This is a genomic window from Micromonospora sp. CNZ280, assembly GCF_011759515.1.
On the sequence record NZ_JAAOYP010000001.1, the window covers coordinates 452,196 to 509,593 of the forward strand.

Annotated in this window: 50 protein-coding genes, 2 tRNA genes and 2 pseudogenes (2 of these 54 cut by a window edge); 26 read left to right on the forward strand and 28 right to left on the reverse strand. The window is 73.9% G+C overall.

What is annotated here, in order from left to right; genetic code table 11:
• Positions 1–265, reverse strand: the 5' portion of a protein-coding gene (locus FHX32_RS02115; protein ID WP_167178981.1) for an STAS domain-containing protein. Its footprint begins 98 nt before the window's first position; only the first 265 of its 363 coding nucleotides appear in the window; it begins with the start codon at positions 263–265; its stop codon lies beyond the left edge, outside the window.
• 330 nt (positions 266–595) lie between these two features.
• Here FHX32_RS02115 and FHX32_RS02120 point away from each other — a divergent pair, with 330 nt between their 5' ends.
• Both FHX32_RS02120 and FHX32_RS02125 read left to right on the forward strand, forming a co-directional pair.
• A complete protein-coding gene (locus FHX32_RS02120; protein ID WP_167178983.1) occupies positions 596–742 on the forward strand; it encodes a hypothetical protein in 147 nt (48 codons plus the stop codon).
• A 186-nt stretch (positions 743–928) separates the two neighbouring features.
• Entirely contained in the window at positions 929–1,333 is a 405-nt protein-coding gene (locus FHX32_RS02125) for a hypothetical protein (protein ID WP_167178985.1), read from the forward strand.
• 178 nt (positions 1,334–1,511) lie between these two features.
• On the opposite strand, the gene FHX32_RS02130 is transcribed toward FHX32_RS02125, so the two are convergent.
• Positions 1,512–2,150 (reverse strand): maleylpyruvate isomerase N-terminal domain-containing protein, encoded by a 639-nt coding sequence (locus FHX32_RS02130; protein WP_167178987.1) that lies wholly within the window; start codon positions 2,148–2,150, stop codon positions 1,512–1,514.
• Positions 2,151–2,687: 537 nt separating this feature from the next.
• Here FHX32_RS02130 and FHX32_RS02135 point away from each other — a divergent pair.
• Together FHX32_RS02135 and FHX32_RS02140 are read left to right on the forward strand one after the other, a co-directional pair.
• Complete coding sequence (locus FHX32_RS02135; RefSeq protein WP_167178989.1) at positions 2,688–3,374, forward strand: BON domain-containing protein; 687 nt, start codon at positions 2,688–2,690, stop codon at positions 3,372–3,374.
• Positions 3,375–3,584: 210 nt separating this feature from the next.
• Positions 3,585–4,133, forward strand: a complete 549-nt coding sequence (locus FHX32_RS02140) for a thioredoxin domain-containing protein (RefSeq protein WP_167178991.1) — start codon at positions 3,585–3,587, stop codon at positions 4,131–4,133.
• An 82-nt stretch (positions 4,134–4,215) separates the two neighbouring features.
• Here FHX32_RS02140 and FHX32_RS02145 read toward each other — a convergent pair.
• Positions 4,216–7,133, reverse strand: a pseudogene (locus FHX32_RS02145) (winged helix-turn-helix domain-containing protein).
• Between the two features lie 206 nt (positions 7,134–7,339).
• Between FHX32_RS02145 and FHX32_RS34375 the strand changes: the two are divergent.
• From FHX32_RS34375 to serS, 5 genes are all read left to right on the forward strand, one after another.
• Positions 7,340–7,750 carry a hypothetical protein gene (locus tag FHX32_RS34375; RefSeq protein WP_486481067.1) on the forward strand — a complete coding sequence of 137 codons (411 nt, stop codon included), beginning with the start codon at positions 7,340–7,342 and terminating at the stop codon, positions 7,748–7,750.
• A complete protein-coding gene (locus FHX32_RS02155; RefSeq protein WP_167178995.1) occupies positions 7,747–8,895 on the forward strand; it encodes a zinc-binding dehydrogenase in 1,149 nt (382 codons plus the stop codon). Before FHX32_RS34375 ends, FHX32_RS02155 begins: the two co-directional genes overlap by 4 nt.
• A gap of 144 nt (positions 8,896–9,039) precedes the next feature.
• Positions 9,040–10,242, forward strand: coding sequence for a saccharopine dehydrogenase NADP-binding domain-containing protein (locus FHX32_RS02160; RefSeq protein WP_167178997.1), 1,203 nt, complete (start codon positions 9,040–9,042; stop codon positions 10,240–10,242).
• Between the two features lie 46 nt (positions 10,243–10,288).
• A complete protein-coding gene (locus FHX32_RS02165) occupies positions 10,289–11,365 on the forward strand; it encodes a DNA polymerase III subunit beta family protein (protein ID WP_167182082.1) in 1,077 nt (358 codons plus the stop codon).
• Positions 11,366–11,454: 89 nt separating this feature from the next.
• Positions 11,455–12,741, forward strand: a complete 1,287-nt coding sequence (serS, locus tag FHX32_RS02170; RefSeq protein WP_167178999.1) for a serine--tRNA ligase — start codon at positions 11,455–11,457, stop codon at positions 12,739–12,741.
• Positions 12,742–12,934: 193 nt separating this feature from the next.
• On the opposite strand, the gene FHX32_RS02175 is transcribed toward serS, so the two are convergent.
• Genes FHX32_RS02175 through FHX32_RS02185 form a run of 3 tightly spaced genes read right to left on the reverse strand, consistent with a single transcriptional unit; the run spans position 12,935 to position 16,797 of the window.
• The gene (locus tag FHX32_RS02175; protein ID WP_167179001.1) at positions 12,935–13,558 is read right to left on the reverse strand and encodes a redoxin domain-containing protein; all 624 of its coding nucleotides are present in this window, start codon (positions 13,556–13,558) and stop codon (positions 12,935–12,937) included.
• A gap of 21 nt (positions 13,559–13,579) precedes the next feature.
• Positions 13,580–15,046, reverse strand: a complete 1,467-nt coding sequence (locus FHX32_RS02180; RefSeq protein WP_167179003.1) for an NADH-quinone oxidoreductase subunit NuoF family protein — start codon at positions 15,044–15,046, stop codon at positions 13,580–13,582.
• The gene (locus FHX32_RS02185; protein WP_486480875.1) at positions 15,043–16,797 is read right to left on the reverse strand and encodes a ferric reductase-like transmembrane domain-containing protein; all 1,755 of its coding nucleotides are present in this window, start codon (positions 16,795–16,797) and stop codon (positions 15,043–15,045) included. The genes FHX32_RS02180 and FHX32_RS02185 overlap by 4 nt, the downstream gene beginning before the upstream one ends.
• Positions 16,798–17,089: 292 nt before the next feature.
• Here FHX32_RS02185 and FHX32_RS02190 point away from each other — a divergent pair, with 292 nt between their 5' ends.
• The 3 genes from FHX32_RS02190 to FHX32_RS02200 all read left to right on the forward strand — a co-directional run bounded on the left by FHX32_RS02190 (position 17,090) and on the right by FHX32_RS02200 (position 20,515).
• A complete protein-coding gene (locus FHX32_RS02190) occupies positions 17,090–18,538 on the forward strand; it encodes an alpha-amylase (RefSeq protein ID WP_167179005.1) in 1,449 nt (482 codons plus the stop codon).
• Between the two features lie 74 nt (positions 18,539–18,612).
• Positions 18,613–19,530 (forward strand): L,D-transpeptidase family protein, encoded by a 918-nt coding sequence (locus FHX32_RS02195; protein ID WP_167179007.1) that lies wholly within the window; start codon positions 18,613–18,615, stop codon positions 19,528–19,530.
• Positions 19,531–19,660: 130 nt separating this feature from the next.
• Positions 19,661–20,515 carry an alpha/beta fold hydrolase gene (locus FHX32_RS02200; protein ID WP_167179009.1) on the forward strand — a complete coding sequence of 285 codons (855 nt, stop codon included), beginning with the start codon at positions 19,661–19,663 and terminating at the stop codon, positions 20,513–20,515.
• Positions 20,516–20,589: 74 nt separating this feature from the next.
• On the opposite strand, the gene FHX32_RS02205 is transcribed toward FHX32_RS02200, so the two are convergent.
• Entirely contained in the window at positions 20,590–21,210 is a 621-nt protein-coding gene (locus tag FHX32_RS02205) for a TetR/AcrR family transcriptional regulator (protein ID WP_167179011.1), read from the reverse strand.
• A 119-nt stretch (positions 21,211–21,329) separates the two neighbouring features.
• Here FHX32_RS02205 and FHX32_RS02210 point away from each other — a divergent pair, with 119 nt between their 5' ends.
• Entirely contained in the window at positions 21,330–22,196 is an 867-nt protein-coding gene (locus FHX32_RS02210; RefSeq protein ID WP_167179013.1) for an SDR family oxidoreductase, read from the forward strand.
• 199 nt (positions 22,197–22,395) lie between these two features.
• Complete coding sequence (locus FHX32_RS02215; RefSeq protein ID WP_167179015.1) at positions 22,396–23,532, forward strand: site-2 protease family protein; 1,137 nt, start codon at positions 22,396–22,398, stop codon at positions 23,530–23,532.
• A gap of 75 nt (positions 23,533–23,607) precedes the next feature.
• On the opposite strand, the gene FHX32_RS02220 is transcribed toward FHX32_RS02215, so the two are convergent.
• The 3 genes from FHX32_RS02220 to FHX32_RS02230 all read right to left on the reverse strand — a co-directional run bounded on the left by FHX32_RS02220 (position 23,608) and on the right by FHX32_RS02230 (position 26,903).
• Positions 23,608–24,840, reverse strand: a complete 1,233-nt coding sequence (locus FHX32_RS02220; RefSeq protein WP_167182088.1) for an FAD-binding protein — start codon at positions 24,838–24,840, stop codon at positions 23,608–23,610.
• Between the two features lie 44 nt (positions 24,841–24,884).
• Positions 24,885–25,682, reverse strand: coding sequence for a hypothetical protein (locus FHX32_RS02225; RefSeq protein WP_167179017.1), 798 nt, complete (start codon positions 25,680–25,682; stop codon positions 24,885–24,887).
• A 291-nt stretch (positions 25,683–25,973) separates the two neighbouring features.
• Positions 25,974–26,903, reverse strand: coding sequence for an LLM class F420-dependent oxidoreductase (locus FHX32_RS02230; RefSeq protein WP_167179019.1), 930 nt, complete (start codon positions 26,901–26,903; stop codon positions 25,974–25,976).
• Positions 26,904–26,969: 66 nt separating this feature from the next.
• Here FHX32_RS02230 and FHX32_RS02235 point away from each other — a divergent pair, with 66 nt between their 5' ends.
• The 3 genes from FHX32_RS02235 to FHX32_RS02245 are packed head-to-tail and all read left to right on the forward strand — an operon-like array spanning position 26,970 to position 28,911.
• Positions 26,970–27,215 carry a hypothetical protein gene (locus tag FHX32_RS02235; protein ID WP_208417908.1) on the forward strand — a complete coding sequence of 82 codons (246 nt, stop codon included), beginning with the start codon at positions 26,970–26,972 and terminating at the stop codon, positions 27,213–27,215.
• Positions 27,212–27,742, forward strand: a complete 531-nt coding sequence (locus FHX32_RS02240) for a SigE family RNA polymerase sigma factor (protein ID WP_167179021.1) — start codon at positions 27,212–27,214, stop codon at positions 27,740–27,742. The genes FHX32_RS02235 and FHX32_RS02240 overlap by 4 nt, the downstream gene beginning before the upstream one ends.
• Positions 27,739–28,911 (forward strand): hypothetical protein, encoded by a 1,173-nt coding sequence (locus FHX32_RS02245; RefSeq protein ID WP_167179023.1) that lies wholly within the window; start codon positions 27,739–27,741, stop codon positions 28,909–28,911. Before FHX32_RS02240 ends, FHX32_RS02245 begins: the two co-directional genes overlap by 4 nt.
• 48 nt (positions 28,912–28,959) lie before the next feature.
• Here FHX32_RS02245 and FHX32_RS02250 read toward each other — a convergent pair whose 3' ends face one another.
• Positions 28,960–29,994: a cupin domain-containing protein gene (locus tag FHX32_RS02250; RefSeq protein ID WP_167179025.1), complete on the reverse strand. Its 1,035-nt coding sequence runs from the start codon at positions 29,992–29,994 to the stop codon at positions 28,960–28,962.
• Positions 29,994–30,263 carry a hypothetical protein gene (locus FHX32_RS02255; protein WP_167179027.1) on the reverse strand — a complete coding sequence of 90 codons (270 nt, stop codon included), beginning with the start codon at positions 30,261–30,263 and terminating at the stop codon, positions 29,994–29,996. Before FHX32_RS02255 ends, FHX32_RS02250 begins: the two co-directional genes overlap by 1 nt.
• A 359-nt stretch (positions 30,264–30,622) precedes the next feature.
• On the opposite strand from FHX32_RS02255, the gene FHX32_RS02260 reads away from it, so the two are divergent.
• The 3 genes from FHX32_RS02260 to FHX32_RS02270 all read left to right on the forward strand — a co-directional run bounded on the left by FHX32_RS02260 (position 30,623) and on the right by FHX32_RS02270 (position 32,468).
• Positions 30,623–31,327 (forward strand): YdcF family protein, encoded by a 705-nt coding sequence (locus FHX32_RS02260; protein ID WP_486480876.1) that lies wholly within the window; start codon positions 30,623–30,625, stop codon positions 31,325–31,327.
• Between the two features lie 77 nt (positions 31,328–31,404).
• A complete protein-coding gene (locus FHX32_RS02265; protein WP_167179029.1) occupies positions 31,405–31,989 on the forward strand; it encodes a hypothetical protein in 585 nt (194 codons plus the stop codon).
• Between the two features lie 131 nt (positions 31,990–32,120).
• Complete coding sequence (locus FHX32_RS02270) at positions 32,121–32,468, forward strand: VOC family protein (RefSeq protein WP_167179031.1); 348 nt, start codon at positions 32,121–32,123, stop codon at positions 32,466–32,468.
• A gap of 115 nt (positions 32,469–32,583) precedes the next feature.
• On the opposite strand, the gene FHX32_RS02275 is transcribed toward FHX32_RS02270, so the two are convergent.
• The 6 genes from FHX32_RS02275 to FHX32_RS02295 form a co-directional block, all read right to left on the reverse strand.
• The gene (locus FHX32_RS02275; protein ID WP_486480877.1) at positions 32,584–32,865 is read right to left on the reverse strand and encodes a protein-tyrosine phosphatase family protein; all 282 of its coding nucleotides are present in this window, start codon (positions 32,863–32,865) and stop codon (positions 32,584–32,586) included.
• Between the two features lie 240 nt (positions 32,866–33,105).
• Positions 33,106–34,689, reverse strand: a complete 1,584-nt coding sequence (locus tag FHX32_RS02280; RefSeq protein ID WP_208417909.1) for an MMPL family transporter — start codon at positions 34,687–34,689, stop codon at positions 33,106–33,108.
• A complete protein-coding gene (locus FHX32_RS34380) occupies positions 34,668–35,099 on the reverse strand; it encodes a hypothetical protein (protein WP_208417910.1) in 432 nt (143 codons plus the stop codon). Before FHX32_RS34380 ends, FHX32_RS02280 begins: the two co-directional genes overlap by 22 nt.
• A 328-nt stretch (positions 35,100–35,427) precedes the next feature.
• Entirely contained in the window at positions 35,428–36,576 is a 1,149-nt protein-coding gene (locus FHX32_RS02285; protein WP_208417911.1) for a hypothetical protein, read from the reverse strand.
• Positions 36,577–36,701: 125 nt separating this feature from the next.
• Positions 36,702–37,529 (reverse strand): class I SAM-dependent methyltransferase, encoded by an 828-nt coding sequence (locus FHX32_RS02290; protein ID WP_208417912.1) that lies wholly within the window; start codon positions 37,527–37,529, stop codon positions 36,702–36,704.
• A gap of 216 nt (positions 37,530–37,745) precedes the next feature.
• A complete protein-coding gene (locus tag FHX32_RS02295) occupies positions 37,746–38,732 on the reverse strand; it encodes a zinc-dependent alcohol dehydrogenase family protein (protein ID WP_167179037.1) in 987 nt (328 codons plus the stop codon).
• A gap of 107 nt (positions 38,733–38,839) precedes the next feature.
• Between FHX32_RS02295 and FHX32_RS02300 the strand changes: the two are divergent.
• A pseudogene (locus FHX32_RS02300) lies at positions 38,840–39,262 on the forward strand (class I SAM-dependent methyltransferase); the annotation flags it as partial.
• A 641-nt stretch (positions 39,263–39,903) separates the two neighbouring features.
• Here FHX32_RS02300 and FHX32_RS02305 read toward each other — a convergent pair.
• Entirely contained in the window at positions 39,904–40,410 is a 507-nt protein-coding gene (locus FHX32_RS02305) for a SigE family RNA polymerase sigma factor (RefSeq protein ID WP_167179039.1), read from the reverse strand.
• 392 nt (positions 40,411–40,802) lie between these two features.
• On the opposite strand from FHX32_RS02305, the gene FHX32_RS02310 reads away from it, so the two are divergent.
• On the forward strand, positions 40,803–41,171 hold the full coding sequence (locus FHX32_RS02310) for a hypothetical protein (protein ID WP_167179041.1): 369 nt from the start codon (positions 40,803–40,805) through the stop codon (positions 41,169–41,171).
• Positions 41,172–41,240: 69 nt separating this feature from the next.
• On the opposite strand, the gene FHX32_RS02315 is transcribed toward FHX32_RS02310, so the two are convergent.
• On the reverse strand, positions 41,241–42,905 hold the full coding sequence (locus FHX32_RS02315) for a DUF885 domain-containing protein (protein ID WP_167179043.1): 1,665 nt from the start codon (positions 42,903–42,905) through the stop codon (positions 41,241–41,243).
• A gap of 135 nt (positions 42,906–43,040) precedes the next feature.
• Here FHX32_RS02315 and FHX32_RS02320 point away from each other — a divergent pair, with 135 nt between their 5' ends.
• On the forward strand, positions 43,041–43,841 hold the full coding sequence (locus tag FHX32_RS02320) for an alpha/beta fold hydrolase (protein WP_208417913.1): 801 nt from the start codon (positions 43,041–43,043) through the stop codon (positions 43,839–43,841).
• Here the strand turns inward: FHX32_RS02320 and FHX32_RS02325 are convergent.
• From FHX32_RS02325 to FHX32_RS02350, 6 genes are all read right to left on the reverse strand, one after another.
• Positions 43,842–43,918: transfer RNA gene (locus FHX32_RS02325), tRNA-Ile, on the reverse strand.
• A 63-nt stretch (positions 43,919–43,981) separates the two neighbouring features.
• Positions 43,982–45,670 carry an insulinase family protein gene (locus FHX32_RS02330; RefSeq protein WP_167179045.1) on the reverse strand — a complete coding sequence of 563 codons (1,689 nt, stop codon included), beginning with the start codon at positions 45,668–45,670 and terminating at the stop codon, positions 43,982–43,984.
• A complete protein-coding gene (locus tag FHX32_RS02335) occupies positions 45,667–46,620 on the reverse strand; it encodes a hypothetical protein (protein WP_167179047.1) in 954 nt (317 codons plus the stop codon). The genes FHX32_RS02330 and FHX32_RS02335 overlap by 4 nt, the downstream gene beginning before the upstream one ends.
• A 46-nt stretch (positions 46,621–46,666) precedes the next feature.
• Positions 46,667–47,905 (reverse strand): FAD-dependent oxidoreductase, encoded by a 1,239-nt coding sequence (locus tag FHX32_RS02340; RefSeq protein ID WP_167179049.1) that lies wholly within the window; start codon positions 47,903–47,905, stop codon positions 46,667–46,669.
• Entirely contained in the window at positions 47,895–50,009 is a 2,115-nt protein-coding gene (locus FHX32_RS02345) for an MMPL family transporter (RefSeq protein WP_167179051.1), read from the reverse strand. The genes FHX32_RS02340 and FHX32_RS02345 overlap by 11 nt, the downstream gene beginning before the upstream one ends.
• A gap of 266 nt (positions 50,010–50,275) precedes the next feature.
• Positions 50,276–50,351 (reverse strand) — tRNA-Asn (locus tag FHX32_RS02350).
• Positions 50,352–50,632: 281 nt separating this feature from the next.
• Between FHX32_RS02350 and FHX32_RS02355 the strand changes: the two genes are divergently transcribed.
• The 3 genes from FHX32_RS02355 (at position 50,633) to FHX32_RS02365 (ending at position 55,849) form a co-directional block, all read left to right on the forward strand.
• A complete protein-coding gene (locus tag FHX32_RS02355; protein ID WP_167179053.1) occupies positions 50,633–51,043 on the forward strand; it encodes a hypothetical protein in 411 nt (136 codons plus the stop codon).
• A gap of 279 nt (positions 51,044–51,322) precedes the next feature.
• Positions 51,323–54,652 (forward strand): ThuA domain-containing protein, encoded by a 3,330-nt coding sequence (locus FHX32_RS02360; RefSeq protein WP_167179054.1) that lies wholly within the window; start codon positions 51,323–51,325, stop codon positions 54,650–54,652.
• 123 nt (positions 54,653–54,775) lie between these two features.
• A complete protein-coding gene (locus FHX32_RS02365; protein ID WP_486480878.1) occupies positions 54,776–55,849 on the forward strand; it encodes a sugar phosphate isomerase/epimerase family protein in 1,074 nt (357 codons plus the stop codon).
• A gap of 140 nt (positions 55,850–55,989) precedes the next feature.
• Here the strand turns inward: FHX32_RS02365 and FHX32_RS02370 are convergent, their stop codons facing one another.
• Together FHX32_RS02370 and FHX32_RS02375 are read right to left on the reverse strand one after the other, a co-directional pair.
• Positions 55,990–56,997: a sugar phosphate isomerase/epimerase family protein gene (locus FHX32_RS02370; RefSeq protein ID WP_167179056.1), complete on the reverse strand. Its 1,008-nt coding sequence runs from the start codon at positions 56,995–56,997 to the stop codon at positions 55,990–55,992.
• A 309-nt stretch (positions 56,998–57,306) separates the two neighbouring features.
• A protein-coding gene (locus FHX32_RS02375; protein WP_167179058.1) for a lectin crosses the window boundary here: on the reverse strand, positions 57,307–57,398 show its final stretch. It continues 2,017 nt past the right edge of the window; 92 of the gene's 2,109 nt are visible here — the last part of the coding sequence; its start codon lies beyond the right edge, outside the window; its stop codon occupies positions 57,307–57,309.

A 57,398-nucleotide genomic window follows, 5' to 3' on the forward strand; every position in this document is an offset into this window, starting at 1 on the left:
GCACGAACCGGCTGGGCTCGGTGACGACCAGCTTGACGCCGCTGACCTCGGCGGTCTGGAACCCGGCGACCATGGCGCTGATGCCGACCGAGTCGATGAAGGTGACCAGGCGCAGGTTGAGCTCGATGCGGGTCGGGCGGCCCTTGGCCAGCACCTCGGCGATCGCCTCGCGCACCTCGTACGCGGTGTCGACGTCGATCTCGCCCCGCGGGGCGATCTCGATGACACCACCGGACAGAACCGACTTCACGATCGACAGGCTCACGCGAGCACCTCCACTCGCCCGTCCGACGGGCGCCTCATCAGTACGCGGGCCGCGACCGAGAGTATTCCTCTCATGGCCTCGGTCGCCACCCCTCGGGATGAGCAATTCGCGGATCCGGGCATGCCAAATCGCCCTTATCCGGACTTTTCGTATTCTATTTCCCTAACGATCAGCGGACGCCCACGCGTCGCCGTCCCAGGGTAACGGGCCGGCACCACCCCCGCCGAACTCCACCGTCCCGGGCGCGCCCCCGCGCTTACCGCCTCCACCGTTGCCCGCCGCGCCTAGCATCGGCGGGGAGGTTGCCGACTGCGACGGAGGGAACGATCGATGCTCAGGAGACTTGCCGCGCTGGCCGGCGTCGGCGCGCTGCTCGCCCTCGTACTGGCCTGCGGGTTCGGTGGTGGCGGCGATGACGACGACGATGACGACGACGACTTCGCCCGCGGCCCGGCGGCGCTGGTGGTGCTGCGCTGACCACCGACCCCCGGCTGGCGTGACCGCCGGCACCGGCCCGTCGCGTCCAGGATCGGCGCGGCCGCCCGCGGGGTTTGCGCCGGCCACGGTCGGGGCACTGGCGGTGGAGGCGAACCGTTACGCGCCGGACGGACGCCGGAGTCCGAAGTGGCCGGCCGACTTCGGCACCCCGAGGAGGTAACCACGATGTTCGGAACCAACCTGCTGGACCGCCGCAACAAGCCCGAGCGGATCGCTGACCAGGCCTGGCAGCAGCTCGTCTCGGCGGTCGGCTCCGCCGGGGACAGCGTCCGCGACACCGCCCGGTCGGCCCGGCGGGGCGGCTCCGGGCTGGCCGACGGGGCCGGCGACCTGGTCGGCTCCGCGGCGGACGAGGCGCGGCGTCGGGCCAGCCTCGCCTTCGACGCGCTCGCCGGCCGCCGGCCGGCGCTGCCCTGGACGCTGCTGATCGCCGCCGCGCTGGCCGGCGCGGCGATCGGCTGGGCCGCCGGCACCGCCGCCCGGGCAGCCGGCAGCCGCGACCGGGCCGCCGACGACATCGAGTTCGTCGACGTGGACCGGCCCAACTCCCCCGTCGGCCTGGACGGCTGACCGCCCGCCGGCACCGGCACTCCCGGGCCCTGGTCGACCACCCGGTCGACCGGGGCCCGCCCGTGTCCGCCGCCCTCCACGCTGGGCCGGGTGGTGCGCCTCGTACAGCGAAGGAGTGGCTTTTCCCGACGGAACAGCCGCTCTTTCAGTGAACGTGCGCGGCTCCCGGCGGGACGGGTCAGAAGGCGGTGATGTCGGTCGGGGCACGCTCGGCGCGGCTGAGCGCCCGCAGCACCGCCGGCTGGCCGTGCCGGCGTACGGCGAGCCGGGCCAGCAGGGACAGCACCGGGTCGAGCACCTCGGCGGGCAGGTCCGGGGTGGGTACGCCGACGCTGACCGCGAGGTCGTCGGAGTGCACCGCGATCTCCATCAGCCGGGTGGTGAGGTAGTCGTCCAGGGTGAGCGACCAGGGTCCCCGGGCCAGGTGCACCACCCGGTCCGCCGGCTGCGCCGGCAGCGCCTCGGTCAGCTCGCGCAGTGTCGCGGTGGCCCGGTCGACCAGCGCCGCCGGTCCGTCCGCCGCCGCCTCGTCGCCGGCCCGGCGGATGCCGACGTTGATCTCGTCGTCCAGCGGCGTCCCGATCCACCGGGCCGGCGCGTAGTGGTCGAGCAGCCCGACCGGCTCGCCGGGCGGGACCGGCTCGGCCAGCACGGTCGAGACCTGGAACAGCTGCCCGGCAAGGTGGCCGGCCAGCCCACCGACGCCGAACTCGGCCAGCGCGCTGGGCTCGTCCCACCGGGCCGCCACCGCCGGAGCGGCGAGCAGGTCGAGCGCCGAGCGCGCGGCGGTCAGGTAGGCCGTCCTGATCGGACTCACAGGTGATCCCCTTCCCTCGTTCCGGCCACCGAGCCTAGGGCTGCCCGGGGATCCCGCCGGTCCGGGCGGGCCGGGCCGGCCCGGCCCGCCGGGGTCCCGGCCCCCTCAAGCAGCCCCGGCGGACCGGAGTCCGCGCCGCACCGGCGGGCGGTCCGAACCGCCCGCCGCCGGGTTCAGCGGCTGGTGCAGGTGACCGGGTTCGGTGGGCCGTTGGCACCGGTCCAACTGCCCAGGAATCCGACGGTGGTGCTGGCGCCCCCGCCGAGGCCGCCGTCCGGCTCCAGGTGGCGCCGCCGTCGGTGCTGCGCCAGAAGATCGCGTCCGGCCACCAGGAGATCTGGGTGGCCACCATCAGGGTGTTCGGCCGCTGCCGGTCGATGGTCAGCCCGCTGTAGCCGAAGTAGGCGTCCGCGCTGTCCGACGGGACCGGGCTGATCCGCCGGATCGCCCCGGTCGGGTGAGGGGGTCTCATCCCCGGCGGCGGCAGGATCGGATGGCGTGACGTACGCAGGGCCGCCATTTCGGGGAGGAGTGAAGATGGCGATCACCACGATCACCCGTACCGACCAGGACATCCAGTCCGCCGTCCTCGACGAGCTGACCTGGGAGCCCCGGGTACAGCCGCACGAGATCGGCGTGACCGTCTCCGAGGGCGTGGTCACCCTCACCGGCCGGGTGGACAGCTACGCCAAGAAGTGGGCCGCCGAGCGGGCGGCGCACCGGGTGTCCCGGGTCCGCGCGGTCGCCAACGACCTGACCGTGCAGCTGAGCACCGGCGCCGAGCGGGCCGACCCGGACCTCGCCGCCGCCGCCGGCCACGCGCTCGAGTGGGACGCCTTCGTGCCGCTCGAACAACTCGACGTCACCGTCTCCAACGGCTGGGTGACCCTGCACGGCGAGGTGGAGTGGGAGTACCAGCGCCGGGCCGCGGAACGGGCGGTCGCCCGGCTCACCGGCGTACGCGGGGTGAGCAACGGGATCACCGTCCGCCCCGACGTACGGCCGGACGGGCACCTGCTGGCCGAGCGGATCGTCGACGCGCTGGCCCGCAACCGGGCGACCGCGGCGGAGCGGATCACGGTCCGGGTGCACGGCGACACGGTGCTGCTGGGCGGGCTGGTCCACTCCATGCCCGAACGCGCCGAGGTGGAGCGGATCGTCTGGTCCGCGCCGGGGATCCGGGAGGTGCAGAACCACATAGCGGTCGCCCCCGTGCTCGGCTGAGCCACCGCGGCCCCGGCGCACGGCGCCGCCGGGTAGTGGCCGAGCGCTTGACTTGCCGTGCCGGCAGAGCAGGCCCGGGCGACGAACCACCCGCGGAGGGTGAGCCACGCTCACCCCGGCGGGGACCAGGCTGGGAGCCATGACTGAGCCGAACGGGCTGATCCGACCCAGGCGTACCGCGCCCGGGTCCGCCGGCGATCAGGGGGTCGGATGACCACGCCACTCCAGGTCACCGCCCGGCTGCGCACCCCGGTGACCGAGCACGACCACGTCCGCGGGGCGGTGGACGCACCGGTGACCATCGTCGAGTACGCCGACTTCCAGTGCCGGTTCTGCGGGGCCGCGTACCGGAACCTGACCGAACTGCTCCGCCAGCGCGCGGACACGGTGCGGCTGGTGTACCGGCACTTCCCGATCGCCAACCTGCACCCGTACGCGGAGAGCGCCGCCGAGGCCACCGAGGCGGCCGGCGGGCGCGGGAAGTTCTGGGCCATGCACGACTGGCTCTACGAGCACCAGGACCAGCTCGACCCGGTGCACCTCTCGCTCGGCATCGAGCAGCTCGGCCTGCCGATCGACGAGGTGCGCGCCGAGGTGGACCGGCAGGCGCACGGCGACCGGGTGCGGCGGGACTTCGTCAGCGGCATCCGCAGCGGCGTCAACGCCACACCCACCCTGTTCATCAACGAGGTCCGCCACGACGACGGCTACGACCTGGCCGACCTCCTCACGGCGGTGGACGCGGCCGCAAATCCCTGAGCCTCTCCCCTCCTGTCGATCAAGAGCTTTGCGTCAACCGGCAGCCGGTGACGCAAGGCTCTTGATCATCTTCGGGGGCGGGTCAGATGAGCCGGAGTTCGCGGGCCCGACGGACGGCCTCGCGGCGGCGGGTCGCGTCGAGCTTGCGGTAGATGTTGCGGACGTGCGTCTTCACCGTGTTGACCGACAGCGACAGCTCGCTGGCGATCTCCACGTTGGACAGGATGCTCTGCAGGTAGCGCAGGATGGTCAGCTCCCGCTCGGTGAGCGGCTCGTCCAGCGCCGCCGCGGCCGGCTCGGCCGCCGTCCGGCCGGCCGGCTCGTCAGCGCCCCGGACCAGGTCGCTGACCGTCGGCCAGTGCGCGGTGCCGGCGTCCAGGTGCGCGGCGAGCAGGTCGCGCACGCCCGGCTCGGCGCGGGTGAACACCCGCCGGTACCCGTCCGGCCCGGCCAGGTCGAGCGCCGCCTCCAGCAGCCGGCCGGCCCGCCGCTCGTCCCCCGCCCGCCGGGCCAGCACCGCGTCGAGTACGGCGGCGTCGAGGCGTACCGGCAGTGGCCAGTCGGCCGCCTCCGCCGCCTGCCAGTCCGGCAGCAGGTGTCCGGCGGCGCGGGGGTCGTCGGCACGCAGCTCCACCCGGGCCAGCGCCACCGCCAACGCCGGCACGTTCTGCTCGCGTACCCGGTCGGCGAGCAGCTCGCGGGCGGTGTCCAGGTCGCCCCGGCCGCCCCGCAGGTCGGCCTCGGCGGCGAGCAGCCAGTGCGTCACCTCGACGGCCCGCCGATCGGCCAGCCGCTCCCGGGCCTCGACCAGCAGCCGCAGCCCGGCGGCCGGGTCACCGCCGTCCCGGCACAGGTACGCCCGGCACAGCGCCGCCAGCGCCGCCACGGTCGGCTCGCCGGTGGCGGCCGGCCCGGCCAGCCCCAGGTTCGCCTCCGCCTCCTCGGGCTGGTCGCGGTGCAGCGCCACCAGCGCCAGCGCCAGGTAGCCGTGGCCGCAGTCCAGCCGGCAGGCCCAACCCTGACAGGGCGGCAGGGCCAGCGCCGCCCGGGCGGCGTCCTCGGCCGCCCGCAGCTCGCCCCGGGCCGCGTGCAGCAGCGCGGACCGGCTGGCACAGACCAGCTCGGTCCGCGGCCGTCCCGCCTCCCGGGCCGCGGCCAGCGCCCGCCCGAAGCCGGTGGCGGCCGCCCGCAGCTCCCCCTCGGCCAGGTCGACCAGGCCGACCGCGGTCTCCGCCACCGCCCGCACGTCGGCGTCCTCGCCCGCGTCGCCCCGGGGCGCGGCGCCGGGCATCCCGGCGTGCGTCCGGGTGGCGAGCAACCGGCCCGCGGCGGCGCGTACCTCCCGGTGGTCGCCGGCCAGCCGGGCCAGCGCGAGTTCCAGCGCGGCGACCAGGCGCAGGAATCGCTCCCGGCGCGGAGCGGGCAGCGTCGGGGCGTGTTCGGCCGCGAGCCGTAGCCGCTCCGCGGTGGCCGCCGCGTCCCCGGCGTGCGCCCGCTCGGCGGCACAGGCCAGCGCCAGCTCCGGGTCGCGCGCCACCGCCTCGGTCGGCGGGAGGGCGGGCGCCGGTCCGGCCGGGGCGTCCCGGTCGTACGGGGCCAGCTCGGGCCAGCGGGTGATGAACAGGTCGGTGGCCGGGCCCCACTCGCCGGCGGCCAGCGCGTGCCGCAGCCCGTCGGCCGGCCGGCCGTTGTCGGCGTACCATCCGGCCGCCCGCCGGTGCAGGTCACGCAGCTCGTCGCCGGGCAGCCGGGCCAGCTCGGCGTGCAGCAGGTCGGCCACCAGCGGGTGGCAGCGGTACCAGGGCGGGCGGCTGTCGTCGCGGCGCAGCGGCCCGCCGGCGCCGGCCAGCGCGGCCAGTGTCGCCTCGGTGTCCGCGCGGCCGGTGAGCGCGTCGGCCAGCCCGGCGCAGACCGCGTCCGCCACTGCGGTGCGCCGCAGCACGTCCTGCTCCTCGGGTGCCAGCCCGGCGAGCACCTCCTCACGCAGGTAGCCGGCGATGTCCGGCTGGTCGCCGCCGAACTGCTCCACCCAGCGCGCCGGGTCCGGCTGCCCACGCAACGCCAGCGCGGCGAACCGGAGCGCCGCCGGCCAGCCGCCGGTCCGCTCCCGCAGCCGGCGCACCCCGGCCACCGGCAGCACCACGCCGTGCGCGGTGAGCAGGTCGGCCACCTCGTCACCGGTGAAGGCCAGTTCGTCCGGGCCGAGCTCGGTCAGTTCCCCGGCCAGCCGCCACCGGTGCACGGCCAGCGGCAGCCCGGCCCGCGCGCCGACCACCAACCGCAGCCGCTGCCCGGCGTGGCGGAGCAGGAACTCCAGCCCGGTCAGCGCGGCCGGGTCGGTGATCCGGTGCAGGTCGTCCACCACCAGCAGCACCGGCCGCTCCCGGGCGGCGAGCGCCGCGGCCAGCAGTTCCAGCTGGTCCGGGCGGGGCGGCCGGTCGGGCACCGGGGGCTCCGGCGCGTCCCCGGCCGGACCGGTGGCCGCGCGCAGCGCCGCCGCCAGGTAGGACCAGAGCCGGTCGCCGTCGTCGCCGGACTCCACCGACACCCAGGCCGCCCGGAGCGGTTCGCCGTCCGGCGCACCGTCCCCGGCCGCACCGAAGTCCCCCGGCGGCGCGCCCGCCGGCATGCTCTCCCGTGCCCCCTCGGCCGCCGCGGTCACCGGGCCGCCCTCCGCCCGGTCCGGCCCGGCGGCACCGGCCGCCCGGCACCACGAGGCGAGCAGCGTGGTCTTGCCCCAGCCGGCGGGCGCGGAGACCAGGGTGACCGGCCCGCCGGTCCCCCGATCCAGGGCGTCCAGCAGCCGGGGGCGCAGCAGCACCGGATCGGGCAGCGCGGGCGGACGCAACCGGGACGCCAGCAGGGGTGTGCCGGCCGGGCCCCGCACCGCCGCCGTGACCACGGTTCGGCTCTGCTCCTCCGGCATCCGGCCCCACCCCCACGGACGCGTCCACTCCCCCGGTCCTGCGGCGGCCGGTTACCCGGCCGGGACCGGTTCACCCCTTCCGGGGGAGCCGGCTTCACCCGTCGCCGGCCCACCCTGGGCGTACGCGGGCGGCCGGCCGCGCGTGACCGGGCCGCCCGCCGGCGCGTTCCGGCCGCGCCCGACGCGGCGCCCGCCGGGTGTGGCCGGAGCGCCGGCGGTGACCGGTGGGACAGGGGGTGCGCGACAGGTGGGAGCGATCGCACGGCTGGCCGGCAGCGGGATCGCGCTCGGCGCCGCCGGCGCGGCGGCGGTACGGGCGCTGGCCGCGCCGCGCCCGGCGGGTTGGCCGGACGGCGGCGACGGGCGGCCGGCACGCTGGCAGGTGGTGACCGTGGACCGCCCACCCGACCAGGTGCTCCCCGAGGGCCGCTGGCCGGAGCCGCTACGCCGGCTCGGCGACGCGGTGCAGGTGCGGAGCCGCCCCGCCCCCGGCGACCGGGGCACCGAACTCGCCGCCCGGCCGCGCCCGGGTGCCGGGCCGCCGCCGGGGCTCGCCGTCCACCTGGTCGGGGACGACCCGGGTCGGCTGATCCGGCAGGCGCTGCGGCAGGTCAAGCAGCTCGCCGAGACCGGCGAGGTGCTCCGCCCCGACCGCGGCGAGCTGGACCGTCCGGCGGTGACGCCGGAATGAGGGCGCTCTGCTGGATGGGCGCCGGCGAGCTGACGGTACGGCAGGTGCCCGACCCGGAGCTGCGCAACGGCCACGACGCCATCGTCCGGGTGCGGCGGAGCGCCGCCTGCGGCGCCGACCTGCCGCTGCTCGCCGGGCGGGGACCGGCCGTCGGCGAGGTGCTCGGCCACGAGTTCCTCGGCGAGGTGGTCGAGGTCGGTCCCGAGGTGCGCCGGCACCGGGCCGGCGACCGGGTGGTGGTCTGCTCGTCGGTCTCCTGCGGCAGCTGCTGGTACTGCCGCCGCGAGCTGCACTCCTGCTGCGACAACGGCAGCACCGACCCGGAGGCGGGCGAGGCGGCCTGGGGGCACCCGGTCGCTGGCTGCTTCGGCCAGCCCCGGTCCCAGGGCGGGTTCGCCGGCAGCCACGCCGAGTACGTCCGGGTGCCGTACGCCGACGTCGGCGCGTTCGCGGTGCCGGAGCCGGTCAGCGACGACCGGGCGCTGTTCGCCTCGGACGCCGCGCCGGCCGGCTGGATGGGCGCCGACCTGGGTGGGGTGCGCCCGGGCGACGTGGTGGCGGTCTGGGGCGCCGGCGCGGTCGGCCAGGTCACCGCGCGGGCGGCGCGACTGCTCGGCGCGGAGCGCGTGGTGGTGGTCGACCGGCACCCCGACCGGCTGCGCGCGGCCGAGCGGCACGCCGGCGCCGAGACACTCGACTACCGCCGCGTCGACGTCGCCGCCGAGCTGCGGGAACGCAGTGGCGGCCGGGGACCGGACGTGTGCGTCGACGCGGTCGGCACGGCCGCCGGGACCCGTTCGCTGGGTGACCGCCTCACCGGCGCGGCGCCCCGCCCGGCGGCGGTCCGGGAGGCGGTGCACGCCTGCCGCAAGGGCGGCAGCGTCGTCGTGCTCGGGGCGCAGCCCGGCGTGGTCGACACGTTTCCGCTCGGCGTGGTGACCGCCAAGGGGCTGACCGTCCGCGGCGCCCGCCAGCACGGGCCGCGCTACATCCCGATGCTGCTGGACCGGATGGCTCGCGACGAACTGCGCACCGAGTACCTCGCCACCCACCACCTCCCCCTCGACCGCGCCTCCGAGGCCTACACCCTGCTCCGCACCCGCGCCGACGGCTGCCTCCGCCCCGTCCTCCATCCCACCCCCTGACCAACCCCACGCCCGCCGCCCGCCCAACACCACGTTGATCATGAAGTCGATCGCGACTAAAGGGCGGGCGGCGCCATCAACTTCATGATCAACCGGGTGTGAGTGGAGTGAGCTGGCGGGCGGGGTGGGTGGGAGGATCGGGGGGTGGGTGAGGGACGGGAACGGCGAGAATTCGATGTGGTGTTGGTCGGGGCTACCGGGTTCACCGGGGGGTTGACGGCCGAGTATCTGGCGCGGCACGCGCCGGCGGGGCTACGGTGGGCGCTGGCCGGGCGCAACCCGGGGAAGCTGGCGGCGGTCCGCGAGCGGCTCGCCGCCGTCGACCCGACGCTGGCCACGCTGCCGCTGCTCACCGCCGACGTCACCGACCCGGAGTCGCTGCGCGCGGTGGCGGAGAGCGCCCGGGTGGTGGCCAGCACGGTCGGCCCGTACGTGCACCACGGTGAGCCGCTGGTCGCCGCCTGCGCCCGGGCCGGCACCGACTACCTGGACATCACCGGCGAACCCGAGTTCGTCGACACCATGTACCTGCGCCACCACGCCGAGGCGGTACGCACCGGAGCCCGCCTGGTGCACGCCTGCGGGTTCGACTCCATCCCGCACGACCTGGGCGTCTGGTACACCGTCAAGCAGTTGCCGGCGGACGGCCCGATCACCGTGGACGGCTACGTCCGGGCCGGCGGCCGGTTCTCCGCCGGCACCTACCATTCCGCGCTGACCGCGTTCTCCCGTACCGCGCAGGCGTCGCGGGCGGCCCGGGAGCGGCGGGCGGTCGAACCGCGCCCGGCCGACCGCCGGGTCCGCGCGGTGCCCGGCCGGCTCCGCCGCTCCACCGACCTGCCGGTCTGGGCCGTGCCGCTGCCCACCATCGACCCGCAGGTGGTCCGCCGGTCGGCCGCGGCCCGGCCGGAGTACGGCCCGGACTTCCGCTACCGGCACTTCGCCGCCGTGAAGCGGCTGCCCACCGTGCTGGCCGGCGCGGCCGGGCTGGCCGCCGTGGTCGCCCTGGTGAAGCTGCCGCCGACCCGGCGCTGGCTGTTCGGCCGGCTCGCCTCCGGGCAGGGGCCGACGCCGCGGCAGCGGGCGAAGTCCTGGTTCCGGGTCCGGTTCGTCGGCACCGGCGGCGGCCGGCGGGTGCTGACCGAGGTGGCCGGCGGCGACCCGGGCTACGACGAGACCGCCAAGATGCTCGCCGAGTCGGCGCTCTGCCTGGCGCTGGACGACCTGCCGCCGGCAGCCGGCCAGCTCACCCCGGTCGCCGCGATGGGCGACGCGCTGCTGCACCGGCTGACCCGGGCCGGGCTGACCTTCCGGGTGCTGGACGGCCCGGCCGCCACGGCGGCTTGACCCTCGACCTGGTTGAGACGGCAGGATCATCGCCGTGGAGAGCGACCTGCGCAGCATCGGCGAGCTGGCCCGGGCCAGCGGCCTGACGGTGAGCGCCCTGCGGTTCTACGACTCGGCCGAGGTGTTGGTCCCGGCGCGGGTCGACCCGGTCACCGGGTACCGCTGGTACACCGACGACCAGGTGGCGCCGGCCCGGCTGGTGGCCGGGCTGCGCCGGGTCGGCATGCCGGTGGCCGAGATCGCGCAGGCGGTACGCGCCGAACCGGCAGCGGTGCACCGGCTGCTGGACGCGCACCTGCGCCGGCTGGAGGACGGGCTCGCCGACGCCCGCCGCGAACTCTCCCGGATCCGTACCCTGATCGATCCCGAGGAGCAGCCGATGTCCACCCGCCTCATCCTGTCCCGCGCCGACCTGGCCGCCGCCGTGGACGCCGTCCGCTTCGCCGTCGGCGACGACCCCGAGCTGCCGGTGCTGACCGGCGTGCTGTTCGACGTCGAGCCGGACGGGGTTCGGCTGGCCGCCACCGACCGGCACCGGCTAGCCGTGGCCCGGGTCGGTGGCCGGCCGGACGGCCCACCGGTGCGCGCGCTCGCTCCGGTCGGCTTCGTCGACGAGGTCCGTGCCCTGCTCGACACCGGCGAGGGGATCACCCCCGAGGCGTGGCTCACCGTGGCCGGCGACACCATCTCGGTCTCGGTGGCCGGCCGGAGTGTCGAGGCCACCGCCCTGCCGTACGAGTTCCCGGACTACGCCCGGCTGCTGCGGCCGCTCGTCGACGGGTCTCCGGCGCACCGGCTGACGGTCGACGTGGCCGTCCTGCGGGCCGCGCTGACCAGCCCGGACGCCCCGGTAGTGCCGGGCGGCCACGACGGCGTCGAGCTGGCGGTGACGGTGCTCGGCCTGGACGACCGGGGCGGGCTGCGGCTGCTCAGCGCGGACGAGCTGACCGACGATCCGGACGCGTTCCGGGTCGGGGTCAACGGCGGCTACCTGCTCGACGCGCTGGACGCCGCCGGCCAGGGGCAGTTGGTGCTGGAGCTGGACGGCCCGATCGCCCCGCTGGCCGTACGCCGGCCGGACGACGCCGACTCGTTCTCGATCCTGATGCCGATCCGGCTCTGACCGTCGCCGGTCCCGCCCGGGGAGCGCGGGGCCGCGACGGTAGCATCTGGAGGTCCACCTGACGTCCGGACGGAGGCGTACGGAGCAGCATGCTCGACATGGAGTTGATCCGGAAGGATCGGGACGCGGTGGCGACCGCGCTGGCCAAGCGGCTGGACCCGGCCGAGGTGACCCGCGCGCTGGACGAGCTCCAGCAGCTCGACCGGCAGCGACGCAGCCTGATCACGGAGATCGACGGCGAGCGGCAGCGCCGCAAGGCGGAGGCCCGGGCGTACGCGGAGGCGAAGCGGGCCGGCCGCGAGCCGGAGGTCGCCGCGCCGGAGGCCGGCCGCAAGCAGCTCGCCGAGCTGGAGGCCGAGCTCGACGAGGTACAGGCCCGGCTGCGCGACCGGATGAGCGAGCTGCCCAACCTGCCTGCCGACGACGTCGTGCCCGGCGGCAAGGAGGCCAACCGGGTCGTCCGGACGTTCGGCGAACCGCCGGCCATCGAGAAGGTCCGCGACCACGTGGAGCTGAGCCGCGCGCTGGGCCTGGTGGACCACGAGCGCGGCGTCAAGCTCGGCGGCTCCGGCTTCTGGATGTACACCGGCCTGGGCGCCCGGCTGGAGTGGGCGCTGCTGAACTGGCTGATCGAGCAGAACATCGCCGCCGGCTACGAGTTCCTGCTCCCGCCGCACCTGCTGCTGGACAGCGCCGGCTTCGCCGCCGGGCAGTTCCCCAAGTTCTACGACGACGTTTACCACCTGGACCGGCAGTCCGCCCCGCGCGGACAGTTCCTGCTGCCCACCGCGGAGACGGCGATCCTCGGCGCGTACCAGGACGAGATCCTGGACACCGGGAAGCTGCCGCTGAAGGCGTTCGCCTACACCCCCTGCTACCGGCGCGAGGCCGCCGGCTCGCACTCGGACGAACGCGGCACGGTGCGCGGCCACCAGTTCAACAAGGTGGAGATCTTTCAGTTCACCCTCCCCGAGCAGGCCGACGCCGCACTGGCCGCGATGGTCGGGCACGTGGAGGGCCTGGTCGAGAAGTTGGGCCTGCACCACCAGACCAGCCTGCTCGCGGCCGGTGACGCGAGCGCCTCGATGAAAAAGACCCTGGACATCGAGGTGTGGATGCCGAGCACCGGCAAGTACAAGGAGGTGTCGTCGGTCTCCTGGGCCGGCGACTACCAGGCGCGCCGGGCGGCCATCCGCTACCGGGAGCCGGGCGGCAAGCAGACCCGCTTCGTGCACACCCTCAACGGGTCGGCGCTGGCCACCAGCCGGCTCTTCCCGGCCATCCTGGAGCAGTTCCAGCAGGCCGACGGGTCGGTGCTGGTCCCCGAGGTGCTCCGCGACCGGCTGGGCACCGACCGCCTCACCCCGGTCCGCTGACTCCGCGGCCCGAGGCCTCCGCACCTGCCGCGACCGGACCCGACGCCGCCGCTCAGGCGGGCGGCCCGGGCTCGCACCCCTGCCGCTGGTCGTGATACCTCACCGTCATCAACATGACGGTGAGGTATCACGTCTCCGGCCGACCGGGGCGCCCGACGCCACGAGCGCCGGGGCCGCGGCAGCGGGGCCTCCCTCAGCCGGCCAGCGCGGTGACCCGCCGGGTGAGGTCCGCACCGTCGAGGAAACCCCGGTGCACCACCTTGCCGCTCCGGTCGATGATCACGAAGGTGCTCTGCTCGACCACCTCGAAGCGGCGCCACAGCGCGCCCGCCCGGTCGTCCAGTTGCGGCGTCCCGGCCAGCTCGAACTCGGTGACGAAGTCCTTCATGGCCCGCTGCTCGCCGAGCCCGGCCACGCCGACGATGGGCACCGTCTCCCGGTACCTCGGGGCCACCTCGGCGACCGTCCAGGCCTGGCTGGCGCAGGTGGCGCACCACGGCGCCCAGAACCAGAGCACCACCGGCCGGCCGGCCAGCCCGGCGCCGGAGAACGCCGCCCCGTCCAGGGTCCGCGCGGTGAAGGCCAGGGTGTCCGGCACCGGCACGGCCGGCCCGGCCGACCCGGTCGGCGACGGCCCGGTCCCGCCGGTGGGCGCAGTGCCGCCGGTGGCGGCAGCCGGACCGGCCGGCTCCGCCCCACCGGCGCAGGACGTCGCGCCCAGCACGGCGGCGAGCAGCACCGCGAGCGGGCCGGCGGTCCGGCGCGTGGCGCGGCGGGGTGACCGCCCGGACCTGACCGACCGGCGCAGCGTCCGCATCGCGTCTCCCTTCGCAGGTGGCTACTCGGCCCTGGCCAGCCGCAGGGCCAGCTCGGGGCACACCTTGACCGCCTTCAGCGCGCCCTCGCGCAGCCAGGTCGGCACGGGGGTGGGTGGGAAGGCGGGGTATCCGTTGGCGTCCAGCCGGATGAAGTCGGGCACCACGTGCGCGCAGAGCCCGTGCCCGTCGCAGCGGGACCAGTCCAGAATGAGCTTCTGCGGGTTCGGGTCCGGCGCGCCGGGCAGCCCCAGCACGCCCTTGACCCGCCGGCCGCAGCCCTCGCCGGTGGCGTGCAACCGCAGGTCCTCGGCGAAGACCTCCATCGCGGAGAGAGCGAACCGGGCCGTACCGTCGGGGTGGCTGCACGCGCCGCGGCCCTTCACGTCGCCGGCGGCGGCCCGGACCACCTCCACCGGCGCGCTGCCGGAGACCGCCAGGTCGACGGCGCGGGCCAGGTCGGGCAGGCCCATCCTGCACGGGCCGCACTGCCCGGCGGACTCGCCGGCCAGGTAGCGGACCACCTGGGCGGCCTCGCCGAGCGGGCAGGTGTCCGCGCCGAGCGGGACGATGATGCCGGCGCCGAGGGTGCCGCCGACCGCGGCCAGCCCCTTGCGGGAGATCTCCGCCCGGTCGGCGGCCTCCTGGGTGATCCACTTGCCGTGGTAGCCGCCCACCAGGATGCCCGGACCGTCCGGCGCCTCGCACAGGTCGAGGATCTCCCGCAGCGGGGTGCCCGCGGCGCACTCCACCACCGCCGGCCGCTTCGCCGCGCCGGTGACGGTGAGCAGCACGGTGCCCGGCTCGTCGTCGGTGCCGAGCGCCGCGTACTCGTACGGGCCGAGCCGGGCCGCGACGGCCAGCTGGGCGTACGTCTCGGCATTGGACAGCAGGGTGGGCAGGCCGCCGACGCCGGAGTCGCTGGAGCGCTTCTTGGTGCCGGGCGGGATGTGCGGCAGGCCGTTGATCCCGTTGACCAGCGCGCCGCCCTCGCCGGAGATGAACCGGTGCGGCACGGTGACGACGGTGGTCGGCACCGGCATCCGGCGCTCCTGCAACGCCTCGGTCAGCGACTCCTTGCCGACCCCGTCGTCGGCGATGCCGATCACGATCTCGTCGGCGTCCAGCGCGTACGCGGCCAGCGCGGCGCCGTCCAGGATGAGGTGCGGGGCCCGGGTGAGCAGCACCTTGTCCTTCCAGCTGGCCGGCTCGCCCTCGGTGGCGTTGACCACCACCACGGCGGTGAGGTCCTGCCGCTCGCAGGACTCCAGCACCGCGCGGAGTTTCGTGGCGAACGGGAAGCCGGCGCCGCCCTTGCCCTTGAGCTGGATGCCATCGGCGAGCCGCAGCAGGTTGGCCGGTTCCATCGGCCCGATCGGCCCGTGCACCTCCTCGTGGGCGAGCAGGTCGAGGCGGCCGAACTCGGCGAAGCCGGCGGTGAGCCGGGGCTCGCCGACGCAGGCCACCGCGGGCACCGTGGTCCGCATCACCGCGCCTCACCCCGCAGCCCGGCCCAGTACGCCCCGTCCACCGCGTCGGCGTTGGCCCGGCGCCGGCGGCGGCTCTCCTTGGCCTCGCGGCGGGCTCGCCGGGAGGCGAGGTCGACCAGGGTCGGGGTGTCGTCGGCCGGGATCTCCTCCTCCGGGACGTACCGGGCCGGCGGCCGCCAGTAGTCCGGCTCCTCCGGCACGTCGTCCTCGGCGCTGTGCCGGCCCCCGCCGCTGCGCGGCGCCGCGGAGATCGGCCCACCCGAGTTCGGCCCACCGGAGATCGGACCGGCCGAGACCGGGCCCGCCGAGATTGGGCCGGCGGAGATCGGCTCGGCGGCCTCCCAGCGGCGCGGGCTGTCCCACGGCTCCTCCGGCTCGTCGGCCCGCCGCCGGGGCGGCACCGAGTACCGGGTGCCGGCGTCGGCGTCGACCCGGGACCGGCGGCCGACCCGTCCGGTCTCCTCCTCGCCCCGGCGGCGCCGGCCGGTCGGGGTCAGGTCCTCGCCGTCCCGGCCCCGCCGGGCGGTCGGCGCCAGGTCCTCGTCGTCGCGGCGGCGGCGGGTCGGGGCCAGCTCCTCGGCCCGGCGGGCGCGCCGCTCGGCGCGCTCCGGCTCCTCGCCGCGACGGCGGGTCGCCCGCCGCTCCGGCTCCTGCTCCCGGCGGCGCCGGGCGGTCGGCTCCAGCTCGTCCTCGCGGCGGCGGGCCACCGCTTCCCGTTCCTCGGTGCGGCGGCGGCGGGCGGCCGGCGCCGGCTCCTGGTCGCGGCGGCGGGCGGGGCGGACCCGCTCGCGCAGCGACCCCGGCTCGGGCACCACCGGCACGGTGAACCGCTCCGGGTCGCGCCGCCTGGCGCCGGGCGCGGCCCAGGTGCCGGCCAGGGTGGTCTCCGCCCAGCTGCTGTCCCGGCCGGCGCGCTCGCCCTCGGCACGCCGGCGGGACAGGCCGCCGAGCAGCGACCGGCCCTTGCCGTCCTCGGCCGGTCGGCCGGCCAGGGCCTGGTTCATCGCGGCCGCCTGGTGCTGCTCCCGGCTGCGCCGGCCGAACGTCACCGAGAGGCGAACCAGCAGCGCCAGCACGACCAGCAGCACGCAGGCGAGGTAGCTGAGCACCACCCAGGAACTGGCCGGCCGGCCGGCGTTGAGCCCGTGCAGGATGGCGAACGGCCAGGCGAGGTACGCGGTCGAGTGCAGCGTCCGCCACAGCCACTTCGGACCGACCCCGGCGAACCGGGCCCGGACGATGCCGGTCCAGAGCACGCTCACCATGAGCAGCCCGGCCACCGTGCCGAGACCGACGTAGAGCCCGCCGCCGCCGACGAACGGCACGATCGCGTCGGTGCTGGCCGCCCGGCCGGTGGCCACCTTGGTCAGCACGTGGAAGAGGAGCCCGGCGACGCCGAGGATGCCGGTGGCCCGGTGCGCGGACTGGAGCAGCACCCGGTGCCGGATCAGCAGCACCAGCCGGTCGGTGGCCAGCAGCCCGAGCATCACGGTGAGGCTCAGCGACACCAGGGCGATCACCCCGGCGAAGAACTCGGTGAAGAAGAAGCCGTAGGCGTACGCCGTCTGGCCGGCGCCGGTGAGCATCGTCCCCGCCCACAGCGCGGCGATCGCGGACACGGTCAGCACGGCCATCGCGGGCCGGGACCGGGTACGGACGCCCCGGCTGGTGCTGGTGGTCCGGACGGTGGCCGGTTTCTGGTTCTGCTTGACCCGGGCCATCTGCTCCTCGATCGTCTCGCGGCGGCGCACCGCCGGCCGACCCCTGCTCCCCCATCGAGTACGGAGCTACGGCGCGGTCGGATCACCGACCCGGGAAAAAATTCCGCCCGGTTGTCGAACCGTCCGGCCGCCCGCCGCGTGTAGTGGCGTCCGCCCTCGCCGACCCATCCGCAAACAGCGACTGATCTCCATACGTTGACAGCCGCTGCAACGCGCTTGTAATCTTTCCGAAATCTTTCAGCCTCGATTGCAAGATTCGGGCAGCTGAGATTCCCTCCCCCGCACCACCACCCCGTCCCCCGCATCCCCGTCAGGAGTTCCGATGCATCGACGTCGATGGCACTCGGCGCTGCTCGCCCTCGGTGTGATCGCGAGCGTGCTCGTCCCCACCACCGTGACGGCGCCCCCGGCCGTCGCGGCCCCGGCCGGCGCCAAGAAGGTGATCGTCCAACTCTTCGAGTGGAACTGGACCTCGGTCGCCAACGAGTGCCGGACCACGCTGGGCCCGAAGGGCTACGGCTGGGTCCAGGTCTCCCCGCCGCAGGAACACGTCCGCGGCTCCCAGTGGTGGCTGGCGTACCAGCCGGTCAGCTACCGGATCGAGTCCCGCAAGGGCACCCGCGCCCAGTTCAAGGCCATGGTGGACGCCTGCCACGCGGCCGGCGTCAAGGTGATCGTGGACGCGGTCGTCAACCACATGTCCGGGCAGGACAACGGCGGCACCGGCTGGGCCGGGTCGGCGTACGGGCACCACGACTACCCGGGCATCTACCAGTACCAGGACTTCCACCACTGCGGCCGCAACGGCGGCGACGACATCGTCAACTACGGCGACCGGTGGGAGGTGCAGAACTGCGAACTGGTCAACCTCGCCGACCTGAAGACCGAGTCGGACTACGTCCGGGGCCGGCTCGCCGGCTACCTGAACGATCTGCTCTCGCTCGGCGTGGACGGCTTCCGGATGGACGCCAGCAAGCACATGCCGGCCGGCGACATCGCCGCACTGAAAAGCCGGCTCTCCCGGCCGGCGTACCTGGTGCAGGAGGTCATCCACGGCGCCGGAGAGCCGATCCAGCCAGGCGAGTACACCGGCAACGGTGACGTGCACGAGTTCCGCTACGGCAAGGACCTGGCCCGGGTGTTCCGCTCCGAGCGACTCGCCTACCTGCGCAACTTCGGTGAGGGCTGGGGCCACCTGCCCGGCGGCGTGGCGGCGGTGTTCGTGGACAACCACGACACCCAGCGCGACGTCGGCGGGGTGCTGACCTACCGCGACCGAGGCATCTACGCGCTGGCCAACGCGTTCATGCTGGCCTGGCCGTACGGCTCGCCGACGGTGATGTCCAGCTACACCTTCAGCCAGCGCGACCAGGGCCCGCCGCAGGACGGCTCCGGCCGGACGCTCGACGTCACCTGTTACTCCGGCTGGGAGTGCGAGCACCGCTGGCCGGTGATCGCCAACATGGTCGGCTTCCGCAACGCCACCGAGGGCGCCGGGGTCGCCAACTGGTACGACAACGGCAACAACCACATCGCGTTCAGCCGGGCCGGCAAGGGCTACCTCACGGTCAACGACGAGGACCACCCGATCACCGGCCGCTCGTACTACACCGGCCTGCCCGCCGGCCGGTACTGCGACGTCATCCACGGCACCTTCGGCAACGGTTCGTGCAGCGGACCGGTGGTCACCGTGGACGGCAACGGCTGGTTCGCCGCCGACATCCCCGCCCACGACGCGGTCGCCATCCACATCGGCGCCCGCCTGAGCTGACCCCCCACCCCGCCAGGACCCCCGTCCGGCCGGATTTACCGGCTGGACGGGGGTCCTACCATTACAGTCTCTTTGTGGCGTTTGACCGAATCACCGCGTACCGCTGGCTCCGCCGGGTGGCCACCGCCGTCGGAGTGTCGGCGCTGCTGGCGACGGCCGGGGCGACCGGCTGGGCGCTCACCCCCGAGCCGGTGCCGCCGCCGGTCGAGCAGGCGGCCGCCCCGGACGAGCCGGATCCCACCGCCCCGGTACCGAGCCCGACGCCCGAGGAGACCGTGCCGGCCGCCGCGCCCGCGCCGGACGACCTGCCGGTGGTCGACTACGACCCGGCGCCCCGCGGCTTCCCCGCCGACCCGGACGCCCTGGACCCCGCCCCGCTGACCGAGGGACTGCACCCGACCCGCCGGATCGCCGCGTACGACGCGCCGGGCGGCCGGCCGCTGGCCTTCCTCGCCCCGACCATCCGTGGTGTCGAGCTGACCATGCCGATCGCCCAGCGCAGCGCCGGCTGGACGGCGGTGCTGCTGCCGTCGGCGAACCGCCGACTCGCCTGGCTGCCGCCCGGCGGCTTCACCACGGTCGGGCTGCGCGACCAGCTCGTGGTCGAGCGCCGGAAGCACCGGCTCACCTGGTACCGCGGCGGCCGGGCGGTGCGGTCCTGGGAGGTCAGCCTGGGCCAGCGGGGGCAGGAGACGCCGCTGGGCCGGACCTTCATCCTCGGCCGCACCCCACCGCCCCAGCAGGTGTACGGCGGGGTGGACATCTTCGCCCTCGGCGCGGTGCCCGACGACCCGAACTCGGTGCCGGCCAGCCTGCGCGGTGCGCACATCGGCCTGCACAGCTGGTACCACGACGGCGAGCTGGGCCGGAACACCACGAACGGCTGCATCCGGCTGACCCGCAGCGGCCAGCGCGAGTTGCTGGCGGAGGTGCGGACCGGCTCCGCTGTGGTGGTGGTCGACGAGCTTCCCGCCCCACCGCCGACCGCCTGACCCGCTGCCCACCGGCGCTCGACCCGTCGACGGCGACCGCTGCGGCGGCGCTGGCCCGGCGGGTCGGGGAATCCCCGCCGGACGGGCGGGTAACCGCCGTCCGGACGCCACGACACCGGGGAGGAAGGCCATGGCCAGCGCGCCGCAGGGACCGGTCGACACGGTAGTGCTCATCCACGGCCTCTGGATGACTTCGCGCAGTTGGGAGCGGTGGGCCACCCGGTTCGCCGGGCGCGGGCTGCGGGTGGTCACCCCGTCCTGGCCCGGCATGGAGGGCGAGGTCGAGCAGCTACGGGAGGAGCCCACCCCGATCGCCCGGCAGCGCATCGTCGAGATCGTCGACCACTACGACCGGATCATCCGGGCAATGCCCACCGCACCGGTCATCATGGGGCACTCGTTCGGCGGTCTGATCACCCAGGTGCTGGTCGACCGGGGCCTCGGGGCGGCGGCGGTGGGCGTCCACCCGGCCGCGGTGAAGGGGGTGCTCAAGTTGCCGTTGAGCACCCTGCGCTCGGCCTTCTCGATCCTGCACAACCCGGCCAACCGGAACCGGGCGGTGCCGTTCACCCCGGACGACTTCCACTACGCCTTCGGCAACACCCTCAGCCGGGAGGACTCCGACCGGGCCTGGCAGCGGTACGCGGTGCCCGGCGCCGGGCGGGTGCTGTTCGAAGGGGCGTTCGCCAACCTCGACCCGAACTCCCCGGCCGAGGTCGACACCCGCCGTACCGACCGGGCGCCGCTGCTGCTGATCGCGGGCGGGGCCGACCACGTGGTGCCACCGACCGTGGTCCGCTCCAACGCGGCGCTCTACCAGAAGTCGCGGGCGTTGACCGCGTACCACGAGTTCCCCGGCCGCTCGCACTTCACGGTCGGGCAGCCGGGCTGGGAGCAGGTCGCCGACTACGCGCTGGACTGGGCACTGCGGGCCGCCGCGCTGCCCCGCGAGCAGGCCGTCGCCAGCGAGACACCCCGCCCGTGATCCGCCGCCGATCCGGGCAGCGGGCCGCCGGGCGACCACCCGGCCGGCGGCGCGGGCCGGAGCCCGCGCGGCGACTACCCGGCCGGCGGCGCGGGCCGGAGCCCGCGCAGCGCGGTGTCCACCACCTGGTCGGCGTACTCGGCGGTGAGCGAACCGCTGCGCTGCAGCCACCGGTTCAGGATCGGGCCGAACAGCAGGTCGACGGCGACGTCGAGGTCGACGTCCCCGGCCAGTTGCCCGGCGCGTTGGGCGGCGCGCAGGCGCTTCTTCTTCAGCTCCCGCAGGGGGCCGTCCAGCCGCTCGTGGTAGGCGGCGGCCAGGGCGGGGTCGTGCACGATCTCCGTGTGCAGGGCCCGCATGGGCCGGTCGTAGCGGGGGTCGTTGAGTTCATCGACGGTGGCCCGCAGCACCGTCTTCAGGTCGGTCGCCAGGTCGCCGGTGTCGGGTAGGGCCGCCTCGGCAACGTCCTGGCCCTCCGTGGTGAGCGTGAGGAAGGCGTCGAACAGCAGCGCCCCCTTCGACGGCCACCAGCGGTAGATCGTCTGCTTGCCCACGCCGGCGGCGGAGGCGATGCCCTCGATGCTGAGCTTCGCGTACCCCAGCTCGCTGACCAGGTCGAGGGCGGCGGTGAGGATGGCCCGCCGCGCGGACTGGCTGCGGCGGCTGGAGTCGGGAGCGACCTTCTGCGTGGGCACGGGCCGAATGTAGCAGCAAGAGAGACGAGACGGTCCGTCTTGACAACGCGGCGCGACGGGGTATTGTCGTCCTCGCAAACGAGACGAGACGGTTCGTCTCGCAATGAAGGGAGTTCCCCGTGAAGGCCTCAGCGATCGCCGCATCCCGTGTCTGGTTCATCACCGGCGCGAGCCGTGGCCTCGGCCGCGCCTTCACCGAAGCGGCCCTCGCCGCCGGTGACCGCGTCGTCGGCGCGGCCCGCGACGTCTCACCCCTGGGCGACCTCGGCGCCCGGCACCCCGACCGGCTGCTCACCCTGCGCCTCGACGTCACCGACCGTCCAGCGGTCGTCGACGCCGTCGCCGAAGCGGTGCGGCATTTCGGCCGGCTCGACATCGTCGTCAACAACGCCGGCGCCCTCTACGCCGGCATGGTCGAGGAGTTCACCGAGGAACAGGCCCGCGCCCAACTGGACCTGAACTTCTTCGGCGCGCTCTGGGTCAGCCAGGCCGTGCTCCCGCACCTGCGGGCCCAGCGCAGCGGGCACCTCGTGCAGATCTCCAGCATCGGGGCGCTCGGCGGCTTCCCGAGCACCGGGCTCTACAGCGCGAGCAAGTTCGCGCTGGAAGGCATGAGCGAAGCCCTCGCCGCCGAGGCCGCCGGCTTCGGCGTCAAGGTCACCATCGTCCAACCCGGCGGCTACTGGACCGACCTCTACACCAGCAGCACCGCCACCACCCCCGACCCCGCCTACGACCCGCTGCGCGAGGAACTGGCCAAGCAGTGGGCCGAAGGATCCGTCGACAGCGAGCCGCGGCTGGCCGCCGAGGCGCTGATGAAGCTGGTCGCCAGCGACGACCCGCCGCTGCGGCTGCTGCTCGGCAGCATGGTCTACGACGTCGCCTTCGACATCTCGAAGCGGCGGATGGCCACCTGGGCCGAGTGGGAACAGGTCAGCCGCGCCGCCGAGAAGGCGGTCCCGGACCCGCGCGCCGAGCCGAGCTGAGCTGAGCTGAGCTGAGCTGAGCTGAGCTGAGCTGACCGATGGTCGCCTGACCGCCGGGCCGGCGACCGGCGTGGGTCAGGTGGCGACCGGCGTGGGCCAGGTGGCGGTCGACCGAGCCGCCTCGGCGCACGGCGTTGCGGTTCGGCCGCGCCGGTCCGGTTTCTGGCATGGGGACGCCATCCGGGGGTATCACGGAAACATGAGGGCGAGTTTCCGGCTTGGCCGGGTCGCGGGCGTACCCGTCGGGGTCAACTGGAGCGTCCTGGTCATCTTCGCGCTGATCGCCTGGGGACTGTCGGCCAACCAGTTCCCCCGGGCCTACCCCGGCGAGCCGGTGGCCGCGTACGTGCTGGCCGGGCTGGCCGCCGCGGTGGTCTTCTTCCTCGGCCTGCTCGCCCACGAGGTGTCCCACGCGATCGTTGCCAAGCGCAACGGCCTGGGCGTCGAGGGGATCACGCTCTGGCTCTTCGGCGGGGTGGCCGAGCTGAAGGGCGAGGCCAAGGACCCCGGCGCCGAGCTGCGCATCTCCGGGGTCGGCCCGCTGGTCAGCCTGGTGATCGGGCTCTTCTTCGGGGCCATCGCCGTGCTGCTCGCCCTGGCCGGCGAGGACGGGCTGCTGCTCGGCGCGATGTCCTGGCTGGCCGGCATCAACGTGCTGCTGGCCGTGTTCAACGTGCTGCCCGCCGCGCCGCTGGACGGCGGTCGGCTGCTGCGGGCGGCGGTCTGGAAGGCCACCGGCGACCGGACGAAGGCGTCGGTGGTGGCCGCCCGGGCCGGCTGGGTGCTCGGCGCGCTGCTGATCGGCCTGGGGCTGTGGCAGTTCCTGGCCGGCGTCGGCTTCGGCGGGCTCTGGCTGGCCCTGATCGGGTGGTTCCTGATCGGCGCGGCCGGCATGGAGGAGCGGCAGGCCCGGCTGGGCAGCGCGCTGCGCGGGATCCGGGTGGCCGATGTGATGACCCCGCAACCGCAGACCGCGTCAGGGGAGATGACGGTGGCCGACTTCGTCGACCACTACCTGTTCGCGTACCGGCACTCGGCGCTGCCGCTGACCGAGGAGGGCCGGCCGGTCGGGCTGGTCACCCTCGACCGGGTCCGCGGCATCCCGGCGGACCAGCGACCCGGCACCACGCTGGCCGAGGTCTCCTGCCGGGCCGACGAGCTGGTGCTCGCCTCCCCGGACGAGCAGCTCAACGACCTGCTGCCCCGGCTCAGCGAGTGCGCCGACGGCCGGGCGCTGGTGGTCACCGAGGGCCGCCTGGTCGGCATCATCTCCCCCAGCGACATCAGCCGCGCCGTCCAACGCGGCTCCATGCGCGACGACCTCGCCCGCCGCTGACCGTCCTGATCGTCTCTCCCCCCGCAGGTCCGGCAGACCGCGTTCGAGCTACCAGCGGACGATCACGAGGACCCGTCAGCGGGGGAAGTAGTGAGCCAGCAGCTCGGTGTCGAACTTGGCGTGCGGGTCGAAGCGGCGCAGGAGGGCGGTGAAGTCGGCGTACCGGGGGTAGGCGGCGGCAACGGCGGCCGGCGCCAGCTCGAACGCCTTGCCCCAGTGGGGGCGCGGCGCGAACGGGGCGAGCCGCTCCTCCACCGCGGCCACCACCGGCAGCACCGCCGCCGCGTCGGCGATCCAGGTGAAGTGCACGGCGAGGCTGTCCCGGCCCTGGTTCGGGCTGAGCCACAGGTCGTCGGCGGCCACCGTCCGCAGCTCGCAGACCTGGAGCACCGGGGCGATCAGGTGCGCCACCGCGTCCAGCGCGGCCAGCGCCTCGGCCGCCGCCGCGCGCGGCAGGTGGTACTCCGACTGCAACTCCTCCCCGCTGCTCGGGGTGAAGCCCAGCCGGAAGTGCGGCAGCCGTTCGTGCCACGGGCCGGGCTCGCCGAGCTGCGCGGTGCAGTTCTCCGCCGGCATGCCGGGCACCGGGTGCCGGGGCCGGTCGGCCGCCGTCGTACCGAGCCAGTCCGCCGGGGGCGGCGGCTGGTCCGCGCGCTGCTTGCGCCAGACCTCCCGCAGCCGCGGCGTCCGCCAGTCGGTGAAGACGCTGACGCTGTACGCCGAGTCGAGCGCCGCGTCCAGCGCCTCGCGCGGCAGGTCGAGCCGGACGTACTGGCGCAGGTCGAAGGTGGGCACCACGTCCAGGGTGAGCCGGGTGACCACGCCGAGCCCGCCCAGCCCGACCACCATCCCGGCGAAGCTGTCGCCGGCCCGGTCCACGGTCAGCAGGTCGCCGTCGGCGGTGACCAGTTCCAGCCCGGCGACAGCGGTGGCCAGGTTGCCGATCGTCGGGCCGGAGCCGTGGGTGCCGGTGGCGACCGCGCCGGCCACCGAGATGTGCGGCAGCGAGGCGAGGTTGGCCAGCGCGTACCCCTGCCGGTGCAGGTGGGCGGCGAGGTCCCCGTACCGCGTCGCCGCCGGCACGGTCACGGTCCGTCGCTCCGGGTCCAGCCGTACGCCCGGCGGCAGGCCGGCCAGCGAGACCAGGTCGCCGGTGGTGTCGCCGAGGCGGTTGAAGGAGTGCCCGGTGCCGACCACCCGGATCCGGTCGCTGCCGGCGACCAGCCGGCGCAGCTCGTCCACGGTGTCCGGCCGGTGGAACCGGCGGGCGGCGTAGCGCACGTTGCCCGCCCAGTTGCGACGCGGCACCCCGTCGGCGGGCCGCTCGACGGCGGCCGATGTGTCGGGGCGGGTCACGCGGTCGGCCTCCGGTCGCTGGACGGGTCACCGGTCAGCGCGCCGCTCAACGTGGCCAGGGCGGCGTCGACCTGCGTCGTGTTGTAGCCGCGACCGGCGACCGGCAGGCCCTCGGCGCGGGCCCGCTCGATCTCCGAGCGGGCCGCCTGCCGTTCCAGCGTGCCGCCCCAGACCAGAGCGTCCTGGCCGCGCCGGATCAGCGCGTCGACCCGGTCGGGTTGGTAGCCGCGCAGGCCGACGGTGAAGTCGGGGGTGTCGAAGGCGGCCCGGCGCAGCCCGAGCACGTCGACGAAGCGGTCCTCGCCGTACCGGGCCAGGGCCGCCGCGATCTCCGCGGGCTTCTCCCGGACCCGGTCGAGGTCGAGCAGTTCCACAGCGGCCCGCCCGTCGCGCGGGTGGTGCCCGGTAGCCGGCAGGCCGAGGTCGACCCCCGGGGCGGGCACCAGCAGCAGCCGGGGCGAGGCGGGACGGCCCTGCTCGGCGGGCGGCTGGTCCAACGCCAGCGCGTCGATCTCGGGCCAGCGGATCAGCCGGCGCAGCTTCGGCAGCCGTACGGTCAGCCCGTCGGCGCCGATGGCGAACCGGAACGGGCGCAGCAGCCCGGCCAGCACCACGCCGCCGAGCAGCACGCCACCCCCGCCGACGATCCGGTGCAGCACGGCACCGTCGCGCGCGAACAGCAGCAGCGCCGCACCCCCCAGTACGCAGACCAGGGGCAGCACCAACGCCCCCCGGTTGCGGTGCAGTTCCACGTCGTACCCCCGTTCGTCACCGTGGTTTCCGGTCTGCATCATGCGCCGACCGGGTAGGCGCCAGCACCGGTCGATCGGCCAGCGGTTACCACCGCCGTCGTCGGGGAACCCTACGCCGATGAGCACCTACCGTGATCCCGCCCCGCGCGGCGACGTCTTCCCGTCCGAGGAGGAGATCGACCCGACCGGCAGCGGCGTCGAGCCGGCCAGCGGGCCGGTCGGGGCGTACCGGCGGGTGGCGGCGACCGGCCCGGGGCCGAAGCCGACCCCCGCGCCGCCGCCGGCACCCACGCCGGTGCCGACGCCCGGACCGCCGCCCAAGGCCGGCGTGGCTCAGACCTGCGGCATCACCTCGGCGGCGACCAGTTCAAGGTGGTCCAGGTCGGCCAGGTCGAGCACCTGGAGGTAGATCCGCTGGCTGCCGGCCGCCGCGTACCGGCCGATCTTGTCGACCACCTCGGCGGGGGTGCCGGCGAGGCCGTTGGCGCGCAGTTCGTCCGGCTCCCGGCCGATCGCCGCGGCCCGGCGGGCCACCTCGGCGTCGTCCCGGCCGCAGCACAGCACCAGGGCGTTGGACCAGCGCAGCTCGGCCGGGTTCCGGCCCACCTCGGCGCAGGCCGCGCGTACCCGCTCGAACTGGGCGGCGGTGTCCTCGACCGAGACGAACGGCAGGTTGAACTCGTCGGCGTACCGTGCGGCCAGCCGCGGGGTGCGTTTCGGGCCCATGCCGCCCAGCAGGATCGGCGGGCGCGGCTGCTGCACCGGCTTCGGCAGCGCCGGCGAGTCGGTCACCGGGTAGTACCGACCGGCGAAGTCGAACGTCTTGCCCGGCGGCGTCCCCCAGAGTCCGGAGATCACCGCGAGCTGTTCCTCCAGCCGGTCGAACCGCTCGCCGACGGACGGGAACGGGATGCCGTACGCGGTGTGCTCCTCGGCGAACCAGCCGGCGCCGATGCCCAGCTCGACCCGGCCGCCGCTCATCTGGTCCACCTGGGCAACGGTGATCGCCAGCGGGCCGGGCAGCCGGAAGGTCGCGGCGGTCATCAGCGTGCCGAGCCGGATCCGGCGGGTGTCCCGGGCCAGCCCGGCGAGGGTGGTCCAGGCGTCCGTCGGGCCGGGCTCCCCGCTCACCGGGCCCATCTTCAGGTAGTGGTCGGAGCGGAAGAAGGCACCGTAGCCGGTCTCCTCGGCGCAACGGGCCACGGCGAGCAGGTCGTCGTAGCTGGCGCCCTGCTGGGGTTCGGTGAAGATCCGCAGTTCCATGCCCCGAGAATAGGGAGCCGGCTCGGGCACCGCCGGGAAGCTCACCTCGGCTCCCCCGGCGCCGCCGTGCTCACCATGGTCGACGGCGACACCACCCAGGATTTCCCGGCGGCGGTACGCCGGGCCGCGCCGCCGCACCTGCTCGAGTACACCTGGGGCGACGACCTGCTGCGCTGGGAGCTGACGCCCATCGCCGCCGGCCCCCGGCCGACCCTGCGGCACACCGTCACCGAGCGCGGAATCGCGCCGTTCGCCGCGCCCGTTAACCTTCCGGCCCGGCCACCGCGTTTGTCTGGCGGGAGGTACGCATGACCGACAGCCGGCATCCGCCGCCACCGGAGGGCTTCGCCGAGTTCGTGGCGGCCCGATCGGGTGCCCTGCTCCGCTGGGCCTGGCTGCTGACCGGTGACGCCGGCCGGGCCGAGGACCTGCTGCAGACCGTCCTCGCGGTGGCCTGGCGCCGCTGGCCCCGGATCGTCCACGGCGGGCAGCCCGAGGCGTACCTGCGGCGGGCCCTGTTCACCACGTACGCCTCCTGGTGGCGGCGGCGCTGGCGCGGCGAGGTCCCGGCGGCCGAGACGCCGGAGGGCACCGGCCCGGGCGACCTGGCCGGCGAGTCGGCCGATCGGGACGCGGTGCGCCGGGCGCTGGCCCGGCTCAGCCGCCAGCAGCGGGCGATCGTGGTGCTCCGGTACGTCGAGGACCTCTCCGTGGAACGTACCGCGGGCGTGCTCGGCTGCTCGGTCGGCACCGTCAAGGTGCAGTCCTCGCGCGCGCTGCGCCGCCTGCGTACCGACCCGGACCTGCGGCTGTTCACCAGACAGGAGGTCGTGCCGTGAGTCGTGACGACAGCGACGTCCGGCGACTGCTCGCCGACGCCGTACCGCCGCTGGCGGCCCCGCCGGACCGGTTGGCGGCGGTCGGCGCCCGGGTCCGCCGGCGTCGGCGACGACTGGCCACCGGCTCGGCGGTGGCGCTGGTCCTCGCCGTGGGGCTGGTGGCCGGGCTGCCGCGGCTGGTCGCCGGCGACCCACGCGCCCCCGGGCCGGCGCCGGCCGCCACCGGCGGGCCGGTCGGCGACGCCGCCTGCCCGACCGATCTCGGCCGACGGCCCGGGCTGGAGGCGGTCCGCTACGGCGACGACGCGCCACTGGTGCCGGCCGGCGCCGTCGAGATCACCCTCTGCCAGGTGCCGAGAGCCGGCGGGCCGGCGGCCGACGAGCGGGCCGGGCCCCGGGTGCTCACCACCGGTGTCGACGAGGTGGTCCGGCTGCTCAACGCGCTGCCAGCACGGCCGGCCGGGCCCGACGGCCAGTCCCGCCCGGGCAGCGACGGCGAACTGCGCTGCACGCTGAAGGCGGTGTACGAGGAGGCCGCGTTCGTGCTGCGCTACCCGGACCGGGAACCGGTGACGGTCTGGACCGACGAGAACTGCGGGGTGGTCGTCGCCGGCGACCACGGCCGGGGGCTGGACTCCGCCGTCCTCGGCGCGTTCCTCGACCGGTACCGGGCCCAGCTGGTGGCGACCACCGACCCGGCCACGGTGGCCACCCCGACCTGCCCGGCCAGCATGCCGACGGCGCGGGTCCGGCTCACGCCGTCGAACCCCGGCCCGCCGGACCGGATCGCCCGCAACCAGGCCCAGCGGGAGCCCGTCCTGATGACACCGCTGGTGGCGCTGGCCGCCTGCCGGTACACGGTGGACGGCGACACCGCCCGGCTCGTCCGCGACGCGACCCGCCGGGCCGAGGCGGAGAGCCTGCGGACGGTGTTCAACGCCGCCTTCGCCGAGTCGGCGAAGCGGACGGACTGCGGCGGCTGGCCGGGCTACCCGCCGCCCACCGCGTTCGACGTCCTCATCGTGGCGGACGCGACGGGCGCCACCGCGGAGTTCTGGGTCCGGCACACCCCCTGCCGCAGCGCGATCCACGGGTACGGCAGGGGCGGCGAGCCCACACCGGAGCTGCTCGCCGCCCTCACCCGGCTGCTCGGCGGAGCACCGGGCTGACGGCGGGGGCGCCGGGCCGGCCACGGCCCGGCACCCCGCCGAAGCAGGTCAGACATACGGCCGGGTCGCGTACGCGGCGCGCAGCGCGGCCAGCCCGGCGGCCTTGGGCGCCAGGGTGCCCCAGCCGGAGTTGAAGTAGTTGGTCCGGACGATCCGCGGCCCGCGCTCGGCGTTGAGCGCGGCGATGGCGGCCGGCACGGTGCCGATCCACTTCGCCTGGTCGGGGATCTCCGCCACCCGTACCCCCCACTCGGCGATGATCACCGGGCGGGACAGCGCGACCGGGCCGAGGTCGGCGACCGCCCAGTCCCGGGTGCGGCGGAACCGGGCCAGCGCGGTGTGCTCGGGCGCGGTGGCGTAGACGTTCCATTGGAGGAAGTCGAGCCTCGCCATCAGCGCCTCCGGGTGCGTGCGCTGGAAGCAGGCCCGGTCGAAGCCGCCCACGCCGACCGAAAACGTGGTGCCGGCCGGCAGCGGGCGGGCCTTGAACCAGTTCACGATGTAGGTCATCGCCCGCACCGCCCGGGCGTCCGACTCCGCCCAGGTGTACGCCCTGCCCGCCTCGGTGGTGCCGAACTCGTGGTCGGTGTCCAGCTCCGAGGCGAGCTGGATGTTCACCCCGAAGCCCAGCGTCCGGTACTGCGACAGCGCCCGGGCGAGGAGCCCGTCGCACTGCCCGGCGAGCACCTGGCCGTAGCCGTACGCCCTGGGCCAGGTGGTGCCCGGGCGCTGCTGGATGGTCATCGCCGGCGCCGGCACGGTGTGACTGACCCCGTCCACGGTGACGGTCTGCGGGCCGTCGGCAGCGCCGTAGTGCTTCAGCTCCAGCACCATGTTGATCTGGACGGCCGCCCTGCCCAGGTTGGTCAGCCAGGGCCGGTTGTAGCCGGGGAACGTGTAGCGGTCGGCGAAGCTGCGGTACTGGGTGAGCGAACGGAAGTTGCCGCCCGCCATGTCCGCCGTCGGGTCGGCCCCACCGGACAGGTAGTAGCCGCCCAGTACCGGCGGGGCGACGGAGTACGCGGCGGTGGCGGTGGCGGTACGCCCGGCCGAGTCACGCACCGTCACGGTCACCCGGGACATCACGCCACCGCCCGGTAGACGGCCACCGACCCGTTGTCCGAGACCCGGGTCCAGGTGCGGCCGGAGTCGTCGGTGACGGTCACGGTGAGCGGGTCCAGGACGGCGGTGACCCGGGCGGGGGCGCTGCTGTTGCCCAGCGCGTCGGTGACTACGACGGTGACGGTCAACGGTCGGGTGTCGGCATCCCCGTAGGCGACGGTCAGGGTCATCTTCTCGCCGGGCGAGTACGTCGACGCGTTCAGGGTCGCGGTCGCGGTGGGAGCGGCCATGCCGGCCCCTCCTCTCTGCTCGGTGTCGGCCAGCGGGCACCGGCCCGGGCGCCCGAGGCGGTGCCGGCGGGGTCGGTGCGACGCTGCTGCCCCCCACCGGGCCGGAGGAATGCGCTGTGGCCCGCCGTCCGCACGCCTCTGACCTGCTACAACAGTGCTGCGCGAGGGGCACCGGCGTCCTGTCAGCTATCGGACACCGCGCCGTACCCGGCGGCTCCACCGGCCCACGTACGCCTCGTATGTCTGGCCGTCGGTCCAGACCTCCCGCGCCATGCCGGCACCATACGCTCCTACCGCCGTTGCCGGCCCCGGCCGCCGCCGGCGGGCAGCGGCGGCCGACGCGGCCGTAGCATCGCGGGGTGGCTGTGTCGCCGTCGCGCCCCGCGACCTCTCGAATCGTGCCCGACGAGGACTTCGCCGGCTGCACCGCCGGCCAGTTCCTGACGGTGACGAAGACCCTCACGATGATCCTGACCCTGCCCCAGTCGGCCGCCGACCACGTCGACGCGCTCGTCGTCCCCACCGGTCAGGGCGAGGACTGGCGGCTCACCCACGCCATCCGGCACTGGGAGGCCAACCCGCGGCTCCGCCACCTCCTGGTCGCCAACGGCAACCCGGCGGAACAGACGTACGTCGGGCTCACCCTCAACCACCTGCGCGACCTCGGCCTCCGCCGCGGCGACGGGGTCCACCTCCAGGCCGAGCCGGCCCCCAACACCGGCCTGCAGGCCGCGTGGATCGTCGATCAGGTCCGGGCGTACGACATCACCAGCCTGGCGCTCGTCGTCTCCCCCTATCACCTGGCCCGCGTCTACCTCACGGTGCTCAAGGTGCTCACCGGGAGCGGGCTGCGCCTCCCGCTGATCCCGCTTCCGGTGGCGGTGCCCCCGGACCGGCCCGTACCGGAAACCGGAGCGACCGGCTACGACCTGGTACCGGGTGAGGTCAGACGCATCCTCGCCTACACCGACGAGGGGTGGCTGGCCACGCCCGAGGAACTACAGCAGTACCTGCGGTGGCTGTGGACCGAGCACCCGAGCCTCCTCTCCGCCGCCCGAGGCTGAGCCGCACCGCCCGTACCAGACAGGGACGGCCCGGCGGCGGGGCCGCACGCGCCGGCGGTCAGACCTAGGCTGACGCCATGCCGGCGGAACCTGACGTGATCGACCTGGACGGGCCTGACCGGCGGACGGGCGGGTCGGGCGACACCACCGCCGAGCGCTTCAGCGCCAGACGACGGACGATCCTGCGGCTCGTCGCCGCCTTCGTGGTCGGCGCCATGCTCGGCGGCGTCGGCGTCAACGGGCTGCGCGACGCGCGGGAACAGCGGGAGCGGAGTTCTGCGGTGACACTCGTGGCCCTCCCTGCCTCCGTCGGTAGTGGAGGCACGGACGGGCCGGGCATCCTCCAGCTGGACGGGCAACTGGCGGTGATCAACACCGGCCCCGCGTCGATCACGGTTCGTACGGTCACCGCGCAGCGGCCCGGCGTCCTGATCCGTGACACCGGCCGGTCCGGGCAGATCCGGCCCGGCGGCACCGCCTGGATCGACGTCCGGGCGCGGATCGAGTGCGCGGTCGAGACCGGGAGCGAGCCGTTGCCGATGCGGTTCTGGGTCGAGACCGACGACAGGAAGGTCCGAGAGGTCACCTATCCCGTCGCCCTGGTGGGAAGCGTCTGGCACCGGGCGGCCGACCAGCCCTGCCAGCACCTGCGCAACCGGTGACGCCGCGCGACGGCTCGTGCCGCTGTGGACTGGCCGGGCGTGTCGGACCCCATCGGTAGCCTCCCCTGCGCCCAGATGGACCGGCCGGATGGCGGCTGGCGGACGATCGCGACACAGCGCAGGAGGATCACGTGGCCAAGCCCCCGTCGAACATGGTGACCTGGTTCCAGCTCCCAGCCGACGACGCACAGCGCGCCTGGGGCTTCTACGCGGAGGTCTTCGGCTGGAACCCGGAGAGCGCCTACGCGGGAGCGACCCAGGTTGGGGCCATCAACGGCGAGATCGCGGAGCGCAGCGAGGACCTGCGGCATCCTCGCCTCGTGATTCGGGTCGACGACCTCGACGAGAGCCTCCGGAGGATCACCGAAGCCGGCGGGAAGCTGCTGGTCGACCCCACCGAAATCCCCTCCATCGGCATGGTCTACGCAACCTTCGCCGACACCGAGGGCAACAGCGTCAACGTCGTCTCCGACCTGTGACACGAGCCCGGGGCGGCAGGTCCTGCTGCGGACTCCGCCGGTGGTCAGGCGGCGTCGTCTGACCACCGGCTGACCCGCGCCGCGAGCCGGAGCCAAGACCGGTTCTCGGGAACAGCTATCGGAACCGGGCGACGAAACGGCGTTGCCAGGGCGTCTCGACGGCACCGGCCGCGTAGTGCCGCCGGACATAGGCGACCGCCTGGTCGTTGGGCACCCCGTCGATCACCGCGAGGCAGGCGAGGGCGGTGCCGGTACGCCCCTTCCCACCGCCACAGGCGATCTCGACGCGTTCGTCCTCGGCGCGGGCCCACGCCTCGCGCAACGCGTCGGCGGTGGCGGCGCGGTCGGACGGCAACCGGAAGTCGGGCCAGCGCAGCCATCGATGCTCCCACGCCACCGGCGTCGGCTGACGGCCGAGGAGGTAGAGCGCGAATGTGGGCTGCGCGCCCGGCGGAAGCGGGCGCCTGAGCGCACGGCCGCGGACAAGTCGGCCGGACGGCAGTCGGAGCACGCCTGGCGCTGTGGGGTCCCATGAAGTGGTCATCTGTCGTCATGGTCGCCGCGTCCCTTGCGGGTGGGCCTGCCCGTCCTCCTTTCGGTTCCGTGTGGGGTCCGAGGTCACCGGTCGCGTTACCGGTCACCGGCAACCGTGATGACCTGCGTATCGGCGGCGCTGATCTCGTCTGTGGCATCGGCTGCGTGACGGCCGGCGAGGAATCGTGGGGCCCACCAGTTCGCCTCGCCGAGCAGTCGCATGAGGGAGGGCAGCACGACCGCGCGGATGATGGTGGCGTCGATCAGGATCGCGGCGAAACCCGAGCAGGTCCTCCGCCCAGCTGTGCTGGAACACCAGCACCAGCAGTCCGTACGAGGCGGCCACGGAGATCGTGTTGAGCAGGATGGAGACCAACGCCACCACCACCGATCGGAACGTGACGAGCATGACCAGGAACGTCATGCCGAACACGAACGCGACGACCGGCGGCAGGGCCGCCGCCATGCGGTCGCGGAAGTCGGCATCACTCGCGGTACGGCCAGCCACCGCCCACTCCGTGCCCGGTACGGTGCCGACCGTGGCCGGCAGCAGTTCGCTGCGCAGCCGGCGCAGCGACTGCGTCGCCTCCCTGCTGTCGCTGGCGCCGGCCACGCGGATGGTGGCCAGGAAGACGGTGCCGTCGGCGGACCTGCGCACGGTCGGGGGGCGGTCCTGGGCGAACCGGCTGTCCCCCTCGATCCGGGTGGCAAGATCCGCGAGCTGCTGCTCCGCCACCGGTCCGCCGGTGACGCCGGTACGGACCGCGACCACATGGCTGGTGCCCAGCTCGTTACTCGGGAACGCCTGCGCCAGGCGGTCGTAGGTGCCCAGGATCGGGATCGAGCGGGGCAGGTCGGTGGTGGTCGGCCGCTTGAGGTTCATCTCCAGCGCCGGTACGGCGAGGAGCACCAGCGCCCCGGCGGAGAGCACGAACGTCACCAGCGGCGCGCGCAGCGCCGGCCGCAGGACCAACGACCAGAACCGGCTGCGCTCGGCCCGCTGGATCCGCCGGCCGAGGAAGGGCACCCGCGGCCGGTCCACCCACCGCCCGAGGACGGCCAGGATCGCCGGCAGGACGGTCAGCGAGCCGACCACCGCCACCCCGACGACCAGGATCGAGCCGGTCGCCATCGAGCTGAACGTGTTGTCGCCGACCAGGAACAGGCTGGCCATGGCGACCATGACGGCGACGCCGGAGACCAGCACCGCGTGCCCCGAGGTGGCGGCCGCGATCTCGACCGCACTGCGATGGTCCCGCCCGCGTGCTCGTTCCTCCCGCTCACGACGCAGGTAGAACAGCGAGTAGTCGACACCGACGGCCATGCCGATCAGCAGGATGATGCTGCTGACCAGCTCGCCGGCCGGGAAGATGTGCGAGGCGAACTGGGCCAGCCCCATGGCACCGGCCACGGCCGTCAACGCCAGCACGACGGGCACCCCGGCGGCGATCAGCGCGCCGAAGCTGAACAGCAGGATCACCAGCGCGACCGGCACGCTGATCAGCTCCGCCTTGACGAAATCCGCCGCCAGCGTCTCGGTCAGCGCCTTGGCCAGGGACGCCGACCCCACCTGTTCCACCCGCAGGTCGGGATGCCGCTGCTGCGCCTGCCTGGTGGCCTCCAGCAGCGATCCGACCCGCGCGTCGGCGTCGTTCGCCGAGCCGGTCAGCTCGACCTCGACCAGCACCGCGTCGCGGCCGGGTGAGGTGACCGGTCAGCCACCTTCGCCACCTCGGGCAACGCGCGCAGCCGCGCCGACAGGTCGGCCGCCACCGCCAGCGCACGCTGGACGTCGAGGTCGCCGGTCCGCGCCGTGACCAGGACACTCTCCGCCGCCGGGGCCTCCGGGAACGCGCCGGCCCGCTCGATGCGGTCGGCCCGGGCCAGTTCCCCGTGCAGGCTGTCCTGCGTGGTGGCCTTGACCGTACCGACCAGGCTGCCGCCGACCACGCTGGCCAGCACGAGGCACAACCAGGCGGTGATCGCGAGCCAGGGATGGTTGGCGCTCCACCGGCCGACCCGGGTGGTGAACGACGCGCGGACGGCCTGCCGCCGGCGACGCCCCGCCGGTGCGGGGTTCGCGACACCCGGCGTCATCGGCCCGGCTCCGACCAGCGTGAGGCTCCGTATCCGGTGCCGCGGCCACGGTGGGCCCGGTTGTGCCCGTGCCGCTCCGTCAGGTCGGTCGCCAACCCGACCAGACCACCCTGGGGCGGATCAGATTCCGGGGCCAACAGGCCAGCGTGCATCGGCACCAGCGACAAACGACCCATGCCGAAGACGCTATGAACCCGCCCCGGCCCGGACCATGAGGTCGACCGCCGACCTCAGCAGGCCGTCCTCAACCGCCGGGGTGCGGAAAACCGCAGACCCCCACCCCGACGCCTGGTGACGTGAGGCCGCGTGGGCTGGGCGGTCATGACCGTCACCGGTCAACCTCCGATGGGCCAGGCGGGCGGGCCGCCGGCACCCGACCTCGGCCTTGGTGGGCTTCGTCGGCACGTCGGCGGATGCCATCAGCCACCCGACCACCGCTGCGATCCCCCGGCCCCTCGTCGCTTCCTCTCCGGGACCAGAAAATCGTCGCCCCCAGCATGCCGGCGGCCAGCAGGGTCACCCCGGTGACCGTCACCGCCTTCGTCAGGCCACTCACGTCCGGCCAGAGAAAGGCGGCAATGTCCAGCAGGAACGCCGCGGACGCGACCACGGTCAGCGCGGCGGCGACCCGATTGAGCCGCCCGTCCAGCTGTTCGCTGCGCCGTGAAGACTCGGCGAGCAGCGAGGCGTTGACGTGGTTGAGCAGCTTCTCCGCGCGCTCATGCGTGCCGTCGAGCCCGATGGTCTCGCGTGCGGCGATGTACGTGGCGCGGTGGTCCTGACCCGATTCGACCCGGTATGCATCGAGCCGGTGGTAGTCGGCCCAGACGCCGTCGAGGAAACGACGAAAATCTGGTCCCTCGAGCCGTCCGGCGGTGGCCTGAGCCAGCTCGGTCAGGATCCGGAGCCCGCCGACGCTGGCACCGACCAGAACCGACTGCTGAGCGACGGCGATGTCGGCGGGTTCCAGCATCGTCAGGATGTCGTCGATCCGGTCCGGGGACGGGTCGTCGTCCCAGGCGTAGGTGTACGGCAGCAGGATCCGGCAGTGGCGGCCCAGCACCAGGTGCGGCACGCGACCATCCGGCTCCCAGGCGGGATCCCGGGTGATGAAATGGCAGTTGTACCGGACGGCGCGGGGGTCGACCTCCGTCCAGTCGGAGGCCTCGGCGCCACCGGGCGGTACCACCACATGCGCGAAGACCCCGGACTGCTTCGCGGCTGCCAGCACTTCCCCCAGCAGCGCGCGGTCCGCCTCGCGCAGCTCGCGGTTGACCGTCGCGTCCAGCGCGGCCAGGTCATGCGCGTCGAGCGTGCGCAGATCGGTCGTGTGCCGCAGGGCGTACGACACGAGCACCGCACCCGCGGCGAGGACCCGGCTCCGACAGCTGACGATCGTGATGTCGGACAGGCTGACCGCGGCCCGGACGATCTCGGTGAGATCGAAGTCCAGCGTCTCCTCGGCGTTGTACGCCACCGAACCGAGCACTCCCGGGACGGGCCGGAGCTGGCCCCGCCCGGGCAGCACTACCCGTTCCACGGTGCGGTCGAGCGAGGTGTAGTGCAGGGGGTAGGCCCTGGTTTGGATGTGCAGTACGTCGGTCATAGCTGCCCAGCCACCGCCACGTGCTCCGGGATCAGTTCGGTCTCGGGCACGACGACCTCACCGAGGTACCGGCGCTGGAGGTCCTCGGGACTGTGGTTGTCCACCGGACCGCCCACGATCGCCGAGAGATCGCCGGTCGTCAGGTAGGTGGCGTCCTCGGGCACCGACCGCCTCCGGAACCATCGGCGCTGTGCCGCCAGCACCGGATGATCCGCCGCGGCGAGCGGCCAGTAGCTGATCACCGTCAGGGACTCCGGTCCCGCCGACATCCCCAGTCCGGCGACCGCCCGAGCCTCGTCCGACGGCAGATAGAAGACCAGCCCCTCCGCCACGTACGCGACGGGCCGTCCGGCGGCGAACTGCCGGATGCGGTTCAGCAGATGCTGACGTGCCTGCGGATCGTTGAGATCCGCCGCGACGTGCTCGACCTCTCGTTGATCGAGCACCCCGGCGGCCCGCAGCTCGGCGGCCCGTCGCCGCTTGGCCGCCACGATGTGGGGCAGGTCGACCTCCATCGCCGCGGCGAACGGCAGCAGCCACGGGTATGAGGAGAAGCCCGCGCCGCACACCACCAGCACCGTGTCGCCGCGCTTGTCCAGGGCCTGACCCAGGGTGTCCAGAATGATCCGGGCGCGCAGCGACACGACCAGGTCGTCGTGGGGATACACCGATCGAGCGAACTCGTCCCACAGATCCCGGACCGCGCCGCGCTGATCGTCCGCGATCCACTCGCTCGCCAGTGGATCGGCCGCGAGCTCCTTCCGGCGCGCTCGCGACTCGTTGACCAGGTATGCGGTAAGCCCAACGTCGTTCTGCACGTCCACATAGAACCATGGACGATCAATCGGGGATACGGCGGCGGACAGGTCGCCGGCATCGGCCGAAGCCCGGAGGGCGGCTCTACACCGAGCGGGCGTTCCGGTGGCAGAACGGACGGACGTTACCTCCGGCCCGGGCCGGACGTCGCCGGCGGCGGTCGGAGCCGAGGGCGGCCCTGGACGCCGACCAGGGCCGCCCAACGGTTACCGTCGCTGAGGCGCTCAGCCGTCGATGTCGATGACGATCTTGCCGGCGGCGGTGCCGCCGGCGACCAGGGCGTGCGCGTCCGTCACCGTGTCGAGGGTGAAGTGGCGTGGGTCGAGCCGCGGACGCAGTGCGCCCGCGTCGGCCAGCGCTGCGGCCTCGCGCAGGATCTCGCCGTGGTGCTCACGGCCCTGCCCGGTCAGCATGGGCAGCAGAGTGAACACTCCGGAGTAGGTGGCGCCCCGGAACGACAGCGGGGCCAGCGAGTGCGACCCCCAGCCCAGGGCGCTGACGACATGCCCGTGGTAGGTACGCACCGCCGCGAACGACGCGTCGAGTGTCGCACCGCCCACGTTGTCGGCGACGACGTCGAACCCCTCCCCCGTGGTGTACCTGTCGACGTACTCGGCCACGCTGGTCGAGGTGTAGTCGATCGGCACCGCGCCCAGGCTCTCGATCACCGACAGGCTCGACGGGCCGCCGGTCGCGTACACCTCCGCGCCCCGCGACCGGGCGAGTTGGATGCCGACGTGTCCTACGCCGCCGGCGCCGCCGTGCACCAGTACCTTCTGCCCTGCCCGGACCCCGGCCCGGTCGATCAGCCCCTCCCAGGAGGTGATGACGGCCAGCGGCAGCGCGGCGGCCTCCCGCATGGACAGCGTGCGCGGCTTGTGCGCCAGCAGCCGGGCGTCCACGGCGGCGTACTCAGCCAGCGAGCCCTGCAGGTCACCGACGCCGCCGGTGAGCCCGTACACCTCGTCACCCGACGCGAAGTCGGTGACGCCCGTACCCACCGCGGCGACGACCCCGGCGAGGTCCAGGCCGAGCACCGCCGGCGGCTCGACCCGGGCGTGCGGGGCCTTCCCGGCCTGGATCTTGGTGTCCAGCGGGTTGACGCCACTGGCCACGATCCGCACCAGCACCTGACCGCTGCCCGCCGTGGGCTGGTCGATCTCCTCGACCCGCAACGGAGCGCCGAACTCCCGCAGTACTACCGCACGCACAGAACTCTCCACACCTGAGTGACCGAGCCATCATACGAAGGCTACCGGGGCGGATAATCGCGCGGGCTCTTCCGTGGTCAAGATGATCCGGCCGTTGCGGTGCCGGTTCGCTGGGCGTCGACGCCACGGGCATCGACATCGTTTCCGAGTTCATCGCCCACGCCCGGGCCGCCCACCCGAGCGGCAGCTACCAACCCGGGTCGATGGACGATCTCGCCGTCGCCGACCACTCCATCGCCGGCATCCTGGCCTGGGGCTCCTTGATCCATCTGCCGCCGCAAGATCTCGATGGCGTACTCGCTGAGTTCCGGCGGGTAATGGCCCCGGCTGGCACGCTGGTGCGTGCTGTCTTCGTCGGTGACGAGGTCGCCGCCTTCGACCAGAAGGTCGTGACCGCCTACCGCTGGCCCGTCGACGAGTTCTCCGAGCGACTGACGCGAGCCGGCTTCACGGAGGTCGAGCGCCTGCAGCGGCCCAGCGAGGGCACCAACCGGCCACACGCCGCCATCGCGGCATCAGCGCAGGCGTGAACCGCGCGCCGTTGCCGGCACGGGCCGAGGCGGCGCCGACGCGATCGCCGGCAGGCGCTCGGCCTCACCGGCCCGACACTTACTAGCGGTCCAGATCCGGACCGTTCACGGGGCGCAGCACCACCGGGCGGTCCACCCAGGGTCGGCCCCACGCCGGGCCCGCCACCGCACGTGGCCGGCCCGGCGTGGTCAGCAACCCTGCTCCAGGGACTTGGGCGGGCGCCGGGATCAGCGCGAGCTGGGGCTGGGAACCGGCTCGCCGGGGCTGCTGGGGCTGGGAACCGGCTCGCCGGGGCTGCTCGGGCTGGGAACCGGCTCGCCGGGGCTGCTCGGGCTCGGCCTGAGAGTCGGCTCGCCAGGCTGGCTCGGGGTCGGGATCGGCTCGCCAGGGTTACTCGGGCTCGCGGTTGGAGCGGGGTTCGCCGGCTGTGCCGGTCGGCCATCGTTGCCGCCGCTGTCGGCAAATGCGAACGGCGCGGCGATCACAACGGCGGCCAGCACCGCGGCCGCACTCGCCGCCACGGTGTTCCGGCGACGATTACGCGCCCGCCGTTCCGCCTTGCTCAGTGGTTCCTGCACAGTTGGTGCCTCCTCGGCCATCTCGGAGAGGTTGGAGCGCAGTAGGTGTTCGAACGGGTCAGTCATCGCTGTAGCTCCAGCAGTTCCGTGTGCGGCAGGAGTTGACGCAGCCGGGTGATCGCGCGGTGGGTTCGGCTGCGAACCGTCCCGACCGAGCAGCCCAGCAGCTCGGCGACCGCGGCCTCCGGCAGATCCTCGTAGTAGCGGAGGACCACCACTGCTCGCTGCGCCGGCGGCAACTGCCGCAGTGCGGCCCGAAAGGCCAACCGGAGATCGGATCCCGCACTCGGATCGGTCACCACGAGTTCGTCCGTACCGATCGGCACGTCCCGGCGGCGATGCAACCGCCGCCACCAACTGGCCTGCTCCCGGTACATGACCGCCCGCAGGTACCCCTCCGGATCGGAATGGCGAATGCTCCGCCATTTCGGGATCGTCTTGGCCAGCGCCGACTGGAACAGGTCCTCGGCGCTGCTCCGGTCGCCGGTGAGCAGGTAGGCGACCCGCACCAGGACCGGCGCACGGCTGGCCACGAACTCGGCCAGCAGTGCCCGCTCGTCGTCTTCCACCCCACCACCCTCGTTTCCTCGCTCTACCCGTTACAGACGCCTGACGACCGTGCGGCTATCCCGACGCCGACGAGATCTTCAGCAGAATGCGGCTCGCTGGGCCCCCGGCGGTGACCAGGGCGAAAGGGACGGCCGCTGCCACGCCGGGCCGTGGGTCAAGCGGCCGGAGAGGGAACGGGCACTGTTGGCGGCGGCCGGAATGGTGACAGCGCCGCCGGCCGGCCAGCGGGGTGCAGGTCGGCGATCTTGTCGGGACCGGACGAGCGATGGAACGAGCGCAGCGATGGGCGACGCGACGAGCGACGGAGCGAGCAAGGCGGGGGTGCGGTCCGAGACGGCCCCAGAGGTCCGGCGTCCTGCGCGGGAGCACCATGGGCGTCACGTTGACGCCGGTGTCCCTGTCGCTCCAGCCCGTCGTGCGCTCCCGGTGGACCGACACCCTCGTGCGGTTCTACGTGGAGGGTTGGGCCATCAGCCGGCTGTCGATGATCACGGCAGTCCCCGCGGGGTTCGGCTGGCTGGCGGCCGTCCTCGCCACCATGGAAGACCTGCCGGCGCCGTTGCGCGTGCTGCTCGCCGTCGCGGCCGCCGGCATGGTCGGCTGGTCCGCCGTGCTGCCCCGCCGGCGCTGGCTCGCCCGGTTCCCCGGCGGGTCGACCGCGCGGACGGAGCGCCGCGTCACCGACCTCCCGGCGGACGAGCGCAGGCGCCGTCGCCGGGATCTCGAGAAGCGCCGGGCGGCGCGCCTGTCGCGCCGCTGACCACGGGAAGCGCTACGCGCTGTTGAGTCTGGCCCTGGTTCAGGCTGGTCGGATGTCAAGGACGTGCAGCTACCAGCACGGTCCCTGGCTTGTTCCACCGCTGTGCACGAGTGGTGGGCGGTCACCCTGGAGGGCGGCTGTCAACTGGTCCAAGCCCAGCGAACCCAGCTCCAGCGCGTGACGATGGAATGCGCGCCGGTCGCCGGGGAAGGACGAGCGGCCGGCCAGCCACACGCGCTCACCCATTTTGTAGGCCAGCGCCTGCCCCGGCCGGCCCAGGTAACGCCCGAGCTCGGCGGACGCGTACGGCCCCTGGTGACAGCGGTCCCGCAGCAGTTCCAGCGCGGCAGTCGGCGTCCACGGTGCTCCGTCACCAGAGGGCATCGGCAGTTGCAGGTGCAGGCCGATGTCGAGCACAACCCGGGCCGCCCGCAGGAGCTGTATGAACAGATGTCCCAGTCGAGCACCCGGCTGTTCGTAGAGCCCGAGCTCGTCCATGAACCGCTCGGCGTACAGTGCCCAGCCCTCCTGGCTGCCGGAGAGGCCGCCGAGCAGGTTCAGCCGCTGCCCGAGGCCGCCCCGGCAGACCTCCGAGCCAAGGTGGAGGTGGTGGCCGGGAACGCCCTCGTGATAAGCGGTGCTGTAGGCGTACCAGGTGGGGAAATTCGCTGCGTCCTCGGGCACGGACCACCAGACCCGGCCCGGCCGCGTCAGGTCCCGCGACGGCCCGGTGTAGGCGATGCCGGACGACGTGGTCAACCGCGACTCGATGCGCCGCAGCGGGGCGGGAATGTCGAAGTACGCGCCGTCCAGCCGCTCGGTGGTGGCCTCCAACAGGTCCTGCAACCACGCGGCGAACGCCTCCCTGCTGTGCAGGGTGCCGGGTGCGTCGGGGCTGGCGAGGCAGGCAAGCACCTCTGGCACGCTCCCGCCCAGGGGCTTCGCCTCCGCGATCAGCTCCGCCTCTGTCGCTCTGAACTCGTCCCAGCCCCAGTCGTACAGCTCGCGCAGGTCGGGCTGGGCCGCGAGGAAGGTGCGCACCCAGAGTGCGTACCGCCGCTGGCCGAACGCCTCCTCCGCAACGGCCCGTGGTGCCAGGTCCGCGGTCAGCACCTCGGCGAAATTCCGGTACGCCTTTTCCGCGCCCGTCGCCGCGGCCTGCAACGACGCCCGCTGCGGCCCCGCTCCGTAGCGATCCACCAGGGCGACATCGTCGTCGATCCAGTTGCGACAGCGCTGCGTGACGAGCTCCACCTGACGCCGCGCCGGGAGATTGCCGCGCTCCGCGGCGAGTAGGAGGCTGCGGGCGTACCCGTTCAGCGCCGCGGGGATCGCGGCCAGGCGTGCGCCGACACGAGCCCAGCCTTCCTCGAAGGCCGCGCCCTCGACGCCGCGGCTGGGAACCGCGGCCTCGACGGCCTGGCGGATGAGCTGGAGCGGACCGGTGGCCGCCCCGTGCAGTTCGCGCAGGTCCTCCCCGGCGTCGTGGAACGCGATCCGCGTGTGCAGCCGCTCGGCGAGGTGGGCGTGCAGCGGGGCCGCAGCCGGCGGTGCGTCACCCAGGGTCGCCAGCTCGCGCAGGGCCCGGGCTGCGAGGTCGGCGCGGGCCTGGTGGCCCTCCGGGCCGTAGTCGGTAAGCCCGTCGACATCCTGCTCGCCAGCCTCGACGACCGCTGTGCAGGGATCGAGGCCGGCCATGTCGCGCAGGAGCCGATCCGCGAAGTCCTCGATCACGGGGCAATGCTAGGGCCCTGCCTAGCTGCCGTGCCGCCTTGGCTGCACGGATGGCTGTACCGCCGCTCGCGGAATCTCCTCGATCAGGCATGCAGGGTCAGCGTGGAAGTCGTCCGCCTCAGTACGCTCATGGCCGTGCTGCCGATACACGTGACGGTCTGGGACAAGCTCGAAGCGTGCAGCGACCAGGTGATCCTGGTTCACGGCACCATGACGTGGGGGCTGGCGGCATTCGCGCACCAGCAGCCGCTCGCGGAACACCACCGGATCCTCGTCGTGGACCGGAGGGGCTTCGGCGCCAGCCCCGATATCGAACAGAGCGACTACGACGTCGACGCCGACGACATCGTCGCGCTGATGGACCGACCGAGCCACCTCGTCGGGCACTCGTACGGTGGAGTGGTCGCCATGCTGGCCGCGATCCGCCGTCCGGACCAGGTTGGTTCACTGGCGCTCATAGAGCCGGCCGCGCTCGCCGTTGCGGCCGACCATCCCGTCGTTTCGGCAGCGCTCGAAGCCAACCGGCGGTACGTAGCCGGTTCACGATCCATGTCGGCGGAGGACTACCTACGGGCGGCCTACAGCGGGAGCGACGAGGCTGTTCCCGAGCCGTTTGAGTTCGCCTTGCGGGCAGCGCGGACGGCCCTGCGGGAGCGGCCCTGTTGGGAAGCCGACGTGCCGGTCGACGCTATCCGCCCAGCCAGGTACCCGAAGATGGTGCTCGCCGGCACGTGGGAGACGGCGCCGGCGGACTATCGGTCGACGACCGGGGAGTCACTGGTCGTCACGGCAAGGGTCGTTGCTGAGCGGATCGGCGCCCGCTTCCACCAGGTCGCCGGTGCGGATCACTCGCCCCACCGACAACGGCCTGACGAGGTGAACCCGCTGCTGATGCACCTGTGGAAGCAGGCAGCCGACATCCATGCAGCGGGCTAGTGGTGGGGCGGGCGGGACTCGAACCCGCGACCGAGGGATTATGAGTCCCCTGCTCTAACCGGCTGAGCTACCGCCCCGGCACCGCGCCGGATCCTATCCCGGCCGGTCGATGACCGGCCAGCACCAACCGGCACGGTCGCTCATCGGCGTCGTCGGCGCAGCAGCACGATGGGCAACGCGAGGATAACAGTGAGCAGCCAACCCACCACGACGACGCCCCACAGCCAGCCCTCGCCCTCGGCCGTCTCGGTGATGAACATGCCGAGGGTGAGCAGGGCGTTCAGTCCCCCCACCGCCAGCGCCGCCAGGCCGCTGACCACCATCAGCGGGATCTCCCACCAGGACCGCTCGACCGGCTCCCGGCGGGGCGCCGGCTCGGCCGCGCGCGGCTGCGGGATGCGCTCCGGGTCGCGGGCCGGCATGACCACCTGCCGGTCCGCCGGCACCTGCGAGTCGATCACCCGGATCGCGCCGGGGTGCAGCTCGAACATGGTGGGTTCGATCCGCATCGAGATGGCGTCGGACCCGATCAGCTGCCGGGCACCGTCCGGCCAGGCGAGCAGCACCGCGCAGTCGGCGTACGTGACGGTGAGCGGGCCACCCGGCCCGACGTAGCTCACCCCGTCGATGCCGACCCGCAGCTCGCCGTCGCCCTCCCGCTCCCGGTACGGGGTGCCGTCGACGGTCCGCTCGGAGCGGGTGGGCGCCTCGACGAACCCGGCCCAGTCGGCGGTGTTGCCCTCCGGCACCATCAGCAGTGCCGACCCGGCCACCTCCCGGGCCACCGCGTGCAGGTCGGCGACGGTGACCGCCTTCAGCTCGGCACGGTGCTCGTCGACGGTGAGGTTGCGCTCCCCGGTGAGCACGTTGCAGGCGTACGCCGGCAGCCGGGCGGCGTCCACCTCGGCGGTGCCGAGCAGGTCCTCCCGCTTGGCCACGCAGGAGTCCAGGTCGCTCTGCTCGATCCGGCCGACCCGGAGCTTGGCCAGGGTGTCGATGAAGCCGCCGAGCACCGCGTCCTGCTTCTCCGGCAGCGCGTCGGCGAGCGCGCGCAGGCTGGCGTACCCGTCGCCGCGCGGGTCGTAGCCGGCGGTGGTGGTGTAGGAGAGGCCGCCCTCCTGCCGCAGCGACCGGAACAGTTCGCGCTCCAGCACGTCGGCGAAGAGGCTCGCGGCGGTCGAGCGCCGCACCACCGCGTCGAGCACCACCGCCCGCGAGCCGCTGACGAAGTACGCCGGGGTGTGCGGCAGCGCCGACGACGGGGCCGGCACCGGCTGCCGTACGCCGGCGGGCAGTGCCAGCCGCAGCCCGGTCGGCACCCGGTCGCCGGCGATCCAGAGCACCGCGTTCTCCCGGGTGAACCACCGGGCGGCCCACTGCCGCAGGTCGTCGCCGGTGAGCGCGCCGAGCCCCCACTCGGGGTAGCTGGTCAGGCCGAAGTCCCGGGCGCCGTGCCGCCACAGCGGCACCGCCTCCACCGGCGAGCCGCCGCGGTTGCTCCACTCGGTGCGCAGGATCTCCTTCTCCACCTCCAGCCGGCCGGTCGGCAGCTCGGTCAGGTTGGCGCAGACGGCGGTGAGGAAGGTGGCGATGTCCTGCTCGGACCCCTGCATGTGGAAGGTGGTGAAGACCGGCGAGGTGGCCCCGTTGTAGTGGTAGTCGGCCATCCCGAGCGGCGCGAGCGCGAGGTGTTCCAGCAGGTGGGTGATGCCGCTGCGGGCGAGCGTCTCGTCGGCGGTGCCGACCCGGAAGGTCAGCCCGGCGCGCATCGGCCCGCCGGTCGGGGCGAGCAGGGTGGGCACCCCGTCCACGTCCAGGTGCTGGATCATGCCAGGCCGCCCTTCGCGTACGCCTTGTCGCGGAACCGCTGGAACTGCTTCGTCTCGTCGCCGTCGATGTAGCCGAACATCGCCTCGTGGCCGAGCGACCCCATGGCCTGGAACTGCTGCGCGGCCGCCGTCCACTCCTCCATCAGGCAGAACGCCATGGCGAAGGTGCTGCGGACCCAGAGCCAGCCCCAGCCGTTGCGGAAGTCGGGGTGCCAGATCGACCGCTGCGCCGCCTCGTGAATCTCCCGGCTGACGTGCGGGCTGCGCAGGTGGGCGCCCGCCTTGCCCAGGGTGTCCTGGTCCAGCGCCTGCTCCAGATGCGCCTCGACGACCAGCACCGCGTTCGGGGCGCCGGCCGGGGCCGCCGCCGCGCACTCCCGGGCGAAGCCGTGCGCCCGCTCCCAGGTGCCGCTCCACTTCGGGCAGAACTGCTGCAGCAGCGACGCCTGCGCCGGCAGGTGGTGCGGGTGGTGCTTGGCGAGCTGGTCGTAGCGGCGGCGCGCCTCGGCCTGGCCCAGTTGCAGGCCGCGGGCGTTGGTGATGCGCTGCGTCCAGGCCGCCGCCTCGTCCGGGTGGCGGGCGGTGACCTCGATCAGCACCTGCTCGGCGCGGCGCAGGTGGTCGAAGAACTGGGCGAACTGTTCGCGGCTGACGTACTGGGCGCGGCGGGCGGAGCGGATCCGCCACCCGGCCCGGATCAGGTACGCGCCGAGCAGCGTCCCGGCCACCGGGTCCTCCGGCTGCGCGGCCAGCGCCCCGCGGAGGAAGTCCTCGATGTCGGTGGCGTCACCGACCTCGCCGACCAGGACGGTGCGGCCGTGCGGGTCCGGCTCGGCCAGCTGTGCGCGCAGGGCCGGCCAGTCACGCGCGGCGAGCGCCGCGCGCACCGCGCTGACCTGGGGGTACGCCGCCGCGGCGTCGAAGTTCGGCGGCGGAAGGGGGGCAGGCATGGCGAGGATGATAAATGATCAACAACCCGCCGGGGTGACCCGCTTTTCAGCCGGCCCGCAGGTCCGCCAGCACCGCCCCGGCGGCCCGCCAGCCGCTGGTCAGCGCCCCCTGGATGGACGGGCTGTCCCGGTGGTCACCGGCCACGAACAGGCCGTCGCCGAGCGCCACCGGCTTGCGCAGCCGGCCCTGCGGTGGGGGCGCGGCGGGCAGCGCGGCCGGGATCGACACGGTGGTCAGGTGGGTCCAGTCGGCCGTGGACCGTCCGTAGAGCCGGGCCAGTTCGAGCCGTACGGCCGGCTCGGGCGGGGCCGTTGGGCCGACCACCGAGGTAGCCACCAGGTGCCGCCCGGCCGGCGCGTACGTGGGCACGGCCCGGGTGACCACCACCGTGTTGGCGACCAGTTCCCGCCGGTCGCCGTCGACGAGCAGGATCGGCTCGGCCAACGGTGGCTCGACCGTGCTGTGGTAGTAGGTCGTGTAGCTGTGCATGCGTACCCGTGGCAGGGCCGGCAGCAGCGTGGCCGCCGCCGGCGGGTCGACGGCGACCACGACGGCGCGGCACCCGATGTCGCCGGCCTGGGTGCGGACCCGGCCGGGCGCGACCTGCGAGACCGGGGTGTCCAGGTCGATCAGGTCGACCGGCAGCGGCTCGGCGACGGCCCGGGGCAGCGCGGCCATTCCCTCGGCGGGCAGGCCGATCCGGCCGCGGGCGAACGAGCGCAGCACCATCGCGAACACCCGGCTGGAGGTCTCCAGTTCCCGATCGACGAGGACGCCGGAGAGGAACGGCCGGAGCAGTTCCTCGATGATCGCGTCGGAGAGCCTGGCCCGGCGCAGCGCCGTCTCGGTGGTGGTCTCCGGCGCGGCGAGCAGCCGCCCGGGCGGCAGCGTGGCGCAGCCGGCGGCGAGCGCGGCGAACCGCAGCCGGTCGAGCGGTGAGCCGATCCCGGCCAGCGCGGTGCGCGGCCCGCCGGTCGGCTCGCGCAGCGGGTTGACCAGCCGGTGCAGCGCGTCGCCCTTGCGCACCAGCACGCCGGGGGTGAAGTGGCCGAGGCGCAGCCGGTCGACGTCGAGCAGCGTGCCGAGCCGCGGGTAGGCGGTGTTGAGCACCTGGAAGCCCCGGTCGAGCAGGTAGCCGTCGACGGCGTCGGTGGCGACCCGGCCGCCGAGCCGGCCGCCGGACTCGAGCAGCCGCCAGGGCACCCCGGCCCGGTGCAGCCGCCGGGCCGCGGCGAGGCCGGCCAGGCCGCCGCCGACGATCACCACATCGGTCTCAGCCAGCACGGCGGGCCTCCCGTTCACCGTTCGCCCGGGCCAGCCGGCCCGGCCACCACACCCGCGGCCCGATGTCGTACGCCAGCGCCGGCACCAGCAGCGAGCGGACCACGATGGTGTCGATGAGCACGCCCACCGCGACCGCCACGCCCAGCTCGACCAGGACCACCAGCGGCAGGACGGCCAACGCCGAGAAGGTCGCGGCCAGCACGATCCCGGCCGACGTGATGACGCCGCCGGTGACCGCGAGCCCGGCCAGCACCCCGGCCCGGGTGCCCCGCCGGACGGACTCCTCCCGGACCCGGCTCATCAGGAAGATGTTGTAGTCGATGCCGAGCGCGACCAGGAAGACGAACGCGAACAGCGGGAACGAGGCGTCCACGCCGGGAAAGTCGAGGAGGTGCCGGAAGACCAGCGCGCAGAGCCCGAGCGTGGCGGCGAACGACAGCAGCACGGTGGCGATCAGCAGGATCGGGGCGAGCAGCGCGCGGAGCAGCAGGGCCAGGATGATCGCGATCACCACCAGCACCACCGGGATGATGACGTTCTGGTCGCGGGTGGCGGCGTCAGCGGTGTCCACGTTGACCGCCGTGAAGCCGCCGACCGCGGCGTTCGCGCCGGGCACCCGGTGCACCGCGGCGCGCAGGTCGCGGATGGTGCGCTCGGCGCCGTCGCTGTCCGGCGGGTCGGCCAGCGTCGCCTCCAGTTGCACGGTGCCGTCGATCACCTTCGGCGGCGCGGCGGGGTCGGGCGGCCCGGTCGGGTCGCCGGTGACCGGGCGGACGGCGGCCACCCCGGGCACCGCCCGGGCCACCTCGGCGACCTGCCGGGCGGCCCGCTGGTCGACCAGGATGGTGGCCGGGCTGCCGGTGCCGGCCGGGTAGTGCCGGGCGATCACCTCCTGGCCGGCGACCGAGTCGGTGCGCTGGGTGAACAGGTCGGACTGGCCGAGGGTGGTGGCGCCGAGCTGGGTCAGGCCGAGCGCCAGGGTCGCCAGCAGCACGGTGGTGACCAGCCAGACCGGCCGGGCCCGGCGGGCCACGAAGCCGGCGATCCGGCGCCACATGCCGTGTTCGGCCTGCGGTTCCGCCTCGTCCGCGCGGGGCCGGCGCGGCCAGAACGCCCACCGCCCGCCGAGCACCAGCAGGGCGGGCAGGAAGGTGAGCATCACCAGCAGGGTGGCGGCGATGCCGATGGCGGCGACCGGGCCGAGCGCCCGGTTGGAGTTGAGGCTGGACAGCAGCAGGCAGAGCAGGCTCAGGATGACCGTGCCGCCGGAGGCGATGATCGCCGGAGCGGCCCCCTTCCAGGCGGTGCGCGTCGCGTCCCAGGGGCGGGCGTGCCGGTGCAGTTCCTCGCGGTAGCGGGCGGTCAGCAACAGCGCGTAGTCGGTGCCGGCGCCGAAGACCAGCACGGTGAGGATGCCCTGCGCCTGCCCGTTGAGCGTGATGACGTCGGCGTCGGCGAGCAGGTGGACGAAGGCGGCGGCCAGTGCGAACGACGTACCGGCGGCGAGCAGCGGGAAGATCCAGAGGATCGGGCTGCGGTAGACCACCAGCAGGATGACCAGCACCACGCAGAGGGTGACCAGCAGCAGCGTGCCGTCGATGGCGGAGAAGACCTCGATCAGGTCGGCGAGCAGGCCGGCCGGCCCCGCCACGTCGACGGTCAACCCGTCCCGGTCGCCGCCGGCGATGTCGCGCAGCCGTTCCACGGTCGCGCCGATCCGCTCTCCCTCGCCGTCGTCGATCGGCACCACCACCTGCACCGCCTGCCCGTCCTGGCTGGGGATCGGCGGGGGCAGCGGGCCGATCACCCCGGGCAGCCCGGCGAACCGGGCGGCGTCGGCGGCCACCCGCTGCCGGTCGGCGTCGGTGATGCCGGTGGTGCGTTCGTAGACCACCAGGGCCGGGGTGGTCTGCCGTTCGACGAACCGCCCGGACAGTTCCTGGGCCCGGGTCGCCTCGGCGTCGGCGGGCAGAAAGGCGGCGCTGTCGTTGGTGGCGACCTCGCCCAGCCGCCCCGCGAAGGGCCCGGTCACCGCGCCGACGAGCAGCCAGGCGAGCACGACCGCCACCGCGACCAGGGTGACCCTGCCGCCTCGTCCGGACATCCCACCCACCCAACTCGACGCACCGGTCGCCGCGGCCGGAGTCAGTCGACAGCGACCATCCTGCCGGGCGACCGGCGCCGGGGTGGGCGAAACGGGAGCGGCTCACCTTCGCGGGGCGGGTGGGGCGGCACCGGGGCCGGGACGAGCGGTGACGGCAGGACCACGGTGGCGAGGGCGGGGGCCACGGCGGCCTGCCCGGCCCGGCAGCCGTACGCCCTGCCGGAACGACAAACGCCCGCCGGTGTGCCGACGGGCGTCGAGTGGAGTGGCTCCCCCGTTTGGACTCGAACCAAAAACCTGCCGGTTAACAGCCGGCTGCTCTGCCAATTGAGCTACGGGGGACCGCGCTGCCCGGTTCCGGATCTCTCCTTCGCCGTGCGACGGGGACAAGAGTACAGGACTCCAGGGGGTGTTGGTCGAGGGGGTTGCCCACTGATCGGGGCCGCCGGCGACCCGGACCGACCATCAATAATATGGACAAATCGTCATCGCGGCACAAGGAGGTATGAGCGGAGAGCAGGATGGGTAGTTAGCTGCGGACAGATAACGCAGGCGCGAGGTGGTCGCTCCCGCCGGGGTGAGCCCGACGGGACGACGGCGCGTCAGGTACGGAAGGAGCCGCCATGCGCGGAAAGATCATGTTTCTTGGCGGGCTGGCTGCGGGATTCGTCCTGGGCGCCCGTGCCGGCCGGGAGAAGTACGAGGAGCTGGTGATCCGGGGCCGCAAGGTGCTCGACCACCCCACCGTGCAGGAGGCGGCGGGGGTCGCGCAGGCCCAGGCGACCCGGCTCTACAGCGAGGGCAAGGACAAGCTCGGCCAGTCGAAGCTGGGCGAGAAGCTCAGTGGCAACGGCAACAAGCAGGAGCTGACCGCCGCCGACGACGCGTTCGCCGGCACGCCGGCCGTCGTCGGCGCCAAGTCCGGCTCCGGCTCGTCGAGTTCCGCCTCGACCGGCTCGGCCTCCGGGTCGACGTCGGCCGGCACCGCGTCCCGCAAGCCGTCCAGCTCGGGCACCAGCGGCAGCACCCTCTGACTCGTCCGCGAGCGGGCCGGTCACCTCGGTGGTGACCGGCCCGTCCGCGCGTCCGGGCACGGTCCCGCCCAGGTGAGCGGCGCCGGGCGCCACTTTCGCCGGTTTGGAGCGAAAGTTCGACCCGAACATCGAGAACTTCTGCCCCCAGCCTCTTCTCTTTAGTCCCGCTCGCAAATATCGTCCTGCGTAGAACCTGGCCAGGCTCCTTGGTACTCCCCCGCGACCTCCTCAGCGACGTCCCGGCGCTGGGGCGGACCCGCCCGACCAGAGCGAGGTTCGATGCGCAGACCGACCGGCCGACGGGCCACCACCTTCCTCAGCCTGCTCACCCTCGTCGGCGCGACCCTCGTCGCGACGGCCCAGCAGCAGCCCGTGCCGGCGCTCGCCGCGCCGGCACCGACCAGCAACGGCATCCAGTACAAGGTCCTCGTCTTCACCCGGTCCGCCGGCGGCAGCCACGCCGCCACCGCCGCCGGGGTGGACGCGATCCGCCAGCTCGGCACCGACCGGCGCTTCACCGTCGAGGTGACCGACGACGCCCGCAAGTTCGACGAGCCGCACCTCAAGCAGTTCCGCGCGGTGGTGTTCCTGAACACCGCCGGCGACGTCCTCACCGACGACCAGCGAGCCGCCTTCGAGCGGTACTACCGGGCCGGCGGCGGTTTCGTCGGCGTACACTCCGCGATCGAGGCCGAGCCCGGTTGGTCCTTCCTGGACGACGTGCTCGGCACCCGGGCGGTGGGCGCCGCCTCGGCTCCCGCCCCGGCCACCGTCACCGTCGCCGACCGGGTGCACCCGGCCTCGGCACCGCTGCCGGAGCGCTGGACCCACCCGGACCGCTGGTACAACTTCGCGGCCAACGTCCGGGGCGTCTCGCACGTCCTGGCCACGGTGGACGAGAAGACATACGCCGGCGGGACGATGGGCTTCGACCACCCGGTCACCTGGTGCAAGGACTACCAGGGCGGCCGGTCCTTCTACACCGGGCTCGGCGCGACGCCGGAGAGCTTCGGCAGCACCGACCTGCGGGCGCACCTCGGCGGCGCGATCCAGTGGGCGGCCGGCGTGACCGACGGCGACTGCGGCGCAACCGTCCTGGCGAACTACCAGATGACGGTGATCGGGGCGCAGCCCAACGTCAACGAGCCGATCGGCTTCGACGTGCTCCCCGACGGCCGGGTCATCCAGACCGACCGCCGCGGCGGCGTACGCCTGCACGACCCGGAGAGCAACCAGACCACCGTGCTGGCCCAGATCCCGGTCTACACCCACAGCGAGGACGGGATGTACGGCCCGGCGATCGACCGCGAGTTCGCCACCAACCGCTGGGTCTACCTCTTCTACGCGCCGCCGCTGGACACCCCCGCCGGCGGGGCGCCGACCACCAGCACCGACCCGACCGCGTGGGACCGGTGGAAGGGCTACTTCCAGCTGTCCCGGTTCAAGTTCGTCGACGGCGACACCCCGTCGCTGGACCTGGCCACCGAGCAGAAGATCCTCCAGGTGCCGGTGGACCGGGGCGCCTGCTGCCACGTGGCCGGCGACATCGCCTTCGACTCGGAGAACAACCTCTGGCTGGTCACCGGCGACGACACCCCGGCCGGCGGTGGCGGCTCCGGCGGCTTCTCGCCGCACAACGACTCGGTGAGCGCCACCGGTGTCTACCAGGCGCCCTTCGTGGACGCCCGGCGCAGCTCGGCGAACACCAACGACCTGCGGGGCAAGATCCTGCGCATCTCGGTGCAGCCGGACGGCAGCTACACGGTGCCCGACGGCAACCTCTTCCCCGAGGCGCGGGACCCGGGTGACAAGACCCGGCCGGAGATCTACGCGATGGGCTTCCGGAACCCGTTCCGGATCACCCTGGACAAGAACGACGTCGCCTACATCACCGACTACTCCCCCGACTCCTCGACCGCCGCGGTGGGTCGGGGACCGGCGGGCACCGGCCGGATGATGGTGGTCGACAAGCCGGCCAACTACGGCTGGCCGATGTGCGTGCAGCCGAACCTGCCGTACATCGAGATGAACTGGACCACCAGCCCGATCTCCCCGGTCGCGCCGTTCGACTGCGCGGCCCCGAGGAACACCTCCCGGCACAACACCGGGCTGACCGACCTGCCGGCGGTCGAGAAGTCGGAGCTGTGGTACTCCTTCCAGGCCCCGACCCCGTGCCCGGAGTCCTACCTGTCCACCCCGACGCAGACCTGCCCGGTGCTCTTCCCGGAGCTGGGCACCGGCGGCGTCGGTCCGCACGGCGCGGCGCGCTACGACTACGACCCGGAGCTGAGGTCGGAGACGAAGTTCCCCGCGTACTTCGACGGCTCGATCTTCTTCGGCGAGTTCACCCGGGACACGCTCAAGGAGATCCGGCTGGACGGCCAGGGCGACATCCTGAAGATCAACAACGTGCTCAACTGCGGCCCCGGCCCGAGCACGCCGGCCCGACCGTTCCTCTGCGACAACCCGATGGACATGAAGTGGGGCCCGGACGGCAACTTCTACCTGCTGACGTACGGCGACGGGTTCTTCAACGTCAACCCGGACGCGGCGATGCTCAAGTTCAGCTACGTCAAGGGCCTGCGGGCGCCGAACGCGGTGCTGGGCGCCACGCCGACCAACGGGCACGCGCCGCTGACCGTCGCCTTCTCCAGTGCGGGGTCGAAGGACCCGGACCCGGCGGACTCCATCTCGTTCACCTGGGACTTCGACGGCAACGGCACCACCGACTCGGTCGACCCGAACCCGACGCACACCTACACCGCCAACGGCGTCTACACCGCGCGCCTCACGGTGACCGACTCCAGCGGCAAGAGCGCGTCGGCGAACACCACCATCACGGTCGGCAACACCGCGCCCACGGTGACCGTGAACACCCCGCTGGAGGGCGGCTTCTTCAGCTGGGGCGACAGCATCCCCTGGTCGGTGACGGTCACCGACCCCGAGGACGGGCCGATCGACTGCGCCAAGGTCGAGGTGACCTTCGTGCTCGGCCACGACGAGCACGGCCACGGCGAGGCCAACCAGTTCGGCTGCTCCGGCGTCCTGCCCACGATCGCCGACGACGCCTCCCACGGCGGCTACATCTACGGCGTGGTCAGCGCCTCCTACACCGACGGGGGCGCGAACGGGCAGCCCGCGTTGACCACGGTGGACCAGCAGATCATCCAGGACAAGCGGCAACAGGTGGAGTTCGCCCGCAACCAGTCCGGCACCACCGTCGGCAACAGCGCCGACACCGGCGGCGGGCAGCAGCGGGGCAGCCTGGACCCGGGTGACTGGATCGCGGTGAACAACACGGTGAACCTGCACAACATCGAGTCGGTCACGCTGCGGACCAGCGGCGGCAACACCGCCACCGCCGGGCAGCCGAGGTTCGGCGTCGAGTTCCGGCTCGACTCGCCCACCGGTCCGCTGCTGGGCACCGCCACGGTCAACGCGACCACCGGCAACAACGCCTTCACCAGCACCACGGTGCCGATCACCGACCCGGGCGGCACGCACCGGCTCTACCTCGTGTTCACCACCGTCCCCGGCGGCCCGGCCGGCGGTTTCGGCAACCTGAACTGGATCGAGTTCGCCGGCCCGGGAATCGGCGTCGCGCCCTGACGCGGTGACCGGGGGCCGCCGCCCGGCGGCCCCCGGCACCACCGGATCCACCCGCGCGCCGGGTCACCGCCGGTGACCCGGGCCGGGCCCACCCATCACCAGCACCGAGAAAGGCAGCAGCAGATGAACGACAGTCAGCACGGCATGAGCCGTCGCCGGATGCTCGGCGCCCTCGCCGGTGTCGCCGGCGCGGCCGCCGTCGGCGCCACCGGCTGGGCCTCCGCCGCCGGCGCCGACGGCAGCGGCCTGCTCGTCCCGGCCGGCAAGCGCGGCATCATCCTCTACAGCGTCCGGGACCGCATCGGCGCCGCCCCGGACACCAGCGGCGTGCCGTACGGCTTCGAGCGGGTGCTCGCCCGGCTCGCCGAGATCGGCTACCAGGAGGTGGAGTTCGCCGGCTACAACCAGCACACCTCCATCCTCGGCCGGCAGATCACCCCGCAGGAGATCCGCAAGATCCTGGACGACAACGGGCTGCGGGCCAACGGCTCGCACGCCTCGATCCCGGGCACCGTCACGCCGGACACCATCGCCGCGTTCGAGCGGACACTGGACACCGCCGAGATTCTCGGCATGCAGCACATCGGCACCGGCAGCGACCCGACCGGCAGCAACTACAAGGCCGACTGGGACGCCGCCGTCGACCGGTGGAACACCTTCGGCGAGATGGCCGCCGCCCGGGGGCTGAAGCTGTACACGCACAACCACGACGCGGCGTACAACTTCCTGCTGGACAGCGGCCCGCTGGACGCGCTGGGCCGGCCGACCCGGTCGTCCGGCGTGCGAAAGCTGGAGTACTTCATCGCGCGCACCAACCCGGAGTGGGTCTGGTTCGAGATGGACATCTACTGGGCGCACGTGGCCCAGCACCGGTTCCGCAGCTACACCGACCCGGACGGGGTGACCCGGACCAGCGTCTTCGACCCGCTCGCCGTGGTCGCCGCCCAGCCGGTCCGGTTCCCGCTGTTCCACGCGAAGGACGGCGCGTTCAACCCGGCCAACAGCGCCGGGTACGACATGGTGCCGCTCGGCCAGGGCGACATCGACTACGGGCACTTCTTCGCCAACATGGGCGCGAAGGGCTACCACAACCCGATGTGGGAGCAGGACAACGCGCCGGGCGGTGCCGCCGACCCGGGCCGGTCGCTGCGCTACGCGGAGGTCAGCTTCCAGCACATGTCGGGTCTGCGGGGCTGACGGACCCGACACCGCAGGAGGGGCCGCGCCCGGAACACCGGGTGCGGCCCCTCACGCTACGCGGTCAGTCTCCGCGGCGCGGTCAGTCCTCGCGGGCTGAGCGCGGCCCGGTCGGTCCTCGCGGGCTGAGCGCGGCCCGGTCAGTCCTTGCTGCTGAAGGCGGCATCGAAGGCCGCGGCCGGGGCGTCGAAGGCGAGCCGGCGGACGAACTGGAGCGCCTCCGGGGCGCCGACCAGGCGGTCCATGCCGGCGTCCTCCCACTCGATGGAGATCGGCCCGTCGTAGCCGATCGCGTTCAACGCCCGGAAGCAGTCCTCCCAGGGCACGTCGCCGTGGCCGGTGGAGACGAAGTCCCAGCCGCGCCGCAGGTCGGCCCAGGGCAGGTGCGAGGCGAGCCGGCCGCGCCGGCCGTCCCCGGTGCGTACCTTGGCGTCCTTGCAGTCGACGTGGTAGATCCGGTCGGCGAAGTCGAAGATGAAGTTCACCGGGTCCAGTTCCTGCCAGACGAAGTGCGACGGGTCCCAGTTCAGCCCGAACGCGGGCCGGTGGCCGATCGCCTCCAGCGTGCGCCTCGTCGTCCAGTAGTCGTACGCGATCTCGCTCGGGTGCACCTCGTGGGCGAACCGCACCCCCACCTCGTCGAACACGTCGAGGATCGGGTTCCACCGGTCGGCGAAGTCCTGGTAGCCGCGCTCGATCATTGACGGCGGCACCGGCGGGAACATCGCCAGGGTGTGCCAGATCGACGACCCGGTGAACCCGATGACCGTCTGCACGCCGAGCTTCGCCGCGGCCCGGGCGGTGTTCCTGATCTCCTCGGCGGCCCGCTGGCGCACCCCCTCCGGCTCCCCGTCGCCCCAGATCCGGGCGGGCAGGATGCCCTGGTGCCGCTCGTCGATCGGGTGGTCGCAGACGGCCTGGCCGACCAGGTGGTTGGAGATCGCGTAGACCTTCAGGTTGTGCTTGGCGAGGGTCTCCCGCTTGCGGTCGACGTACGAGTCGTCGGCCAGCGCCTTGTCGACCTCGAAGTGGTCGCCCCAGCAGGCGATCTCCAGCCCGTCGTAGCCCCATTCGGAGGCGAGCCGACAGACCTCGTCGAACGGAAGGTCGGCCCACTGGCCGGTGAAGAGCGTGATGGGTCGCGCCATTGTCCTTCTCCCCTGTCGTGATGGGGATTCCGTACCTGCGGACCGGGGCGAGGGTGACCGGTGGTGCCCGGCGAGCGCGGCGGACGCCGACGGGTGCGGGAACGCACCTGAACTCCGCCGGGTTGCGCCTCCCGCCGGGTCGCCGGCCACCTCCACGATCGCCGACCCCACTCTATTTCCCCACCACCCCTCACGGAACCCCCGCACACCCCGCCCCATCCCCGCGATCTTGCAGTTTCGGCCCTCGGTTCGCGGCCTTACGCCCGGTATGCCGGGGCACCAGCTGCAAGATCGCGGGGGGTGTTCAACTCAGGGGAGGGTCCAGCGCTGGTTCGCCGCGGCGGTGCAGGTCCACAGGTGCACGGCGGTGCCGTCGGCGGAGTTGTTGCCGGAGACGTCGA

Bases quoted from the DNA above. Each gene is read 5' to 3' on its own strand.
- FHX32_RS02120 (WP_167178983.1), top strand. From the start codon at position 596: ATGCTCAGGAGACTTGCCGCGCTGGCCGGCGTCGGCGCGCTGCTCGCC.
- FHX32_RS02125 (WP_167178985.1), top strand. From the start codon at position 929: ATGTTCGGAACCAACCTGCTGGACCGCCGCAACAAGCCCGAGCGGATC.
- FHX32_RS02135 (WP_167178989.1), top strand. From the start codon at position 2,688: ATGGCGATCACCACGATCACCCGTACCGACCAGGACATCCAGTCCGCC.
- FHX32_RS02140 (WP_167178991.1), top strand. From the start codon at position 3,585: ATGACCACGCCACTCCAGGTCACCGCCCGGCTGCGCACCCCGGTGACC.
- FHX32_RS02155 (WP_167178995.1), top strand. From the start codon at position 7,747: ATGAGGGCGCTCTGCTGGATGGGCGCCGGCGAGCTGACGGTACGGCAG.
- serS (WP_167178999.1), top strand. From the start codon at position 11,455: ATGCTCGACATGGAGTTGATCCGGAAGGATCGGGACGCGGTGGCGACC.
- FHX32_RS02175 (WP_167179001.1), bottom strand. From the start codon at position 13,558: ATGCGGACGCTGCGCCGGTCGGTCAGGTCCGGGCGGTCACCCCGCCGC.
- FHX32_RS02190 (WP_167179005.1), top strand. From the start codon at position 17,090: ATGCATCGACGTCGATGGCACTCGGCGCTGCTCGCCCTCGGTGTGATC.
- FHX32_RS02200 (WP_167179009.1), top strand. From the start codon at position 19,661: ATGGCCAGCGCGCCGCAGGGACCGGTCGACACGGTAGTGCTCATCCAC.
- FHX32_RS02215 (WP_167179015.1), top strand. From the start codon at position 22,396: ATGAGGGCGAGTTTCCGGCTTGGCCGGGTCGCGGGCGTACCCGTCGGG.
- FHX32_RS02225 (WP_167179017.1), bottom strand. From the start codon at position 25,682: ATGATGCAGACCGGAAACCACGGTGACGAACGGGGGTACGACGTGGAA.
- FHX32_RS02230 (WP_167179019.1), bottom strand. From the start codon at position 26,903: ATGGAACTGCGGATCTTCACCGAACCCCAGCAGGGCGCCAGCTACGAC.
- FHX32_RS02240 (WP_167179021.1), top strand. From the start codon at position 27,212: ATGACCGACAGCCGGCATCCGCCGCCACCGGAGGGCTTCGCCGAGTTC.
- FHX32_RS02250 (WP_167179025.1), bottom strand. From the start codon at position 29,994: ATGTCCCGGGTGACCGTGACGGTGCGTGACTCGGCCGGGCGTACCGCC.
- FHX32_RS02255 (WP_167179027.1), bottom strand. From the start codon at position 30,263: ATGGCCGCTCCCACCGCGACCGCGACCCTGAACGCGTCGACGTACTCG.
- FHX32_RS02265 (WP_167179029.1), top strand. From the start codon at position 31,405: ATGCCGGCGGAACCTGACGTGATCGACCTGGACGGGCCTGACCGGCGG.
- FHX32_RS34380 (WP_208417910.1), bottom strand. From the start codon at position 35,099: ATGACGCCGGGTGTCGCGAACCCCGCACCGGCGGGGCGTCGCCGGCGG.
- FHX32_RS02330 (WP_167179045.1), bottom strand. From the start codon at position 45,670: ATGATCCAGCACCTGGACGTGGACGGGGTGCCCACCCTGCTCGCCCCG.
- FHX32_RS02335 (WP_167179047.1), bottom strand. From the start codon at position 46,620: ATGCCTGCCCCCCTTCCGCCGCCGAACTTCGACGCCGCGGCGGCGTAC.
- FHX32_RS02345 (WP_167179051.1), bottom strand. From the start codon at position 50,009: ATGTCCGGACGAGGCGGCAGGGTCACCCTGGTCGCGGTGGCGGTCGTG.
- FHX32_RS02355 (WP_167179053.1), top strand. From the start codon at position 50,633: ATGCGCGGAAAGATCATGTTTCTTGGCGGGCTGGCTGCGGGATTCGTC.
- FHX32_RS02360 (WP_167179054.1), top strand. From the start codon at position 51,323: ATGCGCAGACCGACCGGCCGACGGGCCACCACCTTCCTCAGCCTGCTC.
- FHX32_RS02365 (WP_486480878.1), top strand. From the start codon at position 54,776: ATGAACGACAGTCAGCACGGCATGAGCCGTCGCCGGATGCTCGGCGCC.
- FHX32_RS02370 (WP_167179056.1), bottom strand. From the start codon at position 56,997: ATGGCGCGACCCATCACGCTCTTCACCGGCCAGTGGGCCGACCTTCCG.